The 43,526-nt window shown below is 69.3% G+C and carries 36 protein-coding genes and 1 pseudogene; 12 read left to right on the forward strand and 25 right to left on the reverse strand.

Annotated elements, in window-relative coordinates:
* The first annotated feature begins 37 nt into the window (after positions 1–37).
* Positions 38–795, forward strand: a protein-coding gene (locus JMO03_RS11540; RefSeq protein WP_202840579.1) for an IS5 family transposase whose coding sequence is annotated in 2 segments (ribosomal slippage) — positions 38–353 and positions 353–795 — 759 coding nt in all. Because the reading frame shifts where the segments join, the coding sequence is not laid out codon by codon here.
* Between the two features lie 12 nt (positions 796–807).
* Here JMO03_RS11540 and JMO03_RS11545 read toward each other — a convergent pair.
* From JMO03_RS11545 to purB, 12 genes are all read right to left on the reverse strand, one after another.
* Entirely contained in the window at positions 808–1,803 is a 996-nt protein-coding gene (locus tag JMO03_RS11545) for a YhdH/YhfP family quinone oxidoreductase (protein ID WP_202843470.1), read from the reverse strand.
* A 276-nt stretch (positions 1,804–2,079) separates the two neighbouring features.
* A complete protein-coding gene (locus JMO03_RS11550; protein WP_202843472.1) occupies positions 2,080–2,673 on the reverse strand; it encodes an LOG family protein in 594 nt (197 codons plus the stop codon).
* Between the two features lie 2 nt (positions 2,674–2,675).
* Complete coding sequence (locus JMO03_RS11555; protein WP_202843474.1) at positions 2,676–3,068, reverse strand: hypothetical protein; 393 nt, start codon at positions 3,066–3,068, stop codon at positions 2,676–2,678.
* Positions 3,069–3,274: 206 nt separating this feature from the next.
* On the reverse strand, positions 3,275–4,717 hold the full coding sequence (gene lpdA, locus JMO03_RS11560; protein WP_202843476.1) for a dihydrolipoyl dehydrogenase: 1,443 nt from the start codon (positions 4,715–4,717) through the stop codon (positions 3,275–3,277).
* A 126-nt stretch (positions 4,718–4,843) separates the two neighbouring features.
* Positions 4,844–6,079, reverse strand: a complete 1,236-nt coding sequence (sucB, locus tag JMO03_RS11565) for a dihydrolipoyllysine-residue succinyltransferase (protein ID WP_202843478.1) — start codon at positions 6,077–6,079, stop codon at positions 4,844–4,846.
* A gap of 37 nt (positions 6,080–6,116) precedes the next feature.
* Positions 6,117–8,945, reverse strand: coding sequence for a 2-oxoglutarate dehydrogenase E1 component (locus JMO03_RS11570; protein ID WP_337926407.1), 2,829 nt, complete (start codon positions 8,943–8,945; stop codon positions 6,117–6,119).
* Between the two features lie 180 nt (positions 8,946–9,125).
* On the reverse strand, positions 9,126–10,040 hold the full coding sequence (locus JMO03_RS11575; RefSeq protein WP_425491833.1) for a GNAT family N-acetyltransferase: 915 nt from the start codon (positions 10,038–10,040) through the stop codon (positions 9,126–9,128).
* On the reverse strand, positions 10,037–11,230 hold the full coding sequence (locus JMO03_RS11580) for a JmjC domain-containing protein (RefSeq protein WP_202843480.1): 1,194 nt from the start codon (positions 11,228–11,230) through the stop codon (positions 10,037–10,039). The genes JMO03_RS11575 and JMO03_RS11580 overlap by 4 nt, the downstream gene beginning before the upstream one ends.
* Entirely contained in the window at positions 11,227–12,183 is a 957-nt protein-coding gene (gene bla, locus JMO03_RS11585; protein ID WP_202843481.1) for a subclass B3 metallo-beta-lactamase, read from the reverse strand. Before bla ends, JMO03_RS11580 begins: the two co-directional genes overlap by 4 nt.
* Positions 12,180–12,578, reverse strand: coding sequence for a VOC family protein (locus tag JMO03_RS11590; protein WP_202843482.1), 399 nt, complete (start codon positions 12,576–12,578; stop codon positions 12,180–12,182). Before JMO03_RS11590 ends, bla begins: the two co-directional genes overlap by 4 nt.
* A 42-nt stretch (positions 12,579–12,620) precedes the next feature.
* On the reverse strand, positions 12,621–13,130 hold the full coding sequence (locus JMO03_RS11595; RefSeq protein WP_202843483.1) for a DUF3060 domain-containing protein: 510 nt from the start codon (positions 13,128–13,130) through the stop codon (positions 12,621–12,623).
* Between the two features lie 33 nt (positions 13,131–13,163).
* Positions 13,164–14,546 (reverse strand): adenylosuccinate lyase, encoded by a 1,383-nt coding sequence (gene purB, locus JMO03_RS11600; RefSeq protein WP_238346109.1) that lies wholly within the window; start codon positions 14,544–14,546, stop codon positions 13,164–13,166.
* Between the two features lie 227 nt (positions 14,547–14,773).
* Here purB and JMO03_RS11605 point away from each other — a divergent pair, with 227 nt between their 5' ends.
* Entirely contained in the window at positions 14,774–16,201 is a 1,428-nt protein-coding gene (locus JMO03_RS11605; protein WP_202843487.1) for a class II fumarate hydratase, read from the forward strand.
* 150 nt (positions 16,202–16,351) lie between these two features.
* Here the strand turns inward: JMO03_RS11605 and JMO03_RS11610 are convergent, their stop codons facing one another.
* The 7 genes from JMO03_RS11610 to JMO03_RS11640 form a co-directional block, all read right to left on the reverse strand.
* Positions 16,352–17,185, reverse strand: a complete 834-nt coding sequence (locus tag JMO03_RS11610; RefSeq protein WP_202843489.1) for a DUF4097 family beta strand repeat-containing protein — start codon at positions 17,183–17,185, stop codon at positions 16,352–16,354.
* Positions 17,186–17,272: 87 nt separating this feature from the next.
* Positions 17,273–17,740: a hypothetical protein gene (locus tag JMO03_RS11615; protein WP_202843491.1), complete on the reverse strand. Its 468-nt coding sequence runs from the start codon at positions 17,738–17,740 to the stop codon at positions 17,273–17,275.
* Positions 17,737–18,489, reverse strand: coding sequence for a YggN family protein (locus tag JMO03_RS11620; protein ID WP_202843493.1), 753 nt, complete (start codon positions 18,487–18,489; stop codon positions 17,737–17,739). Before JMO03_RS11620 ends, JMO03_RS11615 begins: the two co-directional genes overlap by 4 nt.
* A 231-nt stretch (positions 18,490–18,720) precedes the next feature.
* On the reverse strand, positions 18,721–19,788 hold the full coding sequence (locus tag JMO03_RS11625; RefSeq protein ID WP_238346110.1) for a hypothetical protein: 1,068 nt from the start codon (positions 19,786–19,788) through the stop codon (positions 18,721–18,723).
* On the reverse strand, positions 19,785–20,663 hold the full coding sequence (locus JMO03_RS11630; protein WP_202843494.1) for an ABC transporter ATP-binding protein: 879 nt from the start codon (positions 20,661–20,663) through the stop codon (positions 19,785–19,787). The genes JMO03_RS11625 and JMO03_RS11630 overlap by 4 nt, the downstream gene beginning before the upstream one ends.
* Positions 20,660–21,031 carry a GntR family transcriptional regulator gene (locus JMO03_RS11635; protein ID WP_202843495.1) on the reverse strand — a complete coding sequence of 124 codons (372 nt, stop codon included), beginning with the start codon at positions 21,029–21,031 and terminating at the stop codon, positions 20,660–20,662. The genes JMO03_RS11630 and JMO03_RS11635 overlap by 4 nt, the downstream gene beginning before the upstream one ends.
* 4 nt (positions 21,032–21,035) lie before the next feature.
* Positions 21,036–21,527: a hypothetical protein gene (locus tag JMO03_RS11640; RefSeq protein ID WP_202843496.1), complete on the reverse strand. Its 492-nt coding sequence runs from the start codon at positions 21,525–21,527 to the stop codon at positions 21,036–21,038.
* Between the two features lie 141 nt (positions 21,528–21,668).
* Here JMO03_RS11640 and JMO03_RS11645 point away from each other — a divergent pair, with 141 nt between their 5' ends.
* From JMO03_RS11645 to JMO03_RS11670, 6 genes are all read left to right on the forward strand, one after another.
* Positions 21,669–22,226 carry a glutathione peroxidase gene (locus JMO03_RS11645; protein WP_202843497.1) on the forward strand — a complete coding sequence of 186 codons (558 nt, stop codon included), beginning with the start codon at positions 21,669–21,671 and terminating at the stop codon, positions 22,224–22,226.
* A gap of 114 nt (positions 22,227–22,340) precedes the next feature.
* The gene (locus JMO03_RS11650) at positions 22,341–23,270 is read left to right on the forward strand and encodes an FKBP-type peptidyl-prolyl cis-trans isomerase (RefSeq protein WP_202843499.1); all 930 of its coding nucleotides are present in this window, start codon (positions 22,341–22,343) and stop codon (positions 23,268–23,270) included.
* Positions 23,271–23,351: 81 nt separating this feature from the next.
* Positions 23,352–24,119: an FKBP-type peptidyl-prolyl cis-trans isomerase gene (locus tag JMO03_RS11655; protein ID WP_238346119.1), complete on the forward strand. Its 768-nt coding sequence runs from the start codon at positions 23,352–23,354 to the stop codon at positions 24,117–24,119.
* Positions 24,120–24,140: 21 nt separating this feature from the next.
* Positions 24,141–25,493: a UDP-glucose dehydrogenase family protein gene (locus tag JMO03_RS11660; RefSeq protein WP_202843503.1), complete on the forward strand. Its 1,353-nt coding sequence runs from the start codon at positions 24,141–24,143 to the stop codon at positions 25,491–25,493.
* Positions 25,493–25,708 (forward strand): SlyX family protein, encoded by a 216-nt coding sequence (locus tag JMO03_RS11665; RefSeq protein WP_202843504.1) that lies wholly within the window; start codon positions 25,493–25,495, stop codon positions 25,706–25,708. Before JMO03_RS11660 ends, JMO03_RS11665 begins: the two co-directional genes overlap by 1 nt.
* A gap of 14 nt (positions 25,709–25,722) precedes the next feature.
* Entirely contained in the window at positions 25,723–26,334 is a 612-nt protein-coding gene (locus JMO03_RS11670) for a DUF2058 domain-containing protein (protein WP_337926408.1), read from the forward strand.
* An 85-nt stretch (positions 26,335–26,419) separates the two neighbouring features.
* On the opposite strand, the gene metH is transcribed toward JMO03_RS11670, so the two are convergent.
* From metH to JMO03_RS11685, 3 genes and pseudogenes are all read right to left on the reverse strand, one after another.
* Complete coding sequence (gene metH / locus JMO03_RS11675) at positions 26,420–29,149, reverse strand: methionine synthase (protein WP_202843506.1); 2,730 nt, start codon at positions 29,147–29,149, stop codon at positions 26,420–26,422.
* A 112-nt stretch (positions 29,150–29,261) separates the two neighbouring features.
* A complete protein-coding gene (locus tag JMO03_RS11680; protein ID WP_202843508.1) occupies positions 29,262–30,356 on the reverse strand; it encodes a homocysteine S-methyltransferase family protein in 1,095 nt (364 codons plus the stop codon).
* A gap of 62 nt (positions 30,357–30,418) precedes the next feature.
* Positions 30,419–31,345: pseudogene (locus tag JMO03_RS11685) on the reverse strand (ArsR/SmtB family transcription factor); the annotation flags it as partial.
* Between the two features lie 169 nt (positions 31,346–31,514).
* On the opposite strand from JMO03_RS11685, the gene JMO03_RS11690 reads away from it, so the two are divergent.
* The 4 genes from JMO03_RS11690 (at position 31,515) to JMO03_RS11705 (ending at position 40,312) form a co-directional block, all read left to right on the forward strand.
* Complete coding sequence (locus JMO03_RS11690; RefSeq protein WP_202843512.1) at positions 31,515–32,663, forward strand: acyl-CoA dehydrogenase family protein; 1,149 nt, start codon at positions 31,515–31,517, stop codon at positions 32,661–32,663.
* 163 nt (positions 32,664–32,826) lie between these two features.
* Positions 32,827–37,815, forward strand: a complete 4,989-nt coding sequence (locus tag JMO03_RS11695; RefSeq protein ID WP_202843514.1) for an NAD-glutamate dehydrogenase — start codon at positions 32,827–32,829, stop codon at positions 37,813–37,815.
* Positions 37,816–38,145: 330 nt separating this feature from the next.
* A complete protein-coding gene (locus JMO03_RS11700; protein WP_202843515.1) occupies positions 38,146–38,916 on the forward strand; it encodes an NAD kinase in 771 nt (256 codons plus the stop codon).
* A gap of 481 nt (positions 38,917–39,397) precedes the next feature.
* Positions 39,398–40,312, forward strand: a complete 915-nt coding sequence (locus JMO03_RS11705; protein ID WP_202843516.1) for a 5'-nucleotidase — start codon at positions 39,398–39,400, stop codon at positions 40,310–40,312.
* Positions 40,313–40,468: 156 nt separating this feature from the next.
* Here the strand turns inward: JMO03_RS11705 and JMO03_RS11710 are convergent, their stop codons facing one another.
* From JMO03_RS11710 to sbcB, 3 genes are read right to left on the reverse strand one after another with little or no spacing between them, the layout of a single operon-like run.
* On the reverse strand, positions 40,469–41,002 hold the full coding sequence (locus JMO03_RS11710) for a DUF2939 domain-containing protein (protein ID WP_202843517.1): 534 nt from the start codon (positions 41,000–41,002) through the stop codon (positions 40,469–40,471).
* 3 nt (positions 41,003–41,005) lie between these two features.
* Positions 41,006–41,692 (reverse strand): DUF2461 domain-containing protein, encoded by a 687-nt coding sequence (locus JMO03_RS11715; protein WP_202843519.1) that lies wholly within the window; start codon positions 41,690–41,692, stop codon positions 41,006–41,008.
* A gap of 42 nt (positions 41,693–41,734) precedes the next feature.
* Positions 41,735–43,225 carry an exodeoxyribonuclease I gene (gene sbcB, locus JMO03_RS11720; protein WP_202843521.1) on the reverse strand — a complete coding sequence of 497 codons (1,491 nt, stop codon included), beginning with the start codon at positions 43,223–43,225 and terminating at the stop codon, positions 41,735–41,737.
* Positions 43,226–43,526: the final 301 nt, after the last annotated feature.

The following is a 43,526-nucleotide window of genomic DNA, read 5'->3' on the forward strand; positions in this document are numbered from 1 at the left end:
CTAGAGCCTGTTAACACTATTTGCTAGACTTATGCGCATGGAACTGACGCCTGCGCAATTCGCCATCATCGAAGACTGCCTCCCCCGCCAACGGGGCAACGTGGCGGTGAGCAACCTCCACGTGCTCAACGCGATCCTGTTTGTCGCCGAGAACGGCTGCAAATGGCGCGCCTTGCCCAAGCGTTTCGGCAACTGGCACACGATCTATACCCGGATGAATCGCTGGGCCAAGGCCGGTGTGCTGGACCGGGTGTTCGAGCGGATGCAGGCCGCGCAACTGGTGCGCATCCGGCTTGAGGCGATCAGCCTGGACAGCACGATCGTGAAAGTGCATCCCGATGGCACCGGCGCGCGAAAAAAAACGGTCCGCAGTCCATCGGCCGATCCCGCGGCGGTTGGACCACCAAAATTCATATGGCTGCCGCGGATTCCCGCTGCGCCTTAGCCTTCTCACTGTCTCCCGGCCAAGCCGGCGATGCACCAGCCGGCCGCGACCTGCTGCGCACGTTGCCAACACCCCCGGCTGGCTGCCATCTCGTCATGGATCGTGCTTACGAGGGCAATGAAACACGCCAACTGGCCTTGGACCTGGGTTTTGAGCCGGTCGTGCCGCCGCACCCACTGCGAACAAGCCCCTGGCGCTACAACACCGAGATCTATCGAAGAAGAAACGAGATCGAGCGACTCTTCCGGCGGCTCAAAGGCTTCCGCCGCATCTTCAGCCGCTTCGACAAGCTCGACATCATGTTCGCTGGCTTCATCCACTTCGCATTGATCGTCGAATCACTACGATAGTGTTAACAGGCCCTAGGGGAATGTGACCAGGGTCCTGCCGACCGATCCGCCGCCGAGCATGACTTCGAACACCTCTTGCAGGCCCTCGATCGTGGTTTCCCGGGTGCAGATCCGGTCGAGGTGGCGCGGCTTCCAGTCGGAGGCCAGCAGGCGCCAGACTTCGTCGCGGATGTCTCGGGCGGTGCCGGCGGAGGCGACGCCCAGCAGCGACACGCCGCGGATGATGAAGGGCATCACCGAGGTCGGCAGGTCGGCGCTGGCGGCCAGTCCGGCGCTGGCGACATTGCCGTAGGGCCGCGTCTGCGCCAGCAGGCTGGCGAGCATGGGGCCGCCGACGTTGTCCAGGCCGCCGCCGAACCGAACCGATTCCATCGGTCGCCTGGTCGCCAGTGCCTCGCGGCCGAGCACGTCGCCCGCGCCGATCGACTTCAGGTATTCGACGTGCTCCGGCTTGCCGCTGATCGCGTGCACGACGTAGCCGGCGCGGCTGAAGATGTCGACCGCGAGCGAACCGACGCCGCCGGTCGCGCCTGTAACGGCGAGCGGGCCGAGCGATGGCGACTGCCGGTTCTCCTGCATGCGCAGCAGCGCGAGCGCGGCGGTGAAGCCGGCGGTGCCGATCACCATGCTCTCGCGCATCGTCAGGCCGACCGGCAGCGGCACAGCCCACTTCGACTCGAGCCTGGCGTACTGCGCATAACCGCCGTCGCGCGTTTCGCTCAGGCCGCTGCCTGTGACCAGCACCTCGTCGCCTTCGCGAAACTTCGGATCGGTCGAGCGCACCACGCGTCCGGCCACGTCGATGCCGCCGACCAGCGGAAACTGGCGCAGGATCCTGCCTTTGCCGGTGCCTGCCAATGCATCCTTGAAGTTGACCGACGAGAACGCGACCTCGACCACGATCTCGCCCGCGGACAGGTCGTCGATCGAGACCTGTTCGATACCGCCGCGATAACCGGCCGCGTCGTCGTGGATGCGGAAGGCGGCGAAGCTGGCGGGGATCGTCATGTCCGTGTGTCCTTCGGTCCAGTGCAGGCTCGACGAGCCCATCGACCGCGCGACGCGCCGGTCTCCCTTGCTGGTATCAGGCATTGTCACACAGGAGATCCGCCCGCGCGCCGCGCCATCGCACGTGTCGCCGGATGCGATCACGGCATTGCCGCGTCGGACACGACTGGCAACGGGTTCGCCGGACGTCGGCTGGAGCGGATGGGATCGCGCATCGCGCGCGAGGCGTGCACGCATGCGCATGTGCACCGCAGACGCATCGCGCCAGGGTGGCTGCTAGCGAAGCGCTTTGCCGTGCTTCTCGTCGAGCCACTTGCTGGCGCTCGCCGGAGAGTAGCCGCGCATCCAGGCCAGCATGGCGTCGATGTCGTCGCCGTGCCACAGGTCCGCGCGCTGGGCGGCATGCAGGAAACACTCGGCGACCATGCGGTCGATCATGCCGATCAGGGGATCGAAGAAATCGTCGACGTCGAGGAACGCGCACGGCTTGTTGCCGATGCCGAGCTGGCGCCAGGTGAGCATCTCGAACATCTCGTCGAGCGTGCCGAAGCCGCCGGGCAGGGCGACGAAGGCGTCGGACAGGTCGAACATGCGCATCTTGCGCTCGTGCATCGAGCCCACGACCTCGAGCCGGGTCACGCCCTTGTGCGCGACTTCCCACGAGACCAGTTGCTCCGGGATCACGCCGACCACCTCGCCGCCCGCCTGCAGGACCGCGTCGGCGACGATGCCCATCAGGCCGACGTTGCCGCCGCCATAGACCAGGGTCAGGCCCTCCTTGGCGATGCGGTCGCCCAGGGCGAAGGCGCGCTCCGCGTAGGATGGGCGGCTACCCGTATTGGATCCGCAGTACACGCAGATCGAACGCATGTTCATTCTCCTCCGGGACCTGCCGCGCGTGGATCGGGATCGGGCCTGCCGCAGTCCACGGCCTCGATCACGCCACCGCGGTAGCGCATCGACGTGGTGCGGCGGCGGCCGTCGGCATCGGTGTCGTGCCAGAAATCGATCGCATGGCTTCCGGCCGGCGGATCGCCGTCGGAGCCGGCCGCCGAATGGCCCGACAGCGTGCTGTCCGGCGCCCGTCCCATGATCGCCATCGCCTCGCGGTAGTTCATGCCCGGGCGCAGCTGTGCGCAGCGGGCATGGGCGGGGGCGTCGTCGGTGACGGGCGTGGTTCCGGTCGTGGCATGGCTCATGGGCGTGGCGGCCGCGGTGCAGGCGAGGGCGATCAGGGTCGGCAGGCGGAGGCGCTGGAACGGCATTCGACGGTGTTCCGAAGCAAGCGCCCGGGCAGCGTCAGGGCGATCGGTGTGACGGGTGGATGGGCCATACGCAAGCGAAGCCGTGGCACACGGGTTTGGCCTGGCGTCCTTTCCGCGCCGGGTCGATGGCGCAATCGGGAAACGGCGCAGAGCGCGATTCGCGCGACACGGCCGCAGGCGCCACGAACGCCCGCGCCCCGTGGGACTCAGTTCGCCTTGTGGATCGCCCGCTTGTCCACCGCCATCGCCGCATCGTGGATCGCTTCCGACAGCGTGGGGTGGGCGTGGCAGATGCGCGCGAGGTCGTCTGCCGAACCCTTGAACTCCATCGTCAGCACGCCTTCGTGCACCAGTTCCGACACGCCGACGCCGACCAGGTGCATGCCCAACACGCGATCGGTCTCGGCATGCGCCAGCACCTTGACGAAGCCGGCCGGCTCGCCCATCGCCACCGCACGGCCGATCGCCGCGAACGGGAAGCTGCCGGCCCTGTACGGCGTGCCTTCCTCCTTCAGCTGCTGCTCGGTCTTGCCGACCCAGGCGATCTCCGGCTCGGTGTAGATCACCCATGGAATGGTGTCGAAGTTGACGTGACCGGGGAGGCCGGCGATCAGTTCGGCCACGGCGATGCCTTCCTCGAAGCCCTTGTGCGCCAGCATCGGGCCGCGCACGCAGTCGCCGACCGCCCAGATGCCGTCGACGCCGGTGTGGCAGTGCTCGTCGACCTCGATGCGGCCGCGATCGTCGAGCTTCACTCCGGTGCCTTCGGCCAGCAATCCCTTCGAAGCCGCCTTGCGGCCGACCGCGACCAGCAGCCTGTCGACGGTGATCGTCTGCTCGCCGTCCTTGTCGGTGAAGGTCACCGCGACTTCCTTCTTCTTGCCCTTGCCGGTCACCTCGGCCTTGCCGACCTTGGCGCCGAGCCTGATGTCGAGGCCCTGCTTGCGGAATTCCTTCAGTGCGGTCTTCGCCACTTCCGCATCGGCCACGGCGAGGAAGTCGGGCAGGGCCTCGAGGATGGTGACCTCGGCGCCCAGCCGCTTCCATACGCTGCCCAGCTCCAGGCCGATCACACCGGCGCCGATCACCGCAAGGCGCTTCGGTACTTCGGTGAAGTCGAGTGCGCCGACGTTGTCGACGATCGCCTCGCCGTCGAACTTCGCGAACGGCAGTTCGATCGAATCCGAACCCGCGGCGATGATGACGTTGGTGCCGGCCAGCTCGATTTCGGTGTTGTCGTGCTGCTTGACCTTGACCAGGCGGTCGGCGTGCAGCGTCGCGAAGCCGTAGTAGGGCGTGATCTTGTTCGCCTTGAACAGCGTCGCGATGCCGCCGGTGAACTGCTTCACGATCCTGTCCTTGCGCCCGACCATCGCGCCGACGTCGATCTTCGCGTCCTTGAAGCTGATGCCGTGGTCGCCGAACAGGTGGCCCATGTTCCAGAACTGGCGCGAGGAATCGAGCAGCGCCTTCGACGGGATGCAGCCCACGCGCAGGCAGGTGCCGCCGAGCGCCGGCTTGCCGTCCTTGCCCAGCGCGGCATCGATGCAGGCGACCTTCATGCCCAGCTGCGCGGCGCGGATCGCGGCGTGGTAGCCGGCGGGACCGGCACCGATGACGACGACGTCGAATTGCTGTTGTTCGCTCATTTCATTCGCCCACGTGATTCGTGATTGGTGATTCGTGATTGGAAGAAGCGAATGCTCCGAGTCGCGACGTGATCCGTTTTTCCGAATCACCAATCACGAATCGCCAATCACGGCATGGTCTTCGGCCTACAGGCCGAGGACCATGCGACCAGGATTCTCGAGCTGGTTCTTGATGTCGACCAGGAACAGCACCGCGTCCTTGCCGTCGATGATGCGGTGGTCGTAGCTCAGCGCGATGTACATCATCGGCGCGGCGATCACCTTGCCGTCCTCGACGATCGCGCGGTCCTTGATCGCGTGCATGCCCAGGATCGCGCTCTGCGGCGGGTTGACGATCGGCGTGGAGAACAGCGAGCCGAAGGTGCCGCCGTTGGTGATGGTGAAGGTGCCGCCCTGCAGGTCCTCGAGCTTGAGCCCGCCCTCGCGCGCGGCCTTGGCGAAATCGCCGATGCCCTTCTCGACGTCGGCGAACGACATGCGCTCGACGTTGCGCAGCACCGGCGTGACCAGGCCGCGGTCGGTGGAGATCGCCACCGAGATGTCCGCGTAGCCGTGGTAGACCACGTCGTCGCCGTCGACCGAGGCGTTGACCACCGGGTAGCGCTGCAGCGCGTTGGCCGCGGCCTTGGCGAAAAAGCTCATGAAGCCGAGCTTGACGCCGGTGTCCTTCTGGAACTGCTCGCCGAGCTCCTTGCGCAACGCCATCACCTTGCCCAGGTTGACCTCGTTGAACGAGGTCAGCATCGCGATCGATTCCTTCGACTGCATCAGCCGCTCGGCGATGCGCTTGCGGATGCGGGTCATCGGCACGCGCTGTTCCGGGCGGGCGCCGCCGGACACGCCGGGAGTCTTGCCGGCGGCATAGTTGACCAGGTCTTCCTTGGTCACCGCGCCGCGGCGGCCGGTGCCTTCGACCTGCGACGGGTCGATGCCTTCCTTCTTCGCGGTGAAGCGCGCGCCGGGCGGGAGCTCGTCGGTGCCGCCCGAGACCGGCGCGGGCTTGGTCGAGGCAGGAGCGGCGGCTTCGGCCTTGGCCGCGCCCTTCTTCTCCTGTACTTCCTCGGGGCCGGCGGCAGGCTTGTCGTCCTTCGCGGCGGCGGCTGGAGCGGACTCGGCGGCGGCTGCGCCTTCCTCGATGATCGCCAGCAGCTGTTGGCTGGTCACCGTGTCGCCCTCCTTGAACTTGATCTCCTTGAGTACGCCGTCGACCGGCGAGGGGACCTCGAGCACGACCTTGTCGGTCTCCAGGTCCACGAGGTTCTCGTCGCGCTTGACCGCGTCCCCCGCCTTCTTGTGCCAGCCGGCGATGGTGGCGTCGGAGACGGACTCGGGGAGAACCGGAACTTTGACTTCGGTGGCCATGGGATGGCGTCCTTGGGGCGTTGAAGGCGGGGCGGTGTTATTCGGCGATCTGGTCGCCGGGCGGATTGACCAGCGCGTCGGCGACCAGTTTCAGCTGTTCTTCCACGTGGTCGGCGAAATGGCCGACGGCCGGCGACGGCGAGCGGCTGCGGCCGGCGTAGCTCAGGGCCTGGCCCTTGGCCAGGCAGCCTTGCAGGTGGTGCTTGATCTGGTACCAGGCGCCCTGGTTCTGCGGCTCCTCCTGGCACCAGACCACGTCGGCGGCCTTGCCGTGCTTCGCCAGTTCGGCCGACAGCAGTTCGCGCGGGAACGGATAGAGCTGCTCGATGCGGACGATGGCCACGTCCTCGAGTTCGCGCTTCTGGGCGTCCTCGAGCAGGTCGTAGTAGACCTTGCCCGAGCACAGCACCACGCGCCTGGCCTTCTCCGGATCGACCGAGGGGTCGGGAATCAGGTGCTGGAACTCGCCGTCGGCCAGCTCGTCCAGCGTGGAGACGGCCAGCTTGTGGCGCAGCAGCGACTTCGGGCTCATCACGATCAGCGGCTTGCGCGTGGCCATCTTCATCTGCCGGCGCAGCATGTGGAAGCACTGCGCGGGCGTGGTCGGCACGCAGACCAGCATGTTCTCCAGCGCACACAGCTGCAGGAAGCGCTCCAGGCGCGCGGAGCTGTGTTCCGGGCCCTGGCCCTCGTAGCCGTGCGGCAGCAGCAGGGTCAGGCCGGAGATGCGGCCCCACTTGGCCTCGCCCGAGGCGATGAACTGGTCGATCACCACCTGCGCGCCGTTGGCGAAATCGCCGAACTGGCCTTCCCAGATGTCGAGCGTGTTGGGGTCGGTGGTGGAGAAGCCGTACTCGAACGCCATCACCGCTTCCTCGCTGAGCAGCGAGTCGATGATGGTGCACTGCTCGGGGCTTTCGGCCAGTTGCCGCAGCGGCAGGTAATAGCTGTCGGTCTTCTGGTCGTGCAGGATCGCGTGGCGGTGGAAGAACGTGCCGCGGCCGGCGTCCTGGCCGACCAGGCGCAGGCCGTGGCCCTCGGCCAGCAGGGTGGCATAGGCGAGATTCTCGGCGAAGCCCCAGTCGCCCGGGATCTCGCCGGCGGTCATCCTGCGCCGGTCCTCGTAGATCTTGGCCACGCGCGGATGCAGGTGCACGCCGGCCGGGATGGTGTTGATGGCCTCGGCGAGCTGCCCGAGCGTGGCCTTCTTCACCCGGGTGTCGACGCTGTCGTACAGCGTGCCGGTCAGGTACTTCGACCAGTCGATGGTCAGTTCGTAGTCCTCGGGCTTCGAGCCGGCCAGCTCGGTGGTGACTTCGCCGGCGTCGAGCTTGTCGCGCAGGCTGTCCATCATCGCCTTCGCCGCCTCGGCCGTGACCACGCCGGCCTCCGCAAGCCGCGCGGCGTAGAGCTCGCGCGTGCTCGGGTGCTTGCGGATGGTCTGGTACATCAGCGGCTGGGTCGCCGCCGGCTCGTCGGCCTCGTTGTGGCCGTGGCGGCGGTAGCAGACCAGGTCGATCACCACGTCCTTGCGGAACTGCTGCCGGAACTCGTAGGCCATCCTCGCCACGAACACCACCGCTTCGGGATCGTCGGCGTTCACGTGGAACACCGGCGCGCCGACCATCTTGGCCACGTCGGTGCAGTACAGCGTGGAACGCGCGTCTTCCTTGTTGCTGGTGGTGAAGCCGACCTGGTTGTTGATGATCACGTGCAGGGTGCCGCCGACGGCGAAGCCGCGCGCCTGCGACATCTGCAGCAGTTCCATCACCACGCCCTGGCCGGCGAACGCGGCGTCGCCGTGGATCAGGATCGGCAGCACCTGGCGCCGCTCCTCGTCGCCGCGACGCTCCTGGCGCGAACGCGCGCTGCCGGCGACCACAGGGTCGACGATCTCCAGGTGCGAGGGATTGAAGGCCAGGGCGATGTGCACCGGCGCGCCCGGGGTGGCGATGTCGGCGGAGAAGCCCATGTGGTACTTCACGTCGCCGGCGTGGGCGCGTTCATCGTGTTCGAACTTGCCCTCGAATTCGTCGAACAGCTTGCGCGGGCTCTTGCCCAGGGTGTTGACCAGCACGTTGAGGCGGCCGCGGTGGGCCATGCCGATCACGATGTCCTTGACCTTGTCGAGCCCGGACTGGCGGATCACGCTGTCGAGCAGCGGGATCAGCGAATCACCGCCCTCGAGCGAGAAGCGCTTCTGGCCGACGTACTTGGTGTGCAGGTAGCGCTCCAGCCCTTCCGCGGCGGTGAGCCGCTCCAGCACGCGGGTGCGGGTCTCGGCGCTCAGGTTGTAGTCGCCCGCTGCGGTCTCCAGGCGCTGGTACAGCCACTGGCGCTGCTCGACCTCGGGGATGTGCATGAACTCGGCGCCGATCGGGCCGGTATAGGTCGCCTTGAGCCGCGCCAGCAGGTCGCGCAGCTTCATCCGCGGCTGCCCGGCCACGCCGCCGGTGCTGAACTCGCCGTCGAGGTCGGCTTCGGACAGGTTGTGGAACGGCAGGCCGAGGTCCGGCGGGTTCATCGGCGGGGTCAGCGCCAGCGGATCGAGCTTGGCGCCGAGGTGGCCGCGCGAGCGGTAGGCGGTGATCAGGCGGCCGACGTTGCGCTCGCGTTCGTCGCTGGCACCGGTGCCGCCGGCGACCACGCCGCGCGCCGCGCGCCTGCCGGCCTCGGCCACGGCCGCGACCACCGGGGAGTGCGGCACATCGCCGGCCTCGCGCCCCTGGAAGCCGTCGAACCATGCCTTCCACTTCGGCCCGACGCTGTCGGGAGAGACGAGGTACTGCTCGTAGAGGTCCTCGATGTAGGCGGCGTTGGCGCCGAGCTGGGAGGACTGCGCAAACTGCTTCAGGAGACTGTCCACGTCGGGCACATCGGACTCAATTGGGGAGGCAAGCGCCTGATCCGGAACGGAAATTCGGCGTCCGGCAGCGGGCATATGGGGAGTCGCGCATTATAGCCGCTGCCCTTGTCGCGATGCATCATGCTTTGGACGGATGCACGCCCTGCGTTCGGGTGGCGGACAGACCGGGTATGGCGGCGATCAGAGCCCGAGTGCGCGCAGTTCGCTGCACGGCCTGGACCGCTCCCACACCTGGTCGAAGGCCCCGCTGAGTTGCCGCGCCCGCGCCCGCGCGGCGCTTTCGGTTTCGCCGTCGAATCGGTGGCCGAGCGAGCGGAAGTAGTAGCCGCCGGCGTCGCTGGCGATGAAGGCGGAAGGATAGGTCCGGTCGACCGGGTCCTCGACCTCGCGCAGCGCGAACACGCTGGGAAGTCGCTGCGCGAGCCCGATCAGCGGCGCATGGGCGCGCTGCGCGGCGGCGGCGTCCTGCAGCAGGATGCGCGCCTCGCCCCCGACACCGGCGGTGCCGAAGCGGCGCAGGGCCTCGACCACGCGCGGCTGGTCGTACAGGCCCGGGTCGAGCTCGCGGCTGTAGATCCACAGCCGCCGGCGCGCAGCCAGGACGATCGCGGCGGTCGTGGCGACCGCGGCGGCGCGATCCTCGACCGCGACCGGGCGGTCGAGCCGGAACCGCATGGCCAGGTGCTCGATGCCGGCCTCGACGAAGCGTTCTCCCACCGGCGTGAAGCCGTGGGCGCGATAGAACTCGATCGCCCCGGCCTGCGCGTGCAGCGTCACCTGGCGCAAGCCGTCCTCGCGCGCCAGTCGCAGCAGCGCATGGAGCAGGGCGCTGCCGACGCCGTGGGCACGCCAGCCGGCCAGCACCGCCATGCGCCCGATCCGGCCCTCCGGGCTGAGGCGGGCGGTGCCGATCGCGATCCCGGCGGGGTCGCGCGCCAGCACGTGGCGGCAGCGCGGATCGAGGTCGTCGCGCTCCAGTTCCCGCGGTACCTGCTGTTCCTGCACGAACACGGCCTCTCGCACCGCGCGCAGGTCGTCGAGCGCGGCGGTGTAATCGACAGCCAAGACCTGGAACGGGCCGGTCGCGATCGTCAAGATTCCTCCGCCGACAGCAGGCGGTAGTGGCCGGCCTGCAGCAGGGCGTACACCGCGTCGCGCCCGGCCGCGGACAGCGCCGCGTAGGCCCTGCCGTCGAGGCGTTCGCTGGCGGCGATGCGTTGTGCGTCGCGCACGGGCAGGGAATGGTCCTGCCCGGACACGTACAGCCGCGCGCCGCTGGCCGCGCGCCGCCAAGCCATGCGCGAGAACGGATGCCGGTGCAGCGCCGCGCCGTCGTGGTCGAGCGCCCATTCGATCTCGATCCGCGAGCGCGCCTGCCCGTCGTCCGCGGCCACCTCGGCATTGCGGTAGCCGGTGATGAAGCGGCCGAACCAGTCGCCGAGGCGGTCGGGATCGTCGAAGCGCAGCACGTTCAATGCCTCGACCACGCGGCACATGGCCTCGGCGTCGATCTCGTTCGGATCCTTCGCCGGGACAAGGTCGGGATCGCCGTAGCGGATCGCCTCGTCGGCATCCGCGGCCAGCGTGTCGATGTAGTCGCCCATCAGCTCGGCCGCGGACGGCGCGCGCATGCCGATCGAGAAGGTGAGGCAGGGATCCTCGGCCACGCCGTGGTGCGGCACGCCCGGCGGCAGGTAGAGCATGTCGCCGGGGCCGAGCACCCAGTCGTGGGTCGGGTTGAACTCGCGCAGCAGCCGCAGCTCCACGTCGTCGCGGAACCCCAGCGGCGGCGCGTTGCCGGCGTCGACCTGCCAGCGGCGATGGCCATGGGCCTGCAGCAGGAACACGTCGTACTGGTCGACGTGGGCGCCCACCGAGCCGCCGGTGGCGGCGAAGCTGACCATGATGTCGTCGATCCGCCAGCGCGGCAGGAAGTCGAACCGCGGCAGCAGCGCGGCGACGTCGACGTCCCACTTGTCCACGTCCTGCACCAGCAGGGTCCAGTCTCGCTCGCCGAGGGTCGGGAACAGCGCTTCCGGGAACGGGCCGTGCTGCACCTGCCAGGCATCGCGTTCGCGGTCGTGGCGGACCAGGCGCGACAGCGCGAACTCCTCGCAGGCCAGGCCGGCGAGATCCTCGGGTTGGATCGGGGCGACGAATCCGGGGAATGCGTCGCGCACCAGCAGCGGCCGCTTCTGCCAGTAATCGCGTAGGAACCGCGCCGGCGGCATGCCGAGCATCTGTCCGTCGCTGCCGTGGACCTCGATCGGGAGGCTGGCGTTCATGGTGTCGGGGCCGCGGCCCGGGCGGCCTCGTCGGCCAACCGCTTTTCCAGGCGCTCGGCCCCTGTCTGCGCATAGGCCAGGCAGGCGCCGGCGTCGACCAGCGGCCGGTGGGCATCCGGTCCGATGCGGCCCCACAGCCCGCTCGCCGACGGATGCGGAGTGACCAGGATGTCGCAAGGCAGCGCGGCGATGCGCGCCAGCGTGTCCCGGAACGCGGCCAGGTAGCCCGGGTGCGCGGCGTCATCGCCGTAGCGGTAGTCGTCGTCGGAGATGGCGGTCAGGCTGTCGGCGTAGACCACCTGCCGGCAGTCCTGGCCCTCGCAGGAGCGCCAGGTCCAGCTGGTCCCGCCGGGCGTGTGCCCGGGGGTGGGGATCGCGTGCAGTTCGACCTCGCCGGCGCGGACCACGCCGTCGTCCGGTACCCGGCGCACGTCGGCCACCGCCGCAAACGGGTCGAGCACGAGGAATTGCGGATCGCTGCGGTCGCTGGCGCCGCGGCGCAGCGTGGCGATGGCGGGCGCCAGGGCGAACACCGGCGCGCCGGTCGCCTCCTGCAGCGCCGCCAGCCCGCCGGCGTGGTCGAAATGCTCGTGCGACAGCACGATCGCCTTCACGTCGCGGGGATCGAAGCCGAGCTTGCGGATGCTGTCCACGATCAGCCCGCCGGCCTTCGGGGTGGCGCCGTCGACCACCACATGGCCGCCGGGCGAGGTCACCAGCAGGGCGCTGATGCCGCAGGTGCCGACGTACCAGGTATTGCCGTGGATCCGCAGCGGGGTGGCCGGATCGTTCCAGCCCGACCTGTCGCTGCAGCGCTCGGCAGGTGGTTCGACGACGGTCTCCGCGGCTGGCGCGGCTGCGGGCGCGTGCGCCATGCCGGTGGGCGGTGCGGCGGGCGTGCACGCGGCGAGCCACAGCAGGACGGCGGGAAGCAGCAGGCGTCGGGTGTTCATGTGGCGATCTCGTCGTAGCCGCGGCCGAGGAATTGCAGCAGACACCAGCCGTGGCCGAACGGATCGGCGAGCTGGACGATCCGGCCCCAGGCGGCCTCGCGCACCTGGCCCTCCCGGGTCGCGCCGGCCGCCAGCGCGCGCGCCAGTGCGGTGTCGAGGTCGTCGACCACCACGTCGCAGTGCAACGGGGTCCAGTGCCGGTGGTAGTCGCGGGGACGGCCGGCGGCCCCGTCGCTGTCGGCGGCCTTGCGCAGCAGGTAGATCGGCGCCTCGGCGCCGACCAGCTCGAGCACCGCGTCGCCGAACCTGCGCGCCGGCGCGAGGCCGAACGCGGCGACGTAGAACGCCTCCGCGGCGGCGAGATCGGGAACGTCGATGTTGAGCAGCAACCGCATGCGGAGGTGGTCCTCGATCGGAGGTGGTGGCCCCTGGGACCGCTACAGCAGGCGGTTGCCCGTGCCGCTGTCTTCGAGCGCGGGTGTGTTGTCGGGATTCACGGTATTGTCCCGGCCCTCGAACCTGAGGGCGGAGATCTCGCGCGCGAGCACCATGTTGCGGTCGCCCAGAATGGCGAGCGGGCCGACCACGGTCATGTTCAGGATATTGTCGTCGCCGGCCACCTCGACTTTGCCGACCTCCTCGTTGAGCACGGTGACATGGTTGCCTTCGACCCGGATGCTGGCCGCGCGCGACAGGTTCACCGAGCCATGGGAGCCGGTGATCACGACCTCCCCGCAGTCGCCGTCGAGCACGAGACTGAACCCGTCGCGCGTGATCCGGACATCGCTGCCGGCGCACTGCGCACCGCTGGCAGGATCGGTGAGCGCGGCCGGTGACGCCGCGTTGGCGGAAGCCGGGGAGGCGTTCGCCTGTGCGGCGGTCGGGGCGACATCGCCGCACGCGGCGAGGACGAGCATGGCCGCGGCGGACCAGGGGCGGAGGGACATGGGCTGGATTCTCGTCGGGGCGATCGGTGTTTTTCAGATTTGTCGTGCGAGCGGTTCGGCCAGGCCGGTGTAGTCGGCCGGCGTCATCGCCAGCAGCCGGCGCCGGTCGTCGGCGGGCAGGTCCAGCGATTCGATGAAGCGTCGCATCGACTGCTCGGTGATGCCCTGGCCGCGGGTCAGCGCCTTGAGCTGTTCGTAGGGATTGGGCAGGCCCTGGCGGCGCATCACCGTCTGCACCGCCTCGGCCAGCACTTCCCAGGCCACGTCGAGGTCGGCGGCCAGGCGCTCGGGGTTGGGGCTGAGCTTGTCCAGGCCGCGCAGCAGCGCGTCGAAGCCGATCAGCGCGTGCCCGAACGCGGTGCCGAGCGCGCGCAGCACGGTGGAGTCGGTGAGGTCGCGCTGCCAGCGGCTCACCGGCAGCTTCGCGGCGAAGTGCTCGAACAGCGCGTTGGCGATGCCGAAGTTGCCTTCCGCGTTCTCGAAGTCGATCGGGTTGACCTTGTGCGGCATGGTCGAGCTGCCGACTTCGCCGGCCACCACCGACTGCCGGAAATACCCCAGCGAGATGTAGCCCCAGACGTCGCGGCACAGGTCGATCGCGATGGTGCCGATGCGCTTGTGCGCGTCGCACAGCTCGGCGATGCAGTCGTGCGGTTCGATCTGGGTGGTCCAGGGGTTGAACTCGATGCCGAGCGACTCGACGAAGCGCCGGGCGAACCCCGGCCAGTCGACATCCGGATAGCTGGCGACGTGGGCGTTGTAGTTGCCGACCGCACCGTTGACCTTGCCGGTGATGGAGACCGCGGCCAGCTGCTCGCCCTGGCGCTGCAGGCGCGCGACCACGTTGGCGATCTCCTTGCCGACCGTGGTCGGCGAGGCGCTCTGGCCGTGGGTCCGCGCCAGCATCGGCAGCGCGGCGTGCTCGTGGGCCATGCCGCGCAGCTTGCCGATCAGCGCATCGAGCTTCGGCAGCAGCGCCTCCTGCCGCGCCTGGCCGAGCATCAGCGCATAGGCGAGGTTGTTGATGTCCTCGCTGGTACAGGCGAAATGCACGAACTCCAGCGCCTGCGCCAGCGAGGCCTCGTCCTTCAGCCGTTCCTTGATGAAGTATTCGACCGCCTTGACGTCGTGGTTGGTGGTGCGTTCGATCTCCTTGACCCGCGCGGCGTCGGCCACCGAGAAGTCCTGCCACAACGCCTGAAGTGCCGCCACCTGCGCCTGATCGAAGGCAGGCAGCGTGGCGATCGCCGGTTCCGCGGCCAGCGCGATCAGCCACTCCACCTCGACCCGCACGCGGGCATGGATCAGGCCGTACTCCGAGAAGATCGGGCGCAGCGCGTCGACCTTGGCGGCATAGCGTCCATCGAGCGGGGAGAGGGCGAGCAGGGCGGCGTCTTGCGGAGCGGGAGCGGGCATGGAGGCCTGGCGGACGCGGACGGGGGCCATATTCTAGAGGCTGCGGAGCGTCGGCGGGCACGCCGGTGTGCCCGCGTGGCGCGTGACGCGATACCGGCCGAGCCTCCCTGCCGCGCGCTGCCGCACAGTGGCGGTCACGCGCCCGCATCGCTGCGCCGCTATCCTGCGACGGTTCGCCGGCGCGCCCGCGGGTCTGCGAACCGCCTTTGCGAGAGGAGACGCCAGCGATGGGCAAGTCGAACAAGCCGGCCTCGAACGCCGCCCGCTTCCGGGTCGAACACGACAGCATGGGCGAACTGCAGGTGCCGGCCGACGCCCTGTGGGGCGCGCAGACCCAGCGGGCGGTGCAGAACTTCCCTGTGTCCGGGCAACCGATGCCGCGCGGCTTCATCCGCGCGCTGGGCCTGGTCAAGGCCGCGGCCGCGACCGTCAACGGCGAGCTCGGGCTGCTGCCCGCCGCCACCGCGAAGGCGATCCACGCCGCCGCGATGGAGGTGGCCGCGGGCCGCCACGACGCGCAGTTCCCGGTGGACGTCTACCAGACCGGGTCCGGCACCTCGTCGAACATGAACGCCAACGAGGTGATCGCCAGGCTCGCCTCGCGTGCGAAGAACGCCGTCCACCCGAACGACCACGTCAACCTCGGCCAGAGTTCCAACGACGTGATCCCCACCGCGATCCGCGTATCCGCTCAGCTCGCAGTGGTCGAGGACCTGCTGCCGGCGCTGCGGCACCTGCGCAGGACCATCGATCGCCGCGCGCGCGCCCTGGGCAAGGTGGTCAAGACCGGCCGCACCCACCTGATGGACGCGATGCCGATGACCGTCGCCCAGGAATTCGGCGCCTGGTCGTCGCAGCTGGCCTCGGCGCAGGCGCGGATCGCCGATGCGCTCGGGCGCCTGCGGCGGCTGCCGATCGGCGGCACCGCGATCGGCACCGGGATCAATGCGCATCCGAAGTTCGGGAAGAGGATGGCGCGCGAGCTGTCGAAGCTCGCCGCCACCCCCTTCGTGTCCGCCGACGACAGGTTCGAGGGCATCGCCGCGCAGGACGACGCGGTGGAACTGTCCGGACAGCTCAACGCGCTGGCGGTGGCCCTGATCAAGATCGCCAACGACCTGCGCTGGATGAACTCGGGCCCGCTCGCCGGGCTCGGCGAGATCGAATTGCCGGCGCTGCAGCCCGGCAGTTCGATCATGCCGGGCAAGGTCAACCCGGTGATCCCGGAAGCGGCGGTGATGGTAGGCGCGCAGGTGATCGGCCACCACGCCGCGATCACGGTCGCCGGCCAGAGCGGCAACTTCCAGCTCAACGTCGCGCTGCCGCTGATCGCGGCGAACCTGCTCGATTCGATCGGCTTGCTGTCGCGCGTCACCCGCCTGCTCGCCGACAACGCGATCGCCGGCCTCGAGCTGCGCCGCGACAACATCGTCGCCGCGCTCGACCGCAACCCGATCCTGGTGACGGCGCTGAACCCGGTGATCGGCTACGAGAAGGCCGCCGCGATCGCCAAGCGCGCCTACCGCGAGCAGCGACCGGTGTTCGACGTGGCGCTGGAGGACAGCGGGCTGTCGGCGGATACGCTCAGGACGCTGCTCGATCCGGCCACGCTGACCCGCGGCGGCCTCCATGGCGGTGGAGGTGGAGGCGGCTGAGGCGGCCGGCGCCCGCGGCCGGGGCGCCTCGTGCGCGGGGCGACGCGCCGTCACGGGAGGGGTGCCGGCGCGGCCGCGTGTCCCGAACGATACGGACGGCGAACGTGTGCGCTGCGCCGCAAGCGGAGGGCCTCCGCCCGTGTCGCGCGCTCAGCGTTTGCGGGGAAGCGACACGGTTCCGGCGATCCCGACGTGGTCGACGTCGCCGCTGCCGATCGAGGACACGGTCAGGTCGCCGCCGGCCCGCTCCACCTCGAGGTCGCCCGAACCGATCGACCCCACCGAAACGCTGCCGCCCACGTCGGCGAGCTCGGCATCGCCCGAGCCGATCGAGCGGATCGTCACGCCGCCGATGGCGCGACGCAGGGTGAAGTCACCCGAACCGATCGAGCCGACCTCTACGTCGCCGCGCAGGTTGCCGGCCTCCACGTCGCCCGAGCCGATCGACAGGATGCGCAGTTCACCTGCGTCGTCGACCTTCACGTCTCCCGATCCCACCTTGGCGGTCACCCGTCCCCTGGTGCGCCGGACTTCGACGTCGCCGGATCCGACGTCGGCGCTGACCGCGGAGGCGCCTTCCACCCGGCCATCGCCCGAGCCCACGTCGAGCTGCACCAGCAGGTCGTCGGGCACGTTCGCCTCGAGCGTCATGTAGGCGTAGCGGTTGCCGAGCGTGATGCCGCTCCACTTGCTGTCGTGTTCCAGGCGTACGACCAGCTTCCCGCCGCTGCGCTCCTGGGTCAGCCTGAGCGCGTCGAGGCGGTCCGCCTCCGAGGCGCAGGCGCGACCCCGCACGGCGCCCGTCGGCGACGCCCCCGCGTCGATGCGCAAGGTGTGCGGTCCCACGTGGAACACCACCGCAGTCACGCCGGTGAAGTCGAGGTCGAGACTGCGCGGAGCGGAATGCCGGCACTTGTCGTCGGCGAGCGCGGGCGCGGAAACGGCGGCAAGCAACAGCAGGGCGAGCGTGGCGGGGCGGGTCATGGGAGGTCCTTGCGAGGGGTTGCAGGAACTGGGATGCGCCGGACGCACGAATGGTTGAAGCCGGTGCGTTGTCCCGGGTTCTTGTGGTCAGTCGGTCGGCCATTCGCCCTGGGGGGCGTGCTCGCCGACCAGCATCGCGAGCGCGCCTGCGCAGGTCCGGTGCTTCTCCTCGGGCGTCCCGGAGTCGAGCACGCCGAGGCGCGACGCGACGGTGCGAGTGCGGTAGTCCTGCAGAGTGTCGTCGGGGGCGAGCTCGGCCAGCGTCAGCAGGCGGCCGCGTTCGATCGCGTCCTGGCGTGCGTTGACGAAGCGGAAATACGCGGGCGCCGCGCGCGGCAGGTAATCCGGCTCGTCGGCGGCGCACTTCTCGATCAGCACCGGCATCGCGAACGTGGCGACATAGGCGATGTGGTCCTGGAAGGCACGCTGGCGTCCGGTACCGGGCGCAGACGCTTCCTCGTCCGCGGCGTGGACGGCGGGGGCGAACGCCACCGCTGCTGCGCAGGCGAGCCCCAGGGGCGAGATGCGGCGTTGCTCGCCAGGGCGGGCGCTCATCGGCCCGGGTCCGTGGCGGAGGCCGCATCCGCTGCGGCATCGGCTTCCGCCGCCGCATCGAGACGTTCGTCGGCGCGTTCGGCCCGGGCGTCCGCCTCGCTGTCGTTGCGGTGGCGGTGGTCGCGGCAATCGTCGATATCGTCGGCGTCCATCCGCGCATACGGCGCGAACTCCGGCACCGCGGCGGCGAGCGCCTGCTGCGCCGCCAGCAGCCGTGGAAGCCGGTCGCACAGTTGCATCGCCGCAGCCTCGAGCTGCTCCGCCTCGGCCTCGATCCGCTTTTCCATCTCATCGGTATCGCCGCGCAGCAGGCTGCCGATCGCGTCGCCGGCGGCCTTCATGCCCAGATCCGCACCGCGCACGCCCAGGTCCATGCCGGCCTCGGCGATCTCGATCAGGGCCAGGCGATAGTCGCGCGCCAGCGCGCGGGCATCGTCGTCCATCGCCACAGTCGACCCCGAGACACGCAGTTCGCCCTCGGGCGTGATCTCGGCGGGCGGCAGGTCGCTGGCCTTGTGGCGAATGCGCTTGCCGTTGATGCGCACGTCGTAGTCGCCGTTGAGGCTCATGTCGCCCTCGCGCAGCTCCTTGCGCGCCTCGTCCATGGCCCGGGCGACGGTGCGGCCCAGCGCGGTCGTGGGTGCGGGCGTCGCCTCGGACCCGGGTTCCGGGGCCGGCGGCTCGTCGCGCTGGCAGGAGGCGAGGAGGGGGAGGCAGGCGATCAGTGTGAGGGTGGCGAGGGCTTTCATGGGCGTTGTCCCTTCGGAATCGTGGAGGGGGGTGTCTTTGCCGATCCTGCTAATGCGGTCGCAGCGATGCTGCGCTGTGGCCCCGTGCGGTGGAGAGTTCGGTACCGCGCCTTCGGCGCTTGCGCGGCGCGTCGATGGCGAGACCGCCTGGCTCCGGATCGATCCGGCCCGGCCATCCATGGCCGGCCGTTCGGCCGCGACGCGAAGCGATGCTTCGCAAGCATCGCGGCCTCACCCCTCATCCCGCCAGCGGCGGAGGCGGATGGCGCCGAAGATCATCGCCGCGCCGGCGGCCACGCCGATCCACAGGTTGGCGTTGGCCAGGTTGCGGTATACGCCCACCGGGTTCATCAGGTTACGGGCGGCGCCGGGCACGTCGAAGTCGACCTGTTCCAGGTACTGCAGGTCCATCCAGGTCATCGGGAACACGCTGGTCAGCATGCGCAGCACGACGTGCTTGAAGAACGGCCAGGTCGCGTCGTCCAGCACGCCGAGGAATTCCAGCCAGCCGACGAAGATGCCGGCGAACAGCGGGATCATGATCGCCCACAGGAACGGCTTGCTCCGGGCCCATGCCGAGCACAGCATCAGCCAGCCGATGGTCGGCATCGCCCACAGGGCGTATACCGGGATCGCGGCGATGTATTGCGCGGACAGCACCAGCGGACTGGCCGGGCCCCAGAGCAGCGTCAGCGGATTGCCGCCGTAGAACAGCACCACCACGCTGATCAGCGCGAGGAAGCCGAACAGGGTGGCGATCGCGGCCAGCGTGGCCAGCAGGGGCGCGACGAGCGCGGCACTCGCGACCTTGGACAGCACCGTCGACCCGTCCGACAACGGCAAGGATTTCCAGAACAGCACGCTGCGGTCCTTGCGTTCGTCGTACAGCGCGCCGAGGCAGTAGAAGAACATCACGAACGCCAGCACGACGAACGGCCAGCTCGAGGCGAGGATCAGCGTCATGTCGATGCCGTCGCCAAGCCGCGCGAGGTCCTCGTGACCGAGCTGCGAGGTGAGCATGCCCAGGTCCAGGCCGTTGACCTGGATCTGGGATCCGTCGCCGAGCGAGATCTTGGCGTCGTGGGGGATGTTGCCGCGCGCGGCCACCATCGCCATCACGATGCCCATCGCCGAGAGCAGCAGCGAGATGCCGCCGGCGACCAGCGGCGCCCACAGGAAGCCGCCCTTGTGCTCCCAGAACTCCCGTCGCAGCAGCCAGCGGAAGCGGTGGGTGGGATGGATGTGCCCTGCGCCGGCCGGACGCGGGGCATCGGGCAGGGTGTCGGCGACGGCGTTCATGCGTAGGTTCCTTTCATGGTGGCCACGAACAGGTCGGCGAGTCCCGGGGTTCGGGTTTCGCCATAGCCGGCGAGCGCCGGGGGCGACACGCCGTCGAACAGCATCACGGTCTTGCCGAAGGGCAGCGAACGCTCGTCGATCGGCCCGAGCTGGCGTGCGGCCTCGGCCTGGTCGGCATTGACCAGTACTTCGACGAAGCGGGTACCGACGTCCTCCATCGGCGCGTCCAGCACCATCCTGCCGTCGCGGATGAACATCACGTCGGTGAGGATGTGTTCGATCTCCTCGACCTGGTGGGTGGTGATGACGATGGTCTTCTGCTCGTCGAAGTAATCCTCCAGCAGGCGCTGGTAGAACTGCTTGCGGTAGAGGATGTCCAGCCCCAGGGTGGGTTCGTCGAGCACCAGCAGCTTCGCGTCGATCGCCATCACCAGCGCCAGGTGCAACTGCACGATCATGCCCTTGGACATCTCGCGCACGCGCTGCTTCGGCTTGAGCTGGGTGTTGGCGAGGAAGCGTTCGCACTTGGCGCGATCGAAGCGCGGGTGCACGCCGGCGACGAAGTCGATCGCCTCGCGTACCCGGATCCAGCGCGGCAGCACGGCGACGTCGGCGATGAAGCAGACGTCCTTCATCAGTTCGTCGCGCTGCGTGCGCGGGTCGCGGCCGAGGACGCTGAGCTCCCCCTCGAACGGGATCAGCCCGAGCATCGCCTTGAGCGCGGTGGTCTTGCCGGCGCCGTTGGGCCCGATCAGGCCGACGATGCGGCCGGCATCGATACGGAAGCTGGCGCCGTCGAGCGCGAGCTTGTTCTTGTAGGCCTTGCGCAAGCCGCGCGCGTCGACCACCTGCAGGTTGTCGGCCACCGCGTTCATCGCGCGCCCCCGTTCGCCTGCGCCTTCATCAGGTCCTCCAGCGCCAGGCCCAGGCGCTGGATGCGTTCGAGCACCAGCGGCCATTCCTCCTGCAGGAAGCGCTCGCGTTCGTTGAGCAGGAGTTTCTTCGCGGCTTCTTCGGTGACGTACATGCCAAGGCCCCTTCGTTTTTCGACCAGCGATTCGTCCGCCAGCTCCTGGTACGCGCGCGAGACGGTGATCGGATTGAGTTGGTATTCGGCGGCGACCTGGCGCACCGACGGCAGCGCGTCGCCCGGTTTCAGCACCCCGTCCAGCATCATCGCGATCACGCGTTCCTTCAGCTGGCGGTAGATCGGAGCGCCATCGCTCCACTGGATGTTGGTCATGGCATCAGCTCCGGCCGCCGCGGCCGGTCCCGCCGGCGAACGAGAAGTAGGGCACGGCGATCGCGCTGCGCACGCTGCCGCTGCGCACGCTGCCGCTGCGGCGCGTGCGCGCAGGGGCTTCCTCGGATCCGGCGGCGGCAGCCCCGGTCTCGTCATCGGCGAGCACGGCTTCGGTGGCGACCGCGGCGACGAAGCCGACGGTGGCCGCGATCACGCGCTCCAGCGACTCCGCATCGACCAGCGCCGCCCGGTACCGGGGATCGCGGCCATGAAGGGATGCCGGTGGCGTCCCGGCGACGGGGTCGGCCGTCGCGCCGAGCGCGGCGAGCGGGATGAGCGGGGCGTTGTGCGTCGACGCGGACGCCGCTGCCTGGACCACCGCGCCGGCCCGGCCTGCATCGTCGGGCAGGACGGGTTGCGCGGCCAGCAGGCCCACCGCCAGCGCCATGCCGGTGACCGAGAAAGCCAGTATCGTGTTGCGGAGCTTGCGGTTCATGATGAACGTCCTGCTCTGGTGGATAGGTGTTGTATTCAACTATAACACCAGGACAGGCAGTTGCAAGCGGTTTGCGTGCGAGCGCGACCCAACTGAAGTCATGGTCCTAGCTACCATTCCCTGGCATTGCGGAAAACTTCCATGAAAACAATGACATGCATTGTGGCGGCGGCGCTGCTGGCAGTTTCGGCGACGGTCGCTGCGTCGGGCCTGCTCGACCGCAGCTACCGCCCGCTGACCGGGAAACAGCCGATCGACCTCGCTGCCACCTATGGGGGGCAGGTGCTGCTGATCGTCAATACGGCGAGCAAGTGCGGTTTCACGCCGCAGTTCGAAGGACTGGAAGCGCTGCATTCGCGCTACAAGGATCAGGGGTTTTCGGTGCTCGGCTTTCCGTCGGCCGATTTCAGGGGCCAGGAGTTCGACGACGAGGCCCAGATTCAGGAATTCTGCACCCTCACCTATGGGGTGAAGTTTCCGATGTTCGAGCGCGTCCATGTCATCGGCGACGACGCCACGCCGCTGTACCGCGACCTCTCCAGGATCACCGGGGAAGCGCCCGGCTGGAATTTCCACAAGTACCTGGTCGGTCGCGACGGCAAGGTCATCGCCTCCTGGGGCAGCCGCACGATCCCGGAAGACCCGGCGATCGTCGCCGCGATCGAGCGTGCGCTGAAGACGCCCGCGCCCGGCGCCTGAGGTGCTGAACGCCGCCGGGCCGCCGGGGCGCGCCGCGATTGCCGTCGCGGCTGCGGCTCGCGACAATAGTGCCATTGCGTCGCATGTGCCGGCGCGTGCCGGAGTTGCGTTTCAATGAATCGTTTCGTGCGTGGCATCGCCGCGCTGGGCCTGACTGCGTTGCTCGCAGGCGCCGCGGCGCAGGCCCAGGCGCCGACCTCGCTGGATGGCGAGCGCGAGCGGATCAGCTACCTGATCGGCATGGACGTCGGCCGTTCGCTGGAGGCGGCCGGGCCGGACATCGACTACGCGAGCTTCGAACGCGCGGTCGCGCATGCGCTCGCCGGCGGCGAGCCGCTGATCGCCGAAGCCGACGTCGCCCAGGTCGGGCAGGCGCTGATGCAGCGCATGGCCGTGCGCAGCGGGCGCCAGGTCCCGGGCATGGCTCCGGGCACGCAGCCGCCCCAGGTCGACCGGGTCAAGGTCGGGTTGATGACCGGTCTCAACGTCGGCCGCTCGCTGGCGCCGCTGGCCGACACCATCGAGGTGCCGGTGCTGGTGCAGGCGATGCGCACCGTGATCGAGGGCGGCACGCCGCTGCTGTCCACCGACCAGGCCTCCGAAGTGCGGGCGGCGCTGGAACAACGCTCCAGGCGCGAGGCCGCGCGCAAGGCCGAGGCCAACCGCCAGGCCGGCGCCGAGTTCCTGGCCGGGAACCGGGGCGCCAAGGGCGTGTTCGCCACCGGTTCGGGCCTGCAGTACAGCGTATTGCGGCCCGGCTCGGGTCCGCGGCCGAAGCCGGGCGACCAGGTCCGCGTGCACTACCGCGGGACCCTGCTCGACGGCACCGAGTTCGACAGCTCGATCGCGCGCGGCGAACCGGCCGAGTTCGGACTCAACCAGGTCATCGCCGGCTGGACCGAGGGGCTGACCCTGATGCCGGTCGGCAGCAAGTACCGGTTCTGGATCCCCGGCGAGCTCGCCTACGGCCAGGCCGGCAGCCCGCCGCTCATCGGTCCGAACGCCACCCTGGTGTTCGAGGTCGAGCTGCTCGGCATCCTCTGAAGAATCCCGCGCCGGCGCGCTTGCGCCGGCCTCGTCCCCCTGCTTTTCGTGTTCCGTCTGGAGTTTCCGATGAAAGTTTCGATGCGTTCCACCTCCCTGGCCGTGCTCGGCGTTGCGCTGTCGGTCGCGCTGCTGGCCTGCAAGCCGCTGGACAAGGAGACCGGCAAGCCGGTCGACGGCAGTGGCGACGACAAGCCCGCGGTCGCGGCGAAGGGCGGCCTGAAGACGGAGAAGGAGCAGGTCAGCTACGTGATCGGCATGCAGATCGGCGACAGCCTGAAGACGGCCAAGGACGAGGTCGACCTGGACACGCTGTTCAAGGCGGTCAGGGCCACGATCGACGGCAAGGATCCGCTGCTGACCCAGGAAGAGGCGATGCAGGTCATGCAGGACTTCAGCATGCGCATGCAAGCCCGGCAGATGGCCGAGATCCAGGAGTCGGGCAGGAAGAACGCGGAGGAGGGCGAGAAGTTCCTCGCCGAGAACGCCGGCAAGCCCGACGTGCAGACGACCGCGTCCGGCCTGCAGTACCAGGCGCTGACCGAAGGCTCGGGCGCGAAGCCGAAGGCCGGCGACACCGTGCGCGTGCACTACAAGGGCACCCTGCTCGACGGCGAGACCTTCGACGATTCCTATGCGCGCGGCGAGCCGGTGGAGTTCGCGCTGGCGCAGGTCGTGCCCGGCTGGCAGGAAGGCCTGCAGCTGATGCCGGTGGGCAGCAAGTACAGGCTGTGGATTCCGGGCAAGCTGGGCTATGGCGAGCAGGGCACCCCGGGCGGTCCGATCGGCCCGAACGCCACGCTGGTGTTCGAGGTGGAACTGCTCGACATCGTCAACGCGGCCGAATAAGCGCGAAGGAGACCGCAGGGAATGCATGTCGCCATCTTCGGCACCGGATACGTCGGCCTCGTCAGCGGCACCTGCCTGGCGGAAGTCGGGCACGAAGTGGTCTGCGTGGACATCGACCAAGCCAAGATCGACGGTCTGGACAGGGGCGTGATCCCGATCTACGAGCCCGGCCTGGAACCGATGGTCAAGGCCAACCACGCGGCCGGGCGCCTGAAGTTCACCACCGACGCGGCCTCGGCCGTGGCGTCGGCGGAGATCGTGTTCATCGCCGTCGGCACGCCGCCGGACGAGGACGGCAGCGCCGACCTCCAGTACGTGCTGGCGGTGGCGCGTACGATCGGGCGCCACCTGCGGGCACCGGCGATCGTCGTCGACAAGTCGACGGTGCCGGTGGGGACCGCCGAGAAGGTGCGTGCGGCGATCGCGGCCGAGCTGGCCGCGCGCGGCGTGGACATCCGCTTCGACGTGGTGTCCAACCCGGAGTTCCTGAAGGAAGGCGCAGCGGTCGAGGACTGCATGCGTCCGGACCGGATCGTACTGGGCAGTTCCGAACCGGCCTCGATCGAGAAGCTGCGCAGGTTGTACGCGCCTTTCAACCGCAACCACGACCGCATCGTGGCGATGGACGTGCGCTCGGCCGAACTGACCAAGTACGCCGCCAATGCGATGCTCGCGACCAAGATCAGCTTCATGAACGAGATCGCGAACATCGCCGAACAGGTCGGCGCCGACATCGAGCAGGTGCGCCGCGGCATCGGTTCGGACCCGCGCATCGGCTGGCATTTCATCTACCCCGGTGCGGGATACGGCGGCTCCTGCTTCCCGAAGGACGTGCAGGCGCTGTCGCGCACCGCCGCGCAGCACGGACACGAGCCGCTCCTGCTCAATGCGGTGGAGGCGGTGAACGACCGCCAGAAGGGACACCTGTTCGAACTGTTCGTGCGCCACTACGGCGCCGCCGAGGCGCTACGCGGCAAGACGGTCGCGCTGTGGGGGCTGGCGTTCAAGCCGAACACCGACGACATGCGCGAGGCTTCGAGCCGGCGCCTGCTGCGGCAATTGTGGGACGCGGGCGTGCGCGTGCGCGCGTTCGATCCCGAGGCGCGCGAGGAAGCGCGCCGCATCTTCGGCGAGCGTGAGGACTTCGTGCTCTGCGGTACCGCCGAGGAGGCCTTGCAGGGTGCCGACGCGCTGGCCGTCGTCACCGAGTGGAAGCAGTTCCGCAGCGCCCATTTCGCCTTCCTGAAACAGAGCCTGCGCGACGCGGTCGTGTTCGACGGCCGCAACCTGTACGAGCCGTCGGAGATCGAGGCCGCCGGTCTCGCCTACTGGGCGATCGGCCGTGGCCGGTCGATCCGCCAGGATCAGGCCTGATGGACGACGCGCTCGAGCAACGCCTGGTCGAACTGGAGACCCGCCTGGCGTTCCAGGAGCAGGTGATTTCCGAATTGAACGACGCCCTGACCGCGATGCGGCTGGAGTCGGCCGGGAACGCCGAGCTGTTGAGGCGCATGCTCGAGGACCTGAAGCTGACGCGGAGCGACGGTCCCGGCGATGCCGCGCTCGAACCGCCGCCGCCCCATTACTGATCCCAGCCATTGCCATGAGCGATACATTGCGCGATCAATTGCTGGGTCTCGGCTTCAAGCCCGCGGCCAAGCCGGCGCGCCCGCAGAAGCCGGCGCAGGTGCGCGATGCGGCGCCGCAGCGGGATCGCGGCGACAAACCCAAACCCGGCGCGCCCAGGCCCGGCAGCCCACGCAAGGGGGGCAAGCCGTCGCGTACGCGCGAGGACATCGATCTCGCCAAGGCCTACGCCATCCGCGCGCAGAAGGAAAAGGACGAACGTATCGCGGCCGAGCGGGCGAGGCAGGAGGAAGCACGCCAGCGCCGCGAGGCCCGCGCGAAGCTCGAGGCATTCCTGCGGGACAGGACGCTGAACGATCCCGAGGCAGAGATCGCCCGCCATTTTCCCTACGGCGGCAAGATCAAGCGCATCCATGTCAATGCCGCCCAGCTCACGGCGCTCAATGCCGGCGAACTGGGCGTGGTGCAACTCAACGGACGCTACCTGCTGGTCTCCGCCCAGGATCTGGCGCAGGCTGAAGCCCTGTTCGCGCCATCGGTCGCGCTGAAGGTGGATCCGGACGCGCCGGCGGCGGACGATCCCTACGCGGACCCGCAATACCAGGTGCCGGACGACCTGGTCTGGTAGGCGACGCAGGTCGCGAGCGAGCGTCCAGCCCGGCCTGCCGTCGCCGGACTCGATCCTTGCCGCTGCAGTGCGTGCGGGGCGGGCGCTACTCGGGATCGTAGTCGAGGTTCGACGCCAGCCAGCGCTCGGCCTGCGCGAGCTCGACGCCCTTGCGTTTCGCGTAGTCCAGCGCCTGCTCCTTCGAGACGCGTCCGACCACGAAGTACTGGCTCTGCGGGTGGCTGAAGTAGTACCCAGACACCGCCGCGGTCGGCAGCATCGCGAAGCTCTCGGTCAGCGACATGCCGGCGTTGCGCCCGGCGTCGAGCAGGCGGAACAGGGTGCCCTTCTCGCTGTGCTCCGGACACGCCGGGTAGCCGGGGGCGGGACGAATGCCGTGGTACTTCTCCGCGATCAGGGCGTTGTTGTCGAGGTCCTCGTCGGCGGCGTAGCCCCAGAACTCCTTGCGCACGCGCTGGTGCAGGCGTTCGGCGAAGGCCTCGGCGAGGCGGTCGGCGAGCGCCTTGAGCAGGATCGCGTTGTAGTCGTCGTGGTCGGCCTCGAAGCGCGCGACATGCGCGTCGATGCCGATCCCCGCGGTGACGGCGAACATCCCGATCCAGTCCTGCCTGCCGGAGTCCTTCGGCGCGACGAAGTCGGCCAGGCAGAAGTCGGGCCGGTCGGCGGGCTTGTCGACCTGCTGGCGCAGGAAGTGCAGCAGGCAGCGTGATTCGTGATTGGTAATTGGTGATTTGGAAGCCGGTTGCGCGGGATCGGCCAGTCTCACTTCCACGTCGTCGCCGATGCTGTTCGCCGGCCACAGGCCGAACACGCCCTTCGCGGTCAGCCACTTCTCGCGCACGATCCGGTCGAGCATGGCGCGCGCGTCGCGGTACAGCTCGGACGCCTGCGGGCCGACGATGGCGTCTTCGAGGATCGCCGGGAACTTGCCGGCCAGTTCCCAGGCCTGGAAGAACGGCGTCCAGTCCATGCAGGCGATCAGTTCCTGCAACGGATAGTCGTCGAAGACGTGCAGCCCGGGTTGCCTCGGTGCCGGCGGTTCGTATGTATCCCAGCCACCGTCGAACTTCTGGCCGCGCGCCTTGGCCAGCGGCACCAGCCGCTTGGCGTCGCCGCGGTTGCGGTGGCGTTCGCGGATCTCGGCGTAGTCGGCATCATTGGCGGCGACGAACTTCTCGCGCAGTTCGGGGCTGATCAGCGATTGCGCCACGCCGACCGCGCGCGAGGCGTCCTTCACCCATACCGTGGGCGCCTTGTAGTGCGGATCGATCTTGAGCGCGGTGTGCGCGCGCGAGGTGGTCGCGCCGCCGATCATCAGCGGCATGGTGAAGCCCTGGCGCTGCATCTCGCGCGCGACGTGGCTCATCTCCTCCAGCGACGGGGTGATCAGCCCGGACAGGCCGATGACGTCGGCGCCGACTTCGCGCGCCTTGTCGAGGATGACCTGGGTCGGCACCATCACCCCCAGGTCGACGACCTCGAAGTTGTTGCAGGCCAGCACCACGCCGACGATGTTCTTGCCGATGTCGTGCACGTCGCCCTTGACCGTCGCCATCACGATCTTGCCGTTGTTCTTTCCGACATCGCCCGTGCGCAGCTTCTCGGCCTCGATGAAGGGCAGCAGGTAGGCCACCGCTTTCTTCATCACCCGCGCCGACTTCACCACCTGCGGCAGGAACATCTTGCCGGCACCGAACAGGTCGCCGACGATGTTCATGCCGTCCATCAGTGGGCCTTCGATCACGTCCAGCGGCCGCGAGGACTGCTGCCGCGCCTCTTCGGTGTCGACCTCGGCGTAGGCGTCGATGCCGTGCACCAGCGCGTGCGCAAGCCGCTCGCGAACCGGCTTCTCGCGCCACGACAGGTCCTCGACCCGCGCCTCGCCCTTCCTGCCCTTGAACTTCTCCGCGAGCTCCAGCAGCCGTTCGGTGCCGTCCTTGCGACGGTTGAGGATCACGTCCTCGACGCGCTCGCGCAGTTCCGGGTCCAGGTCGTCGTAGATCGGCATGGCGCCGGCATTGACGATGCCCATGTCCATGCCGGCGCGGATCGCGTGGTACAGGAACACGCTGTGGATCGCCTGGCGCACGAGTTCGTTGCCGCGGAACGAGAACGATACGTTGGACACGCCGCCGGAGACGTGGCAGTGCGGAAGCGTCTGCCGGATGATGCGCGTGGCCTCGATGAAGTCGACCGCGTAGTTGTCGTGCTCCTCGATGCCGGTGGCGACCGCGAAGATGTTCGGGTCGAAGATGATGTCCTCGGGCGGGAACCCGACCCGGTCGACCAGGATCCGGTAGGCGCGCGTGCAGATCTCCACCTTGCGCTCGCAGGTGTCGGCCTGGCCGACCTCGTCGAACGCCATCACCACCGCGGCGGCGCCGTAGCGCAGCACCTTGCGCGCCTGCTCGACGAACGCGTCCTCACCCTCCTTGAGCGAGATCGAGTTGACCACGCTCTTGCCCTGCAGGCACTTAAGGCCCGCCTCGATCACGCTCCATTTCGAGGAGTCCACCATGATCGGGATCCGGGCGATGTCCGGCTCCGACATGATCAGGTTGAGGAAGCGCGTCATCGCCCTCTCGGAATCGATCAGGCCCTCATCCATGTTGACGTCGAGGATCTGGGCGCCGCTGGCGACCTGCTGCCGGGCGACCTCGACCGCTTCCTCGTAGCGGTCTTCCTTGATCATCTTGCGGAACTGCGCGCTGCCGGTGACGTTGGTGCGTTCGCCGATGTTGACGAACAGCAGGTCCGGGGTGATCAGCAGCGGCTCGAGGCCGCTGAGGCGGGTATGGCGCGGGATCGGGTTCATGCGGGCAGGCAGGACGTGGCTCTTCCCCCGCTCGGCGGGGCATTGCGCCCTTCACGGGTGGAAGGTGGCGCGAAACGCCGGATGGGGGCAAGTACGTTGCTGGACGTCATGGTCAGGCGGCCTCCGCCAGCCGCGCCGGCAATGCGCGCGGCGCGACGCCGGCTACCGCGTCCGCGATCGCGCGGATGTGGTCGGGCGAGGTGCCGCAGCAGCCGCCGACGAGGTTGAGCAGGCCGGCCTGCGCGAACTCCTTCAGCACTTCAGCCATTTCTTCCGGGGTCTCGTCGTAGCCGCCGAAGGCGTTGGGCAGGCCGGCGTTCGGATGCGCGCTGACGTAGCCGTCGGCGACGGTCGCCAGCGTCTCCACGTGCGGCCGCAGGTCCTTCGCGCCCAGCGCGCAGTTGAGGCCCACCGACAGCGGCCGCCCGTGCGCGACCGAGGCGTAGAACGCTTCGGCGGTCTGGCCCGACAGCGTGCGCCCGGAGGCGTCGGTGATGGTGCCGGAGATCATCACCGGCAGCCGGCCGCCGCGCGCGTCGAACACTTCCTCCACCGCGTACAGCGCGGCCTTGGCATTGAGCGTGTCGAAGATGGTTTCCACCATCAGCGTGTCGGCGCCGCCGTCGATCAGCCCTTCGATCGCCTCGCGATAGGTCTCGCGCAGTTCGTCGAAGCTGGTGTTGCGGAAGCCCGGGTCGTTCACGTCCGGGCTGATCGACGCGGTGCGGCTGGTCGGCCCGAGCACGCCGATGACGAAGCGCGGCTTTGCCGGGTTGCCGGCTTCGATCGCGTCGCAGCATTCGCGGGCGACGCGCGCGCCTTCGCGGTTGAGCTCGTAGACCAGGTGCTCGAGGTGGTAGTCGGACTGGCTGACCGAGGTGGCGTTGAAGGTGTTGGTTTCGACCAGGTCGGCGCCGGCCTCGAGGTAGGCGGTGTGGATGCCGGCGATGATGTCGGGCCGGGTCAGCAGCAGAAGGTCGTTGTTTCCCTTGAGGTCGTGGCCGCAGTTCGCACCATGGCCCGCGTGGGCGGCCTGGTGGGCGTGGTCGTAACCTGCGGCGAAGCGCTCTCCGCGATAGTCGGCTTCCTGCAGGTCGTGGCGCTGGATCATCGTGCCCATGGCGCCGTCGATCACCAGGATGCGTTCGCGCAGCGCCGCCTCCAGCAGGGCAACGCGTTCGGGGTGGAGCCAGGGCAGGGTGTTCATGGAGGATCGGTTCGCGGAAAGGAAGGAAAGTTGGCGGATGGGCGAGCGTCGGGCCTACGCTACGGCTTGCGGGCGATCATCGAGATCACCTCGAAATGCGGCGGGCGCTTCTCGCGGGTGACGGTCTCGGCGTTCACCAACTCCAGCCCTGCGCGCGACACGAAGCGGCGCAGGTCCTTGTCGGCGAAGCCCAGGTTGGCGTGGCCGTAGGCCTGGACCACGTTCTGGTGCTCGTGCCGCGCCAGGCTCGACAGCAGCAGCCGGCCGCCGGGACGCAGCACGCGCGCGGCCTCGGCCACCGCCTGCGCCGGCTTGTCGGCGTAGGTGAGCGCATGCATCAGCACCACCAGGTCGAACTCGCCGTCGCCGAACGGCAGCGCGTGCATGTCGCCCTCGCGCACTTCGACATTGCGGAACTTGCGCAGGCGTTCGGCCGCGGCGGCCACCACGCGCTTGCTGCTGTCCACGCAGACGTAGCGGTGCGCGTGCGGCGCCAGCAGTTCGGCCAGCACGCCGTCGCCCGAGGCGATGTCGAGCACGTCGCCGGTATCGAGCAGCGGCAGCGCGCTGCGTGCAAGCGCCTCCCAGGTGCGGCCCGGGGAATAGTGGCGTTCCATGTCGCCGGCGACCGAATCGGCCCAGTTCTGGTCGGCCGCGCGCATCGCCAGCACCCCGGCGACGCGCTCGCCATCCTGGCGCAGCAGCGGATCGTCGCTGCCGGTGGACAGGGCCTGCCACAGGGCGCGCTGCGCCGGGTCGAGGGATTCGTCGTCGAAGCGGTAGTAGGCCGAGACTCCGGCCCGGCGGTCGCGCACCAGGCCCGCCTCCTTGAGCTTGGCCAGGTGGGTGGACACGCGCGGCTGGGCCAGGCGGGTGATCGCGGAGAGCTCCGCGACGGTCAGTTCCTCGCCTTCGAGCAGCGCCAGCAGGCGCACGCGCGTCGGGTCGGCCAGCACCTTGAGCCGGGCGGACCAGGCTTCGAGGTCCATAATATCTCCATATCGCGATATAGAGATATTCTGTGCCGGCGAGCCTCGCGCGTCAACCCGACGGCGATGGAGCCAGCCGTCGCGCACAACGCGGGATGAAGGACTCCGGTAGGGTTCGCGACAGGTCGCGGGCTACAATAAGGTTTCTTCGGAAACGATAGAGGTCGCCGTGGAGTTCGGGTTCAGCGAAGAGCAGTTGATGATCCAGGACGTCGCGCGGCGCATCGCGCAGGAGAAGATCGCGCCCAGCGCCGAGCACCACGACCGCACCGGCGAATTTCCGCTCGAGAACATCCGCCTGCTGGGCGAGAACGGCCTGATGGGCATCGAGGTGCCGGTCGAGTACGGCGGTGCCGGCATGGACCCGGTCGCCTACGTGCTGGCCATGGTCGAGATCGCCGCCGGCGACGCCGCGCACTCGACCATCATGTCGGTCAACAACTCGCTGTTCTGCAACGGCATCCTGACCCACGGCAGCGAGGAGCAGAAACAGCAGTACGTACGGGCGATCGCCGAAGGCGCGGAGATCGGCGCGTTCGCGCTGACCGAGCCGCAGTCGGGCTCCGACGCCACCGCCATGCGCTGCCGCGCGGTGAGGCAGGACGACGGCAGCTTCGTCGTCAACGGCAAGAAGAGCTGGATCACCTCCGGGCCGGTAGCCAAGTACATCGTGCTGTTCGCGATGACCGAGCCGGACAAGGGCGCGCGCGGTGTCACCGCGTTCCTGGTCGACACCACGCGCGAGGGTTTCCATCGCGGCAAGACCGAACCCAAGCTCGGCATCCGCGCCTCGGCCACCTGCGAGATCGAGTTCAGCGACTACGTGGCGCGCGCCGAGGACGTGCTGGGCAAGGAAGGCGAAGGCTTCAGGATCGCCATGGGCGTGCTCGACGCCGGTCGCATCGGCATCGCCTCGCAGGCGATCGGCATCGCCCGCGCCGCCTACGAGGCGACGCTGGCCTACGTGAAGGAGCGCAAGGCCTTCGGCCAGCCGATCGGCGCGTTCCAGATGACCCAGGCCAAGATCGCCGACATGAAGTGCAAGCTCGACGCCTCGTTGCTGCTGACGCTGCGCGCCGCGTGGCTCAAGGGCCAGGGCCGCAAGTACTCGGCCGAGGCCGCGATCGCCAAGCTCACCGCGTCCGAGGCGGCGATGTGGATCGCCCACCAGGCGGTGCAGATCCACGGCGGCATGGGCTACTCGAAGGAAATGCCGATCGAGCGCTATTTCCGCGACGCCAAGATCACCGAGATCTACGAGGGCACCAGCGAGATCCAGCGGCTGGTGATCGCCCGCAGCGAGACCGGCCTGCGCTGAGGCTGCCCGTGCCCGCCTGCCACCCGGACAGGTGTACCGCCGACCCCGATGCGGGAGGCGGTCCGGTCGCCCATTCCTTCCCAGGCGTACGCCCCGTGGCGTGCGCCCGCCATCCTGGCCCGCGTGAGAACGCGGGCCTTACTCCATCCGGAGCCCGCTCCCCATGACACCCGCGAAACCCAGCAAGGCCAAGGCAACCAAGGACCCCGTCGGTCAGCCCGTCGCGCGCAAGCGCACCGCGTCCGATGCGGGCGCGGCCACCGGCGTGCTCGAGCCGATCTTTGCCGCGATCCGCAAGCGCAGCGGCAAGGCCGCGCAGGACGATGCCGGCGCCTTCGCCAGCGCGTTCTACCGGCGCATGACCGAGGACGAGCTGCCGATGCACGACGCCGAGGGCTGGGCGGCGCTGGCGACCGACCTGCTCGAGTTCATGCGCAGGCGCAAGCCCGGTACCGCGCTGGTGCGCCTGTTCAATCCGAACCGCAAGTCCCACGGCTGGGAATCGCCGCACACCGTGCTGCAGATCGTCAACGACGACATGCCCTTCCTCGTGGACTCGGTGACGATGGCCCTGGCCGAGCGCGGCATCGGCCTGCACGTGCTCGGCCATCCCGTCATCCAGGTTGCGCGCGACCGCGCCGGCCGGCTGGTGGCGGTGGGCGAGGGCGAGACCGAATCGGTGATGCACCTGGAGATCGACCGCCAGACCGCCGAGGGCATGGCCGCGATCGAGTCCGCGATCGGCCGGGTGCTGGCGGACGTGCGCGCGATCGTGGCCGACTGGAGCGCGATGCGCGAGAAGATGCAGCAGGTCGCCGCCGACCTCGCGAGCCGTCGCCTCCCGGTGACCGATGCCGAGCGTCGCGAGGCGCAGGAATTCCTGCGCTGGGCCGCGAACGACCATTTCACCTTCTTCGGCTACCGCGAATACCAGGTGCGCAGGCAGGGCGGCGAGGAACTGCTGGCACCGGTCGAGGGCAGCGGACTGGGATTGCTGCGCGGCAACGGCACGGGCAAGGGGCGGCCGCTGAAGTCGCTGGCCGCGCACCGGATGAGCCACGACGGGCTCGCCGAGTCGCTGGTGCTGACCAAGACAAATGCGCGCTCGACCGTGCATCGCCCCGGTTACATGGACTACATCGGCGTGCTCGGTTTCGACGCCAAGGGACGGGCGGTGTCGGAACAGCGCTTCCTGGGCCTGTACACGTCGGGCGCCTACAAGCGCCGTCCGTGGGACATCCCGCTGGTGCGCGAGCGCTACGAACACGTGATGAGCGAATCCGGGCTCAAGCCCACAGGGCACAGCGGCAAGGCGCTCAAGCACATTCTCGAGACGCTGCCGCGCGACGAGCTGTTCCAGTCCAGCGCCGAGGAGCTCTACCGCCTCGGCACCGGCGTGCTCGGCCTGCAGGAGCGCGTGCGCAGCAGGCTGTTCCTGCGCCGCGACCGCTACGGCCGCTTCTATTCGGTGCTGGTCTACATCCCACGCGACCGCTTCAACACCGAGGTGCGCAGGCGGGTGGAGGCGATGCTGCGGCGGACGCTGCATGCCGACCACGTCGACGCCAGCGTGCTGATCGGCGAGTCGCCGCTGGCCCAGGTGCACCTGATCGTGCGCCCCCGCGGCGGCGAGCCGTTCGAGGTCGACCAGGCGCAGCTCGAGCGCGAACTGGCGGTCATCGTCCGCAACTGGCAGGACGACCTGCGCGACGAGCTGGTGGCGCGCCATGGCGAGGAACAGGGTCTCGCGCTCGCCGGCCGCTACGGCCGCGCGCTGCCGGCTGGCTACATCGAGAACGCGACCCCGGCGATCGCGGCGACCGACGTCGAACGGCTGGCCGCGCTGCAGGGCTCGGACGACCTGCAGCTGAGCCTGCAGCAGTCGCCGCATGCGCTTCCGGGCGAAGGCGCGCTGCGCTTCAAGCTGTACCGCCAGCGCGGCGACATCCCGCTGTCGGATGCGCTGCCGATGATGGAGAACCTCGGCCTGCGGGTGATCACCGAGCATCCCTACCGGATCGAGGTCGACGGCGCACCGGTGTACATCCAGGACTTCGAGGTCGAGTCGGGCGTGGCCGGGCTCGACGTCGATCGCGCGGGCGCCGATTTCGGCGAGGCCTTCGAGCGCCTGTGGCGCGGCGACGCCGAGAACGACGGGCTCAACCGGCTGATCCTCGGCGCGTCGCTGCGCTGGCGCCAGGTCGCGTTGCTGCGCGGCTACGCGCGCTACCTGCAGCAGGTCGGCGTGCCGTTCTCGCAGAGTTACGTCGAGGAAACGTTCGCGCGCAACCCGCTGATCGCGCGCCTGCTGGTGGAACTTTTCGAGGCGCGCTTCGACCCGGCCCATGGCCGCGGACCGGATGCCAGCCTGGAAGCCGACGCCTTCGCCGGCCAGTTGCAGGCCCTCGCCGCCGGCGACAAGCCCACGATGGCGCTGCTCGCCCCGGTGATCGAGGCCCGCCGCCAGGAACGCGAGGTCCGCTACGAGACCACGCGCGGGGCGCTCAAGGCGCTGCTCGACACCGTCTCGAGCCTCGACGAGGACCGCATCCTGCGCAGCTTCATGGGCCTGGTCGACGCCACGCTTCGCACCAGCTACTACCAGCGCACCGCCGACGGCGGCTTCAAGGAGACGATCGCGTTCAAGTTCGATTCTTCGCGGGTGCCGGAGCTGCCGAAGCCACGTCCGTACCGCGAGATCTTCGTCTACGGCCCGCGGGTCGAAGGCATCCACCTGCGCTTCGGCGCGGTCGCGCGAGGCGGCCTGCGCTGGTCCGACCGGCGCGAGGACTTCCGTACCGAGGTGCTGGGCCTGGTCAAGGCGCAGATGGTGAAGAACACGGTGATCGTCCCGGTCGGCTCGAAGGGCGGCTTCATCGTCAAGCGTCCGCCCGCCGGCGGCGACCGCGACGCGCTGTTCGCCGAGGGCGTGGCCTGCTACCGGCTGTTCATCAGCGGCCTGCTGGACCTGACCGACAACATCGTCGACGGCCGCATCGTGCCGCCCGTGAACGTGGTGCGCCACGACCAGGACGACCCGTACCTCGTGGTCGCGGCCGACAAGGGCACCGCCACGTTCTCCGACATCGCCAACGGCATCTCCGCCGATTACGGGTTCTGGCTGGCGGACGCGTTCGCCTCGGGCGGCTCGGTCGGCTACGACCACAAGGGCATGGGCATCACCGCGCGCGGCGCGTGGGAATCGGTCAAGCGCCACTTCCGCGCCCTGGGCCACGATTCGCAGGCGCAGGACTTCACCTGCGTGGGCATCGGCGACATGTCCGGCGACGTGTTCGGCAACGGCATGCTGCTGTCCAGGCACATCCGCCTGGTGGCGGCGTTCGACCATCGCCACATCTTCATCGACCCGCAGCCCGACGCCGCGCGCTCGTTCGCCGAGCGCGAGCGGATGTTCGCGCTGCCGCGCTCTAGCTGGGCCGACTACGACACGGCCCTGATCTCGAAGGGCGGCGGCGTGTATTCGCGCACGCTGAAGTCGATTTCGCTGTCGCCAGAAGCCTGCGTCGCGCTCGGCCTGCCGGACGGAACCGGCGCGATGGCGCCCAACGACCTGCTGTCCGCGATCCTGCGCGCCCCGGTGGACCTGCTGTGGAACGGCGGTATCGGCACCTACGTCAAGTGCAGCCGCGAGCAGCACGCCGATGTCGGCGACCGCGCCAACAATGCCATCCGCGTCGACGGCCGCGACCTGCGCTGCCGGGTGGTGGGCGAGGGCGGCAACCTGGGGCTGACCCAGCTCGGCCGGATCGAGGCGGCGCAGCACGGCGTGCTGCTCAACACCGACTTCATCGACAACTCCGCCGGCGTCGACACCTCCGACCACGAGGTCAACATCAAGATCCTGCTCAACGCCCAGGTGCAGGACGGCAAGCTCAAGATGGAGGCGCGCAACAGGCTGCTCGCCTCGATGACGGACGAGGTCGCGCAGCTGGTGCTGTGGGACAACTACCGCCAGAACCAGGCGATCAGCCTGATGGAGCGGATGAGCGTCTCGCGCCTGGGCTCCAAGCAGCACTTCATCCGCACGCTCGAGCAGCAGGGGCTGCTGGACCGGCAGATCGAATACCTGCCTTCGGACGCCGAGATCGCCGAGCGCAAGGCGCGCGGTCAAGGCCTGACCCGCCCCGAACTCGCCGTGCTGCTGTCGTACTCCAAGCTGGTCGCGTTCGACGAACTGCTGCGCTCGGACGTGCCCGAGGATCCGTACCTGTCCAAGGAACTGCAGCGCTACTTCCCGCAGCCGCTGCAGAAGAAGTACGCGCAGGCGATGGAGCAGCACCGGCTCAAGCGCGAGATCATCGCCACGGCGGTGACCAACACCATGATCAACCGCATGGGCGCGACCTTCCTGCTGCGCATGCAGGAGGACAGCGGCCGCAGCATCGGCGACGTCGCCAAGGCCTTCACCATCACCCGCGAGACGCTGGAGGCGCGCGCGCTGTGGGTGGAGATCGACGCGCTCGACGGCAAGGTCCCCGAAGCGGTGCAGATCGACGCATTGCTGGTGATCTGGAACCTGCAGCGCTCGTTCACCCGCTGGCTGCTGTCGCGGCCGGGCGCGATCCCGGACATCACCACCGCGGTCAATCGCTACCACGACGGCTTCCGCGACATCCGTGCCGGCGAGAACATCCTCCCCGACTCCCAGCGCCCCGCGTACGAGGCCAGCCTGGCCGAGTGGCTCGCCAACGGCGTGCCGGCGGACCTGGCCGGCCAGCTCGCCGCGCTGCCGTACCTGGAGCCCTGCGCCGACATCATCGAGCTGGCGACCGAGCGCAGGCGGCGCCCGGTGGACGTGGCCAGGCTGTACTTCCGCGTCGGCGAGGCGCTGCGCGTGCCGTGGCTGGCCGAGCAGATCGACGCCCTCCAGGTCGACGGCCGCTGGCACGCGGTGGCGCGCGGCGTGCTGCGCGAGGAACTCGCCGCGCAACAGCGGACCATCGTCGGCCAAGTGCTGGCGATGCCGGGCGACGGCGCGGAGGACATGGTGCGCCACTGGCTGGAGCGCGACGATCCCACGCTGCGCTTCACCTTGGCGATGCTGACCGAGCTAGCGGCGCAGAAGATCCTGGACTACCCGACCGTGTCGGTCGCGGTGCAGCGCCTGTCGCAACTGGCGCAACGCGGCTGATCCACGCGCCGGCCGCGGCCATGCCGCGGCCGGTTCCGCCCGTCGACGTTCGTGTAGGAGCGCCTTCAGGCGCGACCACCTTTTCCGGCCAGCGCTGGAACGAGCGACACCGGGCCCCGCGCACGCGAGGACGTCAGTGTGCGCTGGCTCGGTGTGGCGGCTTCGTGGCGATCCCCGCCGTCCTCCCATGTACGGGACCGGGCGTCTTGCGTGAAATCCGCAACGAAGACCGTGGAGGCCCGGCCGTACGGCGGTTGAAAGGCGCTTCCACCTGCGCTGGGACGCCGGCGATCGGGTTATGCTCCATCGTCGACCGAGCAGGAGCCGCGGATGAGCACGACGCCACGCATCGCCTTCCTCGCCAGCCAGATCGACGACGCCCAGGAGGCGCTCGCCGCGCTGACGACGCGCCACGGCCAGTGCCAGCCCGACGAGGCGGACGTGCTCTGCGCGCTGGGTGGCGACGGCTTCATGCTGCAGACCCTGCATCGCTACGGCAGCCTCGCCAGGCCGGTGTTCGGCATGAAGCTGGGGACCGTCGGCTTCCTCATGAACCAGTATCGGCAGGACGACCTGCTCGAGCGCATCCGCGTGGCCGAGCCGGCGGTGCTGCATCCGCTGGAAATGATCGCGCAGACCGAATCCGGGGCCACCGTCGGTTCGCTGGCGTACAACGAAGTCTCGCTGCTGCGACAAACCCGCCAGGCCGCGCACCTGTCGATCGAACTCAACGGCAAGCAGCGGCTCGACGAACTGATCGCCGACGGCGTGATGGTGGCCACCGCCGCCGGCAGCACCGCCTACAACTACTCGGCGCACGGTCCGATCCTGCCGCTGGGCGCGAGCGTGATCGCGCTGACGCCGATCGCCGCCTTCCGCCCCAGGCGCTGGCGCGGCGCGATGCTCAAGGCCGATACCGAGGTGCGCTTCCGCGTGCTCGATCCGTTCAAGCGCCCGGTCAGCGCCACCGCCGACTCGCACGAGGTACGCGACGTGGTAGAGGTGATGATCCGCGAATCGCGCGAGCGTACCGTGACCATGCTGTTCGACCCCGAGCACAACCTCGAGGAACGCATCCTCAGCGAGCAGTTCGAGGCCTGAGCGCCCGGAGGGTGGACGCCGCCCTCTTGGTGCGGCTATCCGCGGGCGTCGACTCACCGACACTACGCACGAGTCCGGTGGGCGTGTACCCCGGCCGGATCGAATCTCTCCTGCCTGCCGCGTTGTCGTCCGCGGTCGGTCATCGTCCCGACCCGATCGCCAGCCCGATCCGCGATCCCGATCCGGCTCTCATCCCGATCCGTTTGTCATCCCATCGCGCAGTCATCCCGCCGCGCTGTCATCCCGAGCGAAGCGGGGGATCTCGCTCCCCGCGCGACGCAAGACGAAGATCCCTCGCCTCGCTCGGGATGTCATCGGTGGCTCCGCCCGGAATGTCATGCGTCGCCATGCCCGGGATGGCATGCGGGCCACCGCTCCGCGGCTGCGGCACCAGCCCGCGCCACCGTTCGCCAGGCAGCCCGCACCCGCCTCGTCAGGGCCGCATCCCCACGCGGCACGGCACCCGCGCCATAATCCCCCCATGTCCGGCAAAGAACCCGTCGCGGTCCTCACCATCGCCATCTCCTCGCGCGCGCTGTTCGACCTCGAGGACAGCCACGCCCTGTTCGAACGCGAGGGCATCGAGCCCTATTCGGAGTACCAGCGCACCCACGAGGACGACGTACTGGAACCCGGCATCGCCTTCTCCCTGGTCCGCAAGCTGCTGGCGCTCAACATCGCCGCGCCGCCCGAGGCGCCGCGGGTCGAGGTAATCCTGCTTTCGCGCAACTCCGCCGACACCGGCCTGCGCATCTTCAACTCGATCCAGCACCACAAGCTGCCGATCTCGCGTGCCACCTTCACCTCGGGCGAGCCCACCTGGCCCTACATCCGCCCGTTCGGCGCGCAGCTGTTCCTGTCGGCGAACCCGGAGTCGGTGCGCCAGGCGCTGGCCAACGGCGTCGCCGCCGCCACCATCCTCCCGGACCGCGCCAAGCCCGGCACCATGGCCAGCGAGCAGATCCGCATCGCCTTCGACGGCGACGCGGTGATCTTCGGCGACGAGGGCGAGCGCGTCTCGCGCGAAGGCGGCATCGACGCCTTCCACCGCCACGAGATCGAACGCGCCCGCGAGCCACTCTCCGGCGGCCCGTTCCGCGCCTTCCTTTCGGCCCTGCACGACCTGCAGGCCGCGTTTCCCGCGGGCGAGGCCGCCCCGATCCGCACCGCCCTGGTTACCGCCCGATCGGCGCCGGCGCACGAGCGCGTGATCCGCACCCTGCGCGAGTGGGGTGTGCGCCTGGACGAAGCACTGTTCCTCGGTGGCCGCGCCAAGGGGCCGTTCCTCGAAGCCTTCGGCGCCGACATCTTCTTCGACGATTCCGCGCACAATATCGACAGCGCCCGCCAGCACGTCCTCGCCGGCCACGTTCCGCACGGCATTTCGAACGCATAGGGTGGGCCGGACTCGCCTTCGGAGATTCTGCGGCGGAAGACGATCCGGCAGCGCCTGCGGGTGCATCGCCAGAGCGGGGCGTGGGGCTCCCATGCCGGAAGGTAGGTGCCGGCTTGCCTGGGCAGGCAGAGCTTGCGAGGGCGGGCCAGGGCCGACCTACGGCAACACGATGTCCGAGAGCTTCCAGCGCAGGCCGTCCCGGGTCAGGACGAACACGATCGGCGCGCCATCCTCGGTATGGACGGTGGCGGTGAAGCGCGATGTCGACTCGTAGCGGCGCTGGGCATCGCGCAGCGGATCGGGCCGGAGGGTTTCGCTCTCGCCCCTGCGCGGCGGCGGCGTGCCGCTGGCGCGGTTCCAGACCTTGCGGCCCTCCATCAGCGCACCCAGGCCGTAGGGCGTGACCATCAGCTCGACCGCGCCGCCGGCCAGCTCATTGGCCACGGTCATGCCGAGCGCGCCGAGCAGCCCCGATTGCGCGTCGATGCCCACGCCGCGCACCAGCCGGTCGCCGAGCTGCGCCTTGAGGCTGGCGCGCAGCGGCGGGAAATCGACGTGCTTCGCCAGCGCACGCGCATTCTCCTCGCGCACCGCCTTGCCGATCGCGTGGATCGTCAGGTACGGACCCGCCGCGGCATACGCCAGCACGGCGACAAGCATCAGGATGGCCAGGGCGATCCACTTGCGCATGGGTCAGAACTCCAGGTCGAGCGCGGCGCAAAGATAGTCCATGAACGGGGCCAGCGCCTGCAGATCCTTCGCCAGGGTCGGTAGCAGACGCGGGCCGAGCATCGTGCCGTCGTCGATTCCGCGCCAGGCGACGAAGTTGCGATGCCGCAGGTCGTCGATGAAGACGAAATCCTCCGGAAAGCCGCGCGGAGCACGCACCAGCATGTCCTCGTCGTCGAGGTCGAAGCGGCGGCGGAACCCGGGCCCGCGCGCCGCGGCCTCCCAGCCGCCGGGATTGTCGAAGATGAACTGGCGGATGCGGCGCTGTACCGGCAGTTCCGGGTGCCAGATGCCGCCGCCCATGAAGCAGTTGCCCGGCTGCAGGTGCAGGTAGAACGAGGGCGCGGGGACCTGCCGGCTGCGCTCGTGGAGCAGGCGCGCGCCCTGCCAGCCCTTGTAGGGCGTCTTGTCGTTGGCGAAACGGGTGTCGCGGTGGATGCGGAACAGCGAACCGCCGACCTTCGCGGGATCGGCGCGGTAGTGCGCGCTCACTTTGGCCAGCGGCGCCTGCAGGTCGGCCAGCAGGCGCTGGAACGGCTCGCGCACGTGGGTTTCGTAGTCGTCGCGATGGTCCTGGAACCACGCGCGCTCGTTGTGGCGGGCGAGGGCGCGCAGGAACTTGAGGCTCTTGTCGGTGAAGTAGGTGGTCATGCGTTGATCGGGATGGTGGGGCGCAGTCGACGGCGTCGGCCGTCAGGGGGAAGAAGCGGGTGCGCCGGTGGCGGCCTCTGCGGCGACGCTGCCCAGGCCGCGGGCGAGGTCCATGCCCCAGTCCTGCAGCTGGCCGAGCAGCTGAAGGCGGTCGGCATCGGTGGCATGCTCGGCCCGCAGTGTCGCGATCCGCTGGAAATACTGCGTGAACCCGAGCTCCGACAGGCCGCTGCCGTCGGCGAGGCGCGCGCGACGGTAGTCGTCCCAGCGAGCGCGTTCGGCGTGGTCCAGCGTCCCGGGCCAGTTGCGTGCCCGGTAGCGGAACAGCAGTTCGACCAGGCGCGGATCCCGGAAGCCGAAGTGCCGCGTGCCCAGTTGCGCGGGCGGCGTGGCCCGCACGTCCGCGAACAGCCGCTTGTCGCCGTCGGGCAGGAAGCCGCCGTAGAGCGCGCCGTCGGTATCGCTGGGCGGGAGTTCGCGTTCGATGGCGTACACCCTTCGCAGCTTCTCCGCGAGCGCGGGGCCCGCGGCGCGCAATCGCGAGGCACGCTGCTCGATCCGCGCGGGTTCGATCGCCAGCCGCGCCAGGTCCTGTTCGCGCAGGTGGTCCCAACGCACCAGCGCCGGGCAGCGGTTGAGGTGGACTTCCTTGAGCGCGATCCGGCTCTCGCCCTCGGGCAAGGCGTCGGCGCGCAGGTACAGGCGCGTCGCGATCGTTTCGGCGTCGAGGTCGAGCAGGGCATCGGGTTCGCTGTCGAGGTCGAACACGATCACGCGCGTGTCGAAGCGTGGGTGGCGTGCCAGCGGCAGCACCGGGGCGGCGCACAGGCGGCTTGCCGGATAGCGCTGGGACACGTGCAGCAGCGGCGTCATCGCCACCGTGTCCACCAGGCTGGCGGCGAAGCGCTTGTCGCGCAGTTGCAGGGCGTAGTCCCACAACCGCGGCTGGCTCCGGCGGAAGCGACGGGCGAGGCCGATCAGCGCGCGCACGTCCGACAGCGCCTCGTGGGCATCGCCGACGCGCACCCCGTTCGCCGCGGCCAGGTGCTCGAGCTTGAACGAGGTGCCCCTGCCGTCTTCGCGCTCGGGCCAGGCGATGCCGTCCGGGCGCAGTGCATGCGCCAGCCGCATCGCGTCGAGCAGGTCCCAGCGCGAGTTGCCGCCGCGCCATTCGCGCTCGTAGGCATCGAAGAAATTGCGGTACAGGCCGAATCGCACGAATTCGTCGTCGAAGCGCAGCGAGTTGTAGCCGAGGGTGCAGGTCTGCGGCCGCGACATCTCGTCGAAGATGCGCGAGAACGCCTCGGCCTCGGACACGCCGCCTGCCAGCGCGTGCTGCGGCGAGAGCCCCGTGACCATCGACGCATCCGGCGACGGTAGCAGGTCGTCGGCCGGGCGCACCAGGAAGTCGACAGGCTCGTCGATCTCCTCGAGCGCCTCGTCGGTGCGGATCGCGGCGAACTGGGCGATGCGCGAACGACGCGGATCGGCGCCGAAGGTCTCGAGGTCGTAGAAGAGGAAGCTGGCAGGCATGCCCCTATTGTAGAAGCGCCCTCAGCCGCGTGTAGGAGCGGCTTCAGCCGCGACCCGCCGGTTCGGCGCCATGGCCCTGCAGCGCCCGGGTCGCGCCTGAAGGCGCTCCTACGGAGGAGCGCAGCGGTTTCAGGCGGGTCGCGACGGCGGCGTCGATCGCTGCGCATCCGACCACGTGGTGCCACCCCGGCGTCGGTCGCACCCAAGCGCGCGGACACGACGTCGAAGCCGCGACGCCGGCCCGTAGGAGCGGCTTCAGCCGCGACCCGCCGGTCCGGCGCCATGGCCCTGCAGCGCCCGG

The sequence above is a fragment of the Luteimonas saliphila genome (genome assembly GCF_016774335.1).
GTDB classification, from domain to species: domain Bacteria; phylum Pseudomonadota; class Gammaproteobacteria; order Xanthomonadales; family Xanthomonadaceae; genus Luteimonas; species Luteimonas saliphila.

Coding starts and splice junctions, on each gene's coding strand:
- JMO03_RS11545 (WP_202843470.1), bottom strand. CDS start 1,803: ATGACGATCCCCGCCAGCTTCGCCGCCTTCCGCATCCACGACGACGCG.
- JMO03_RS11550 (WP_202843472.1), bottom strand. CDS start 2,673: ATGCGTTCGATCTGCGTGTACTGCGGATCCAATACGGGTAGCCGCCCA.
- JMO03_RS11555 (WP_202843474.1), bottom strand. CDS start 3,068: ATGCCGTTCCAGCGCCTCCGCCTGCCGACCCTGATCGCCCTCGCCTGC.
- lpdA (WP_202843476.1), bottom strand. CDS start 4,717: ATGAGCGAACAACAGCAATTCGACGTCGTCGTCATCGGTGCCGGTCCC.
- sucB (WP_202843478.1), bottom strand. CDS start 6,079: ATGGCCACCGAAGTCAAAGTTCCGGTTCTCCCCGAGTCCGTCTCCGAC.
- JMO03_RS11580 (WP_202843480.1), bottom strand. CDS start 11,230: ATGAACGCCAGCCTCCCGATCGAGGTCCACGGCAGCGACGGACAGATG.
- bla (WP_202843481.1), bottom strand. CDS start 12,183: ATGAACACCCGACGCCTGCTGCTTCCCGCCGTCCTGCTGTGGCTCGCC.
- JMO03_RS11590 (WP_202843482.1), bottom strand. CDS start 12,578: ATGCGGTTGCTGCTCAACATCGACGTTCCCGATCTCGCCGCCGCGGAG.
- JMO03_RS11595 (WP_202843483.1), bottom strand. CDS start 13,130: ATGTCCCTCCGCCCCTGGTCCGCCGCGGCCATGCTCGTCCTCGCCGCG.
- purB (WP_238346109.1), bottom strand. CDS start 14,546: ATGCCCGCTCCCGCTCCGCAAGACGCCGCCCTGCTCGCCCTCTCCCCG.
- JMO03_RS11605 (WP_202843487.1), top strand. CDS start 14,774: ATGGGCAAGTCGAACAAGCCGGCCTCGAACGCCGCCCGCTTCCGGGTC.
- JMO03_RS11610 (WP_202843489.1), bottom strand. CDS start 17,185: ATGACCCGCCCCGCCACGCTCGCCCTGCTGTTGCTTGCCGCCGTTTCC.
- JMO03_RS11615 (WP_202843491.1), bottom strand. CDS start 17,740: ATGAGCGCCCGCCCTGGCGAGCAACGCCGCATCTCGCCCCTGGGGCTC.
- JMO03_RS11620 (WP_202843493.1), bottom strand. CDS start 18,489: ATGAAAGCCCTCGCCACCCTCACACTGATCGCCTGCCTCCCCCTCCTC.
- JMO03_RS11625 (WP_238346110.1), bottom strand. CDS start 19,788: ATGAACGCCGTCGCCGACACCCTGCCCGATGCCCCGCGTCCGGCCGGC.
- JMO03_RS11630 (WP_202843494.1), bottom strand. CDS start 20,663: ATGAACGCGGTGGCCGACAACCTGCAGGTGGTCGACGCGCGCGGCTTG.
- JMO03_RS11635 (WP_202843495.1), bottom strand. CDS start 21,031: ATGACCAACATCCAGTGGAGCGATGGCGCTCCGATCTACCGCCAGCTG.
- JMO03_RS11640 (WP_202843496.1), bottom strand. CDS start 21,527: ATGAACCGCAAGCTCCGCAACACGATACTGGCTTTCTCGGTCACCGGC.
- JMO03_RS11645 (WP_202843497.1), top strand. CDS start 21,669: ATGAAAACAATGACATGCATTGTGGCGGCGGCGCTGCTGGCAGTTTCG.
- JMO03_RS11650 (WP_202843499.1), top strand. CDS start 22,341: ATGAATCGTTTCGTGCGTGGCATCGCCGCGCTGGGCCTGACTGCGTTG.
- JMO03_RS11655 (WP_238346119.1), top strand. CDS start 23,352: ATGCGTTCCACCTCCCTGGCCGTGCTCGGCGTTGCGCTGTCGGTCGCG.
- JMO03_RS11660 (WP_202843503.1), top strand. CDS start 24,141: ATGCATGTCGCCATCTTCGGCACCGGATACGTCGGCCTCGTCAGCGGC.
- JMO03_RS11665 (WP_202843504.1), top strand. CDS start 25,493: ATGGACGACGCGCTCGAGCAACGCCTGGTCGAACTGGAGACCCGCCTG.
- JMO03_RS11670 (WP_337926408.1), top strand. CDS start 25,723: ATGAGCGATACATTGCGCGATCAATTGCTGGGTCTCGGCTTCAAGCCC.
- metH (WP_202843506.1), bottom strand. CDS start 29,149: ATGAACCCGATCCCGCGCCATACCCGCCTCAGCGGCCTCGAGCCGCTG.
- JMO03_RS11680 (WP_202843508.1), bottom strand. CDS start 30,356: ATGAACACCCTGCCCTGGCTCCACCCCGAACGCGTTGCCCTGCTGGAG.
- JMO03_RS11695 (WP_202843514.1), top strand. CDS start 32,827: ATGACACCCGCGAAACCCAGCAAGGCCAAGGCAACCAAGGACCCCGTC.
- JMO03_RS11700 (WP_202843515.1), top strand. CDS start 38,146: ATGAGCACGACGCCACGCATCGCCTTCCTCGCCAGCCAGATCGACGAC.
- JMO03_RS11705 (WP_202843516.1), top strand. CDS start 39,398: ATGTCCGGCAAAGAACCCGTCGCGGTCCTCACCATCGCCATCTCCTCG.
- JMO03_RS11710 (WP_202843517.1), bottom strand. CDS start 41,002: ATGCGCAAGTGGATCGCCCTGGCCATCCTGATGCTTGTCGCCGTGCTG.
- JMO03_RS11715 (WP_202843519.1), bottom strand. CDS start 41,692: ATGACCACCTACTTCACCGACAAGAGCCTCAAGTTCCTGCGCGCCCTC.
- sbcB (WP_202843521.1), bottom strand. CDS start 43,225: ATGCCTGCCAGCTTCCTCTTCTACGACCTCGAGACCTTCGGCGCCGAT.